Source organism: Streptomyces olivochromogenes, assembly GCF_021538895.1.
GTDB lineage: Bacteria > Actinomycetota > Actinomycetes > Streptomycetales > Streptomycetaceae > Streptomyces > Streptomyces olivochromogenes_A.
Map to the genome: position 1 here is coordinate 1 of NZ_JADDRL010000026.1, position 55,671 is coordinate 55,671.

General features: G+C 72.0%; 55 protein-coding genes, 1 pseudogene and 1 riboswitch (1 of these 57 only partly in view). Of the genes and pseudogenes, 23 read left to right on the top strand and 33 right to left on the bottom strand.

Annotated features, from left to right (window positions below; genetic code table 11):
• Nucleotides 1-465: septum formation initiator family protein (locus IPZ69_RS15565; RefSeq protein WP_235454710.1), on the bottom strand; the 465-nt coding region annotated here is incomplete at its 3' end.
• 42 nt (nucleotides 466-507) lie between these two features.
• Nucleotides 508-1,464, bottom strand: coding sequence for a 16S rRNA (cytosine(1402)-N(4))-methyltransferase RsmH (rsmH, locus tag IPZ69_RS15570; protein ID WP_235454711.1), 957 nt, complete (start codon nucleotides 1,462-1,464; stop codon nucleotides 508-510).
• A gap of 420 nt (nucleotides 1,465-1,884) precedes the next feature.
• On the opposite strand from rsmH, the gene IPZ69_RS15575 reads away from it, so the two are divergent.
• From IPZ69_RS15575 to IPZ69_RS15590, 4 genes are all read left to right on the top strand, one after another.
• Nucleotides 1,885-2,433 carry a beta-class carbonic anhydrase gene (locus IPZ69_RS15575; protein ID WP_235454712.1) on the top strand — a complete coding sequence of 183 codons (549 nt, stop codon included), beginning with the start codon at nucleotides 1,885-1,887 and terminating at the stop codon, nucleotides 2,431-2,433.
• A 249-nt stretch (nucleotides 2,434-2,682) separates the two neighbouring features.
• Nucleotides 2,683-3,723, top strand: a complete 1,041-nt coding sequence (locus tag IPZ69_RS15580; protein ID WP_235454713.1) for an AAA family ATPase — start codon at nucleotides 2,683-2,685, stop codon at nucleotides 3,721-3,723.
• Nucleotides 3,723-5,087, top strand: a complete 1,365-nt coding sequence (locus IPZ69_RS15585) for a DUF58 domain-containing protein (RefSeq protein WP_235454714.1) — start codon at nucleotides 3,723-3,725, stop codon at nucleotides 5,085-5,087. Before IPZ69_RS15580 ends, IPZ69_RS15585 begins: the two co-directional genes overlap by 1 nt.
• Nucleotides 5,084-7,465: a transglutaminase TgpA family protein gene (locus IPZ69_RS15590; protein WP_235454715.1), complete on the top strand. Its 2,382-nt coding sequence runs from the start codon at nucleotides 5,084-5,086 to the stop codon at nucleotides 7,463-7,465. The genes IPZ69_RS15585 and IPZ69_RS15590 overlap by 4 nt, the downstream gene beginning before the upstream one ends.
• Before the next feature lie 107 nt (nucleotides 7,466-7,572).
• On the opposite strand, the gene IPZ69_RS15595 is transcribed toward IPZ69_RS15590, so the two are convergent.
• The 3 genes from IPZ69_RS15595 to IPZ69_RS15605 form a co-directional block, all read right to left on the bottom strand.
• Nucleotides 7,573-7,968, bottom strand: coding sequence for a DUF3040 domain-containing protein (locus IPZ69_RS15595; protein ID WP_235454716.1), 396 nt, complete (start codon nucleotides 7,966-7,968; stop codon nucleotides 7,573-7,575).
• Between the two features lie 276 nt (nucleotides 7,969-8,244).
• A complete protein-coding gene (locus tag IPZ69_RS15600) occupies nucleotides 8,245-9,072 on the bottom strand; it encodes a methyltransferase (protein WP_235454717.1) in 828 nt (275 codons plus the stop codon).
• Nucleotides 9,073-9,277: 205 nt separating this feature from the next.
• Nucleotides 9,278-9,877, bottom strand: coding sequence for an SAV_6107 family HEPN domain-containing protein (locus tag IPZ69_RS15605; RefSeq protein ID WP_235454718.1), 600 nt, complete (start codon nucleotides 9,875-9,877; stop codon nucleotides 9,278-9,280).
• A gap of 181 nt (nucleotides 9,878-10,058) precedes the next feature.
• Here IPZ69_RS15605 and IPZ69_RS15610 point away from each other — a divergent pair, with 181 nt between their 5' ends.
• From IPZ69_RS15610 to IPZ69_RS15625, 4 genes are all read left to right on the top strand, one after another.
• A complete protein-coding gene (locus IPZ69_RS15610) occupies nucleotides 10,059-10,862 on the top strand; it encodes an ATP-binding cassette domain-containing protein (RefSeq protein ID WP_235454719.1) in 804 nt (267 codons plus the stop codon).
• Nucleotides 10,834-12,918, top strand: a complete 2,085-nt coding sequence (locus IPZ69_RS15615) for a YhgE/Pip family protein (protein WP_235454720.1) — start codon at nucleotides 10,834-10,836, stop codon at nucleotides 12,916-12,918. The genes IPZ69_RS15610 and IPZ69_RS15615 overlap by 29 nt, the downstream gene beginning before the upstream one ends.
• 62 nt (nucleotides 12,919-12,980) lie before the next feature.
• The gene (locus IPZ69_RS15620) at nucleotides 12,981-13,610 is read left to right on the top strand and encodes a TetR/AcrR family transcriptional regulator (protein WP_235454721.1); all 630 of its coding nucleotides are present in this window, start codon (nucleotides 12,981-12,983) and stop codon (nucleotides 13,608-13,610) included.
• Between the two features lie 398 nt (nucleotides 13,611-14,008).
• Nucleotides 14,009-15,517 carry a phytoene desaturase family protein gene (locus IPZ69_RS15625; RefSeq protein ID WP_235454722.1) on the top strand — a complete coding sequence of 503 codons (1,509 nt, stop codon included), beginning with the start codon at nucleotides 14,009-14,011 and terminating at the stop codon, nucleotides 15,515-15,517.
• Nucleotides 15,518-15,527: 10 nt separating this feature from the next.
• On the opposite strand, the gene IPZ69_RS15630 is transcribed toward IPZ69_RS15625, so the two are convergent.
• The 6 genes from IPZ69_RS15630 to IPZ69_RS15655 form a co-directional block, all read right to left on the bottom strand.
• Complete coding sequence (locus tag IPZ69_RS15630) at nucleotides 15,528-16,469, bottom strand: SCO2102 family sporulation regulator (RefSeq protein ID WP_235454723.1); 942 nt, start codon at nucleotides 16,467-16,469, stop codon at nucleotides 15,528-15,530.
• A gap of 56 nt (nucleotides 16,470-16,525) precedes the next feature.
• Nucleotides 16,526-17,449 carry a methylenetetrahydrofolate reductase [NAD(P)H] gene (metF, locus tag IPZ69_RS15635; RefSeq protein ID WP_235454724.1) on the bottom strand — a complete coding sequence of 308 codons (924 nt, stop codon included), beginning with the start codon at nucleotides 17,447-17,449 and terminating at the stop codon, nucleotides 16,526-16,528.
• A 130-nt stretch (nucleotides 17,450-17,579) separates the two neighbouring features.
• Entirely contained in the window at nucleotides 17,580-18,230 is a 651-nt protein-coding gene (gene thiE, locus IPZ69_RS15640; protein WP_235454725.1) for a thiamine phosphate synthase, read from the bottom strand.
• 128 nt (nucleotides 18,231-18,358) lie between these two features.
• A complete protein-coding gene (locus IPZ69_RS15645) occupies nucleotides 18,359-18,724 on the bottom strand; it encodes an Rv2175c family DNA-binding protein (protein WP_235454726.1) in 366 nt (121 codons plus the stop codon).
• Nucleotides 18,725-18,784: 60 nt separating this feature from the next.
• Entirely contained in the window at nucleotides 18,785-20,020 is a 1,236-nt protein-coding gene (locus IPZ69_RS15650) for an NAD(P)/FAD-dependent oxidoreductase (protein WP_235454727.1), read from the bottom strand.
• 32 nt (nucleotides 20,021-20,052) lie between these two features.
• A complete protein-coding gene (locus IPZ69_RS15655; RefSeq protein ID WP_235454728.1) occupies nucleotides 20,053-20,433 on the bottom strand; it encodes a hypothetical protein in 381 nt (126 codons plus the stop codon).
• A gap of 52 nt (nucleotides 20,434-20,485) precedes the next feature.
• A riboswitch (TPP riboswitch) is annotated at nucleotides 20,486-20,597 on the top strand.
• Here IPZ69_RS15655 and thiO point away from each other — a divergent pair.
• From thiO to IPZ69_RS15685, 6 genes are all read left to right on the top strand, one after another.
• Nucleotides 20,595-21,755 (top strand): glycine oxidase ThiO, encoded by a 1,161-nt coding sequence (thiO, locus tag IPZ69_RS15660; RefSeq protein ID WP_235454729.1) that lies wholly within the window; start codon nucleotides 20,595-20,597, stop codon nucleotides 21,753-21,755. Its footprint overlaps the riboswitch before it by 3 nt.
• A complete protein-coding gene (thiS, locus tag IPZ69_RS15665; protein WP_235454730.1) occupies nucleotides 21,752-21,964 on the top strand; it encodes a sulfur carrier protein ThiS in 213 nt (70 codons plus the stop codon). Before thiO ends, thiS begins: the two co-directional genes overlap by 4 nt.
• 3 nt (nucleotides 21,965-21,967) lie before the next feature.
• Nucleotides 21,968-22,762 (top strand): thiazole synthase, encoded by a 795-nt coding sequence (locus IPZ69_RS15670; RefSeq protein WP_235454731.1) that lies wholly within the window; start codon nucleotides 21,968-21,970, stop codon nucleotides 22,760-22,762.
• Between the two features lie 111 nt (nucleotides 22,763-22,873).
• Nucleotides 22,874-24,811, top strand: coding sequence for a Stk1 family PASTA domain-containing Ser/Thr kinase (pknB, locus tag IPZ69_RS15675; protein WP_235454732.1), 1,938 nt, complete (start codon nucleotides 22,874-22,876; stop codon nucleotides 24,809-24,811).
• A gap of 34 nt (nucleotides 24,812-24,845) precedes the next feature.
• Nucleotides 24,846-25,736: a deoxyribonuclease IV gene (locus tag IPZ69_RS15680; RefSeq protein ID WP_235454733.1), complete on the top strand. Its 891-nt coding sequence runs from the start codon at nucleotides 24,846-24,848 to the stop codon at nucleotides 25,734-25,736.
• Nucleotides 25,737-25,813: 77 nt separating this feature from the next.
• A complete protein-coding gene (locus IPZ69_RS15685; protein WP_374293276.1) occupies nucleotides 25,814-26,389 on the top strand; it encodes a DUF4396 domain-containing protein in 576 nt (191 codons plus the stop codon).
• Nucleotides 26,390-26,426: 37 nt separating this feature from the next.
• Here IPZ69_RS15685 and IPZ69_RS15690 read toward each other — a convergent pair whose 3' ends face one another.
• The gene (locus tag IPZ69_RS15690; RefSeq protein WP_235454734.1) at nucleotides 26,427-27,068 is read right to left on the bottom strand and encodes a sulfite oxidase-like oxidoreductase; all 642 of its coding nucleotides are present in this window, start codon (nucleotides 27,066-27,068) and stop codon (nucleotides 26,427-26,429) included.
• Nucleotides 27,069-27,243: 175 nt separating this feature from the next.
• On the opposite strand from IPZ69_RS15690, the gene bfr reads away from it, so the two are divergent.
• Complete coding sequence (bfr, locus tag IPZ69_RS15695) at nucleotides 27,244-27,723, top strand: bacterioferritin (RefSeq protein WP_235454735.1); 480 nt, start codon at nucleotides 27,244-27,246, stop codon at nucleotides 27,721-27,723.
• 14 nt (nucleotides 27,724-27,737) lie between these two features.
• Here the strand turns inward: bfr and IPZ69_RS15700 are convergent, their stop codons facing one another.
• Nucleotides 27,738-27,977 carry a (2Fe-2S)-binding protein gene (locus IPZ69_RS15700; RefSeq protein ID WP_235454736.1) on the bottom strand — a complete coding sequence of 80 codons (240 nt, stop codon included), beginning with the start codon at nucleotides 27,975-27,977 and terminating at the stop codon, nucleotides 27,738-27,740.
• Between the two features lie 161 nt (nucleotides 27,978-28,138).
• The gene (locus IPZ69_RS15705) at nucleotides 28,139-29,491 is read right to left on the bottom strand and encodes a class II 3-deoxy-7-phosphoheptulonate synthase (protein WP_235454737.1); all 1,353 of its coding nucleotides are present in this window, start codon (nucleotides 29,489-29,491) and stop codon (nucleotides 28,139-28,141) included.
• 96 nt (nucleotides 29,492-29,587) lie between these two features.
• Between IPZ69_RS15705 and IPZ69_RS47780 the strand changes: the two genes are divergently transcribed.
• Both IPZ69_RS47780 and IPZ69_RS15710 read left to right on the top strand, forming a co-directional pair.
• Nucleotides 29,588-29,644: a trp operon leader peptide gene (locus tag IPZ69_RS47780; RefSeq protein WP_078912442.1), complete on the top strand. Its 57-nt coding sequence runs from the start codon at nucleotides 29,588-29,590 to the stop codon at nucleotides 29,642-29,644.
• Nucleotides 29,645-29,747: 103 nt separating this feature from the next.
• Nucleotides 29,748-31,691 (top strand): anthranilate synthase family protein, encoded by a 1,944-nt coding sequence (locus IPZ69_RS15710; protein ID WP_235454738.1) that lies wholly within the window; start codon nucleotides 29,748-29,750, stop codon nucleotides 31,689-31,691.
• Between the two features lie 29 nt (nucleotides 31,692-31,720).
• Here IPZ69_RS15710 and IPZ69_RS15715 read toward each other — a convergent pair whose 3' ends face one another.
• From IPZ69_RS15715 to IPZ69_RS15730, 4 genes are all read right to left on the bottom strand, one after another.
• Nucleotides 31,721-32,749 (bottom strand): 6-phosphofructokinase, encoded by a 1,029-nt coding sequence (locus IPZ69_RS15715; protein WP_235454739.1) that lies wholly within the window; start codon nucleotides 32,747-32,749, stop codon nucleotides 31,721-31,723.
• Between the two features lie 127 nt (nucleotides 32,750-32,876).
• Nucleotides 32,877-33,554 (bottom strand): response regulator, encoded by a 678-nt coding sequence (locus IPZ69_RS15720; RefSeq protein ID WP_235454740.1) that lies wholly within the window; start codon nucleotides 33,552-33,554, stop codon nucleotides 32,877-32,879.
• Entirely contained in the window at nucleotides 33,551-34,777 is a 1,227-nt protein-coding gene (macS, locus tag IPZ69_RS15725; protein ID WP_235454741.1) for a MacS family sensor histidine kinase, read from the bottom strand. Before macS ends, IPZ69_RS15720 begins: the two co-directional genes overlap by 4 nt.
• Nucleotides 34,778-34,832: 55 nt before the next feature.
• Nucleotides 34,833-35,564, bottom strand: coding sequence for a lysophospholipid acyltransferase family protein (locus IPZ69_RS15730; protein ID WP_235454792.1), 732 nt, complete (start codon nucleotides 35,562-35,564; stop codon nucleotides 34,833-34,835).
• A gap of 149 nt (nucleotides 35,565-35,713) precedes the next feature.
• Between IPZ69_RS15730 and IPZ69_RS15735 the strand changes: the two genes are divergently transcribed.
• Together IPZ69_RS15735 and IPZ69_RS15740 are read left to right on the top strand one after the other, a co-directional pair.
• The gene (locus IPZ69_RS15735) at nucleotides 35,714-36,493 is read left to right on the top strand and encodes an alpha/beta hydrolase (protein ID WP_235454742.1); all 780 of its coding nucleotides are present in this window, start codon (nucleotides 35,714-35,716) and stop codon (nucleotides 36,491-36,493) included.
• A complete protein-coding gene (locus IPZ69_RS15740; protein ID WP_235454743.1) occupies nucleotides 36,486-37,085 on the top strand; it encodes a hypothetical protein in 600 nt (199 codons plus the stop codon). The genes IPZ69_RS15735 and IPZ69_RS15740 overlap by 8 nt, the downstream gene beginning before the upstream one ends.
• Nucleotides 37,086-37,130: 45 nt before the next feature.
• On the opposite strand, the gene IPZ69_RS15745 is transcribed toward IPZ69_RS15740, so the two are convergent.
• From IPZ69_RS15745 to IPZ69_RS15770, 6 genes are all read right to left on the bottom strand, one after another.
• Entirely contained in the window at nucleotides 37,131-37,886 is a 756-nt protein-coding gene (locus IPZ69_RS15745; RefSeq protein ID WP_235454744.1) for an endonuclease/exonuclease/phosphatase family protein, read from the bottom strand.
• A gap of 171 nt (nucleotides 37,887-38,057) precedes the next feature.
• Nucleotides 38,058-39,011 (bottom strand): ROK family glucokinase, encoded by a 954-nt coding sequence (locus IPZ69_RS15750; protein ID WP_235454745.1) that lies wholly within the window; start codon nucleotides 39,009-39,011, stop codon nucleotides 38,058-38,060.
• 55 nt (nucleotides 39,012-39,066) lie between these two features.
• Complete coding sequence (locus tag IPZ69_RS15755) at nucleotides 39,067-39,558, bottom strand: DUF5304 domain-containing protein (RefSeq protein WP_235454746.1); 492 nt, start codon at nucleotides 39,556-39,558, stop codon at nucleotides 39,067-39,069.
• A 110-nt stretch (nucleotides 39,559-39,668) separates the two neighbouring features.
• Entirely contained in the window at nucleotides 39,669-40,838 is a 1,170-nt protein-coding gene (locus IPZ69_RS15760; RefSeq protein ID WP_235454747.1) for an ArsA family ATPase, read from the bottom strand.
• A gap of 54 nt (nucleotides 40,839-40,892) precedes the next feature.
• Nucleotides 40,893-41,336: an SRPBCC family protein gene (locus tag IPZ69_RS15765; protein WP_235454748.1), complete on the bottom strand. Its 444-nt coding sequence runs from the start codon at nucleotides 41,334-41,336 to the stop codon at nucleotides 40,893-40,895.
• Nucleotides 41,337-41,462: 126 nt separating this feature from the next.
• A complete protein-coding gene (locus tag IPZ69_RS15770; protein WP_235454749.1) occupies nucleotides 41,463-42,260 on the bottom strand; it encodes a metallophosphoesterase family protein in 798 nt (265 codons plus the stop codon).
• 316 nt (nucleotides 42,261-42,576) lie between these two features.
• Here IPZ69_RS15770 and IPZ69_RS15775 point away from each other — a divergent pair, with 316 nt between their 5' ends.
• Nucleotides 42,577-44,373, top strand: coding sequence for an AMP-dependent synthetase/ligase (locus tag IPZ69_RS15775; RefSeq protein ID WP_235454750.1), 1,797 nt, complete (start codon nucleotides 42,577-42,579; stop codon nucleotides 44,371-44,373).
• Nucleotides 44,374-44,392: 19 nt separating this feature from the next.
• On the opposite strand, the gene IPZ69_RS15780 is transcribed toward IPZ69_RS15775, so the two are convergent.
• Complete coding sequence (locus IPZ69_RS15780) at nucleotides 44,393-46,030, bottom strand: GMC oxidoreductase (RefSeq protein ID WP_374293277.1); 1,638 nt, start codon at nucleotides 46,028-46,030, stop codon at nucleotides 44,393-44,395.
• Nucleotides 46,031-46,085: 55 nt separating this feature from the next.
• Nucleotides 46,086-47,228, bottom strand: a complete 1,143-nt coding sequence (locus IPZ69_RS15785) for a glycosyltransferase family 4 protein (RefSeq protein ID WP_235454751.1) — start codon at nucleotides 47,226-47,228, stop codon at nucleotides 46,086-46,088.
• 90 nt (nucleotides 47,229-47,318) lie between these two features.
• On the opposite strand from IPZ69_RS15785, the gene IPZ69_RS15790 reads away from it, so the two are divergent.
• Nucleotides 47,319-48,593: a glycosyltransferase 87 family protein gene (locus IPZ69_RS15790; protein ID WP_374293278.1), complete on the top strand. Its 1,275-nt coding sequence runs from the start codon at nucleotides 47,319-47,321 to the stop codon at nucleotides 48,591-48,593.
• Nucleotides 48,594-48,774: 181 nt separating this feature from the next.
• On the opposite strand, the gene IPZ69_RS15800 is transcribed toward IPZ69_RS15790, so the two are convergent.
• From IPZ69_RS15800 to IPZ69_RS15820, 5 genes are all read right to left on the bottom strand, one after another.
• Nucleotides 48,775-49,965, bottom strand: coding sequence for a hypothetical protein (locus IPZ69_RS15800; protein ID WP_235454753.1), 1,191 nt, complete (start codon nucleotides 49,963-49,965; stop codon nucleotides 48,775-48,777).
• A 27-nt stretch (nucleotides 49,966-49,992) separates the two neighbouring features.
• Nucleotides 49,993-51,003, bottom strand: coding sequence for a C40 family peptidase (locus IPZ69_RS15805; RefSeq protein ID WP_235454754.1), 1,011 nt, complete (start codon nucleotides 51,001-51,003; stop codon nucleotides 49,993-49,995).
• Between the two features lie 195 nt (nucleotides 51,004-51,198).
• Nucleotides 51,199-52,233: a C40 family peptidase gene (locus IPZ69_RS15810; protein WP_235454755.1), complete on the bottom strand. Its 1,035-nt coding sequence runs from the start codon at nucleotides 52,231-52,233 to the stop codon at nucleotides 51,199-51,201.
• A 211-nt stretch (nucleotides 52,234-52,444) separates the two neighbouring features.
• Nucleotides 52,445-53,788 (bottom strand): NYN domain-containing protein, encoded by a 1,344-nt coding sequence (locus IPZ69_RS15815; protein WP_235454756.1) that lies wholly within the window; start codon nucleotides 53,786-53,788, stop codon nucleotides 52,445-52,447.
• Nucleotides 53,789-53,824: 36 nt separating this feature from the next.
• The gene (locus tag IPZ69_RS15820; RefSeq protein WP_235454757.1) at nucleotides 53,825-54,064 is read right to left on the bottom strand and encodes a hypothetical protein; all 240 of its coding nucleotides are present in this window, start codon (nucleotides 54,062-54,064) and stop codon (nucleotides 53,825-53,827) included.
• Nucleotides 54,065-54,218: 154 nt separating this feature from the next.
• Between IPZ69_RS15820 and IPZ69_RS15825 the strand changes: the two genes are divergently transcribed.
• Both IPZ69_RS15825 and IPZ69_RS15830 read left to right on the top strand, forming a co-directional pair.
• Complete coding sequence (locus IPZ69_RS15825; protein WP_235454758.1) at nucleotides 54,219-54,965, top strand: rhomboid family intramembrane serine protease; 747 nt, start codon at nucleotides 54,219-54,221, stop codon at nucleotides 54,963-54,965.
• Entirely contained in the window at nucleotides 54,962-55,243 is a 282-nt protein-coding gene (locus IPZ69_RS15830) for an Lrp/AsnC family transcriptional regulator (protein ID WP_235454759.1), read from the top strand. The genes IPZ69_RS15825 and IPZ69_RS15830 overlap by 4 nt, the downstream gene beginning before the upstream one ends.
• A gap of 77 nt (nucleotides 55,244-55,320) precedes the next feature.
• Here IPZ69_RS15830 and IPZ69_RS48085 read toward each other — a convergent pair.
• Nucleotides 55,321-55,479: pseudogene (locus tag IPZ69_RS48085) on the bottom strand (aminotransferase class V-fold PLP-dependent enzyme); the annotation flags it as partial.
• 12 nt (nucleotides 55,480-55,491) lie between these two features.
• On the bottom strand, nucleotides 55,492-55,671 hold the end of the coding sequence (locus IPZ69_RS15835; RefSeq protein ID WP_235454760.1) for an aminotransferase class V-fold PLP-dependent enzyme. The gene runs 1,182 nt beyond the window's last position; the window shows 180 of its 1,362 coding nt (coding positions 1,183-1,362); the start codon falls outside the window, past its right edge — the gene reads right to left on this strand; its stop codon occupies nucleotides 55,492-55,494.

The following is a 55,671-nucleotide window of genomic DNA, read 5'->3' on the forward strand; positions in this document are numbered from 1 at the left end:
CTTCGCGGTGGTGGTCGCGGTGGTGGTCGGGGTCGCGGCCACGGAGCGCGGCGGGGCGGTGATCGCCTCGGGGGCGAGGGGGGTGGTCGCGGTGGGCCGCAGGGCGGCGGGGCTGGGGACGCCCTTGACGGTGCCGCCGGGGTCGACGAAGGCCGGGTCGCCGCCGGGGACCATGCCGAGCTCGCGGGCGCGGCGCTGGAGGGCGTCGGGGGAGGAGTAGGCGTCGATGTCGCGTTGCAGGGCCTGCTGTTCGTCGGTGAGGTTCTTCGTCTGCTTGCGCAGGTCGTCGAGTTGGAACGCCCCTTCGCTGAGTGCCGAGTTCAGCACGAGCAGCCCGATCAGACCGCCGCCGAGGAGCAGGACGACGAGGAGGACGAACGGCGTCTTGGCCGCCTGGGCGGACCTGGCCGGCAGGAGCCGCGCGAGGCGGGCGGCCCTCCCCTTCAGTTCGGGTTTCCTACTCACATGCCCTCCGGTGAGTCCCCGGACCGCGCTCACTCACGCACCTCATACGACGTCTTCCCTGATTCGCTGGGCCCCGCGCAGCCGCGCCGGAGCCGCCCGGCGGTTCTCGGCGACCTCTTCCTCGGTGGGAAGTTCGGCACCGCGCGTGAGCAGCTTGAGCCGGGGCTGGTAGCGCTCGGGCACGACCGGCAGTCCGGGCGGCGCGGTGGACGCGGCACCGGCCGCGAACACCTGCTTGACCAGGCGGTCCTCCAGCGAGTGGTAGGACAGCACGGCGATCCGCCCGCCCACGTCGAGCGTCTTGACCGCGGCCGGGATCGCCCGCTCCAGAACGGACAGCTCTCCGTTGACCTCGATCCGCAGCGCCTGGAAGGTGCGCTTGGCCGGGTTGCCGCCGGTGCGCTTGGCGGCCTGCGGCAGCGCGTCCCGGATCAGCTCCACGAGCCGCGCGCTGTTGCTGAACGGCTCCTTCTCGCGCTCGCGCACGATCGCGCCGACGATCCGCTTGGCCTGCTTCTCCTCCCCGTACGCGCGCAGGATCCGCACCAGCTCACCGGGCGGGTAGGTGTTGAGGACCTCGGCGGCGCTCATGCCGGTCGTCTGGTCCATGCGCATGTCGAGAGGTGCGTCCTGGGCGTAGGCGAAGCCGCGGTCGGCCTCGTCGAGCTGCATGGAGGAGACGCCGAGGTCGAACAGCACGCCCTGTACGCGCGGGATGCCGAGCCGGTCCAGTACGTCGGGGAGCTCGTCGTAGACGGCGTGCACCAGGGTGGCCCGCTCGCCGAAGGGCGCGAGCCGCTCGCCGGACAGCCGCAGGGCCTCCTTGTCGCGGTCGAGGGCGACGAGCCGGGCCTCGGGGAACCGGGTGAGCAGCGCCTCGCTGTGGCCGCCGAGGCCCAGGGTGCAGTCGACGACCACCGCTCCGGGCCGCTCCAGGGCGGGTGCCAGCAGATCCAGGCACCGCTGGAGCATCACCGGGACGTGTCGACTCTGGCTCAAGGGGGCCTCTCAGGTCCGGCGCGGCCGCACGCACCGCCGGGTCCCCACCCGCTCGGTGAAGGGGAGGCCTGCCGGCGCCGGAAGCGTCAGCCGACCGGGAGCGGGAGGAGGCCGAGCCGTACGTACGCGCCGCGCACGTGGGGAGACGGTCCGGGCGGGTGCCGGGGTCTCCGGTGGAATTCAGTCCAGCAGGGAGCCTCGCCTCCCGCTTCGCGTCACTTTAGTCCACCCTGTCTCGCGGTCAATCAACCGGCCTGCGCGTCGCGCACCGCACCTCGGCCGGAGCGCGATTTCGGCGCTGTTCACCCGTCCGGCCCATGTTTGCCCTCCGTGTGGGGTACCTCACAACAAGCCACGATGACGTTCTTTGTCCACTCTCACAGCAGGACCGGAACGCGGGTGAACAGTAACGTCGTCACCATGACGACTTCTGCAGCAGTTCCCGCCGGGCCCGAAGGCGCCATAACCCGCGACGACACCGTCACGGACGGCCTGGTAGAGGCCAACCAGCGGTACGCCGCCGCCTTCACCGACCCCGGGATGGACGCCCGTCCCGTTCTGCACGTCGCCGTCGTGGCCTGCATGGACGCCCGACTCGACCTGCACGCCGCGCTCGGCCTCGAACTCGGCGACTGCCACACCATCCGCAACGCGGGCGGCGTGGTCACCGACGACGTGATCCGCTCCCTGACGATCAGCCAGCGGGCGCTCGGCACCCGCAGCGTCGTCCTGATCCATCACACCGGCTGCGGTCTGGAGTCCCTCACCGAGGAGTTCCGGGTCGAGCTGGAGATGGAGGTGGGCCAGCGTCCGGCCTGGGCCGTGGAGTCCTTCCGGGACGTTGACCAGGACGTACGGCAGTCCATGCAGCGGGTGCGCACCTCGCCGTTCCTGCTGCACACCGACGACGTGCGCGGCTTCGTGTTCGACGTCAGGACGGGTCTGCTGCGCGAGATCGACCCGGCCTGACCGGCTCCGGACCGGCCCCCGCCCCGACGACATCCCGCCGTCCGACGTCGAAAGGCCGGTCGAAAGGGCCGTAAGTCCGACATAGTGCGGGCAGTTGTCCACAGTCGAGTGACACGAATCGGTAACGGCGGCAAGAATGCGGGAGTGACGTCACGCGGAACCATTCCCGCGTGGTGTCCGTGTTCCGGGGTGGGCCGGTCCGCATCGCAGAGCGACGGCCCGGAGTAAGAACGGGCCGAGGAGGGCCGGGTGACGACCTATGACGATCGAGCGAGCCTCACTGATCTGACCGCCACTGTGGAGCGTGTCCGCAGTTCGGTGGAAGGAGTGATCGAGGGCAAGCCCGAGGTCGTACGGCTTTCGCTGACCGTACTTCTCGCCGAGGGGCATCTTCTGATCGAGGATGTCCCCGGCGTGGGCAAGACGATGCTCGCCAAGGCGCTGGCACGGTCCATCGACTGTTCGGTGCGACGCATCCAGTTCACGCCCGACCTGCTGCCGTCGGACATCACCGGCGTGTCCATCTGGGACCAGCAGCGTCGGGACTTCGAGTTCAAGCCGGGCGCCATCTTCGCGCAGATCGTGATCGGCGACGAGATCAACCGCGCCTCGCCCAAGACCCAGTCGGCGCTGCTGGAGTCGATGGAGGAGCGCCAGGTCACCATCGACGGGCAGACCTACGAACTACCCAGCCCCTTCATGGTGGTGGCCACGCAGAACCCGGTCGAGATGGAGGGCACGTACCCGCTGCCCGAGGCCCAGCGCGACCGTTTCATGGCCCGGGTCTCGGTGGGCTACCCCAGCGTCGAGGCCGAGCTGCAGATGCTCGACGTCCACGGCGGGGTGAGCCCGCTGGAGGACCTGCAGCCGGTGGCGCACGCGCACGACGTCGTGAAGCTGATCGAGGCCGTGCGGACCGTCCACGTCGCCGAGCCGGTCCGCCGGTACGCGGTGGAACTGGTCGCGGCCACGCGCACGCACCCCGACCTGAGACTCGGTGCCTCCCCGCGCGCCACGCTGCACCTGCTGCGCGCGGCGAAGGCGTCGGCGGCCCTGAGCGGCCGGGAGTACGCGCTGCCGGACGACATCCAGGCCCTCGCCGTCGCCGTCCTGGCGCACCGGCTGCTGCCCACGGCCCAGGCCCAGCTCAACCGGCGTACGTCGGAGCAGGTGGTCCAGGAGATCCTCCAGCGCATTCCGGTGCCCGCCGCGCCGCAGCAGCAGAGCGGCTTCGGCGGCCTGGGCCGCGGCGCTCCGGCTTATCCCTCGCAGCCGCCGCGGAGGCTGTGATGACGGCCGGGGGGACCGGACAGACGGAGGCCGACCGTGAGGAGAGAGGCGGCGTCAGTACCGCCCTGGCCGGGCTGACCACGCGCGGGCGCTCCTTCCTGGCCGCCGGGGTCGCCGCCGCGATCTGCGCGTACGTGCTGGGCCAGAGCGACCTGCTGCGGGTCGGGATGCTGCTGGCCGCGCTGCCCCTGATCTGCGCGGGCGTGCTCTACCGCACCCGCTACCGGGTGGCCGGCAGCCGTCGGCTCTCGCCCTCGCGGGTACCGGCCTGCAGCGAGGCCCGGGTCCATCTGCGGATGGACAACGTCTCGCGGCTGCCCACGGGACTGCTGATGCTCCAGGACCGGGTGCCGTACGTCCTCGGTCCGCGGCCCCGGTTCGTCCTGGACCGGGTGGAGCCGGGCGGCCGCCGCGAGGTGTCCTACCGGGTCCGCTCGGACCTGCGCGGCCGCTATCCGCTGGGCCCGCTCCAGCTGCGGCTGACCGATCCGTTCGGGATGTGCGAACTGACCCGGTCCTTCTCGACGTTCGACACCCTGACCGTGATCCCGCGCGTGGATGCCCTGGCGCCGGTCCGCTTCAGCGGCGAGGCGAAGGGGTACGGCGACGGGCGGCAGCGCTCGCTGGCCCTGGCGGGCGAGGACGACGTGATCCCGCGCGGCTACCGCTACGGCGACGACCTGCGCCGCGTCCACTGGCGTTCCACGGCCCGCTACGGCGAGTTGATGGTGCGCCGGGAGGAGCAGCCGCAGCGCTCCCGCTGCACGGTCCTGCTCGACACCCGGGGCATCGCCTTCGGGGGCGCGGGCCCGGACTCGGCGTTCGAATGGGCCGTCTCGGGCACCGCGTCGGTCCTGGTGCACATGCTGGAACGCGGCTTCTCGGTGCGCCTGTTGACCGACACCGGCAACGCGGTGCCCGGCGAGGGCGGCGACGGTTTCGCGGGCGCCAGCCAGGAGACGGCGGACGCGGCCGGACTGATGATGGACACCCTCGCGGTGATCGACCACTCGGACGGCACGGGCCTGTCCCGGGCCTACGACGTGCTGCGCGGCGGCAACGAGGGACTGCTGGTCGCCTTCCTGGGCGACCTCGACGACGAACAGGCGGCGGTGGTCGCCAAGATGCGCCAGCGCAGCGGCGGCGCCGTCGCCTTCCTGCTGGACCCCGACGCGTGGATGCGGGAGCCGACGGACGTGCCCGGCCCCAACAGCCAGCACGGCGAGCGCCTGCGCATGCTGCGCGAGGCGGGCTGGACGGCGGTGAGCGTCCCGCGCGGCGCCTCGCTGAACGAACTGTGGCGCCAGGCGGACCGGGAGCGCTCGGGCCTGGTCGCGGCGAGCGGCGGGGAGGCTCTGTCATGAGCGGGCGGGCGCGGCTGTCGCTGTGCGCGGCGGCGGCCACACTGATGGCGGCATGTTCGCTGCTGCCGCTGGTGGACCAGCCCACGTGGCTGTTGCAGGCGACATTCCTGGTCGCGGTGCAGACGGGGGTGGGGGCCGCGACCCGGCGGGTGCCGCTGGCCCGGCCGTTGACCGTGGCGGCGCAGGCCCTCGTCACGCTGATGCTGCTGACCCTGGTCTTCGCCCGGGAGCACGCCCTCATCGGCCTGATCCCCGGCCCGGACGCCTTCCGTCACTTCGCCGACCTGTTCCAGCAGGGCTCGAACGACGTGCAGGAGTACGCGATCCCGGCCCCGGTGTCCGACGGCATCCGGCTGATGCTGATCGGCGGCGTGCTGCTGATCGGGCTGCTCGTGGACACCCTCGCGGTGACCTTCCGCAGCGCGGCCCCGGCCGGTCTGCCACTGCTCGCGCTGTACTCCGTCGCCGCCGGCCTGTCCGACGGCGCCGCGGACTGGCTGTGGTTCCTGATCGCGGCGGCCGGCTATCTGATGCTGCTCCTCGCCGAGGGCCGGGAGCGGCTCGCGCAGTGGGGCCGGGTCTTCGGCGGGGCCCAGCGCACGCCGGGCCGGCCGGAGGGCAGCGCCGTGGCGCCGGTCCGTACCGGCCGGCGCATCGGCGCGGTCGCGCTCGGTGTCGCCCTGGCGGTGCCGCTCGCGCTGCCGGCGATGCAGGGCGGCCTGCTCGACGGCACCGGAGCGGGCGTGGGTGCGGGCAACGGGAACGGCGGCACGATCTCCGCGGTCAACCCCCTGGTGTCCCTGCGCGACAGCCTGAACGTGAACGAGAACCGCCAGGTCATGTCGCTGAAGAGCGATACGAACGACATCTCGGACCTGTATCTGCGGATCGTCTCGCTGGACGACTTCGACGGCACCACCTGGAAGCCGTCCCAGCGGCACATCGTCGCCGTGCCGAAGCAGTTGCCCACGCCGGTCGGTCTCGGCCCCGACATCAAACGGAGGACGGTCACGACGACCGTCTCGGCGGCGGACTGGTACGCCCAGGACTGGCTGCCGATGCCGTACCCGCCGAGCAGCGTGAAGATCGGCGGCAAGTGGCGCTACGAGCCGGTGGGCATGACGCTCGTCGGCGACCACGGCCAGAACACCCGCGGCGCCACGTACCAGGTGACCAGCCTGTCCGTGCAGCCGACCGCGGAGCAGCTGGCCGCGGCGCCGGAGGCGACGGCGATGAAGCGCGACTACACCAAGGTGCCGTCCTCGCTGCCGTCGGTCGTGGCGAAGACCGCCAAGGAGGTCACCAAGGGCGCGACGAGCCACTACGAGGAGGCGGTCAAGCTCCAGGACTACTTCGCCGTGACGGGCGGCTTCCAGTACGACACCAAGGTGGAGGTCGGCCGGGGCCGTGGCGCCATAGCGAACTTCCTGAAGAAGAAGCAGGGCTTCTGCGTCCACTTCTCCTTCGCGATGGCCGCGATGGCCCGCGCCCTGGGCATCCCGGCCCGGGTCGCGGTGGGCTTCGCCCCGGGCACCCCGCAGGGGGACGGGACGGTGTCGGTCGGTCTGACGGACGCGCACGCCTGGCCCGAGCTGTACTTCGAGGGCGTGGGCTGGACCCGCTTCGAGCCGACCCCGACCCGGGGCACGGCGCCGCCGTACACCCAGTCGGACACGCCCGGCCACTCCCAGCCGGACGACGTGCGCCCCTCGCGGTCGGCGGCCGCACTGCCCCCGGCACAGGTCTCGCCGAGCGAGAGCTGCACGTCGCAGCAGCGCAAACTGGAGGCGTGCTCCAGCCCGTCCGCGGCCGAGGCACAGCTCACGCACCACGACGGCCGGGACTGGTGGCAGTACGCGCTGTGGGGCCTCGGCGGCCTGGTCGTCGTGGCGATCCCGCTGTCCCCGCTGATGTGGCGGCTGCGGCTGCGTGCCGTGCGCCTGGGCGCCCATGCCCGCACCGAGCAGGGCGCGGCGGCCCACACGCTGGCGGTCTGGCAGGAACTGAGCGACACCGCGTGGGACTTCGGCATCCCGCCGGACGAGTCGCAGACCCCGCGCAAGGCGGCCGCCCGGATCGTCCGGCTCGGGCGCCTCGACGCGGCGGCCGGTGCCGCGGTGCAGCGGGTGGCGGGCGCCGTGGAGCAGGTCCTCTACGCTCCCCGGCCGCAGCCGATGGCGGGTCTGGCGCAGGACGCGCGCCAGGTGATCAGCGCGTTGAGCACCACGGTCAACCGCCGTACGCAGGCACGGGCGCTGTTCGCCCCACGGTCCGCCGTACGGGTGCTGTGGGCGGTGTCGGACTGGTGGACGGCGCTGCGGGCCCGGGCCGTGGCGGCCCGGCCGAGCCTGGGCAAGCCGTCGGGACAGCGGGGCTGAGGCAGGGGGTCGGCGCAGGCACAGAACTGAGGGGTGACCACCCGGGTGGTCACCCCTCAGTACGTGTCACTGCGTCTGCGCAGAACTGCGGATGCGCGAGCGAGGCTCTAGTGGCCGCCCTGTTCGTCTCGACGGCGCTGCCAGCGTTGTTCGATGCGGTCCATCATGGAGCGCTTCGGCCGCCCCTGCCGGCGCCCCTGCTGCGGGGCACCCGCGGGCTGCTCGCCCGGCTTGGGGGCCTTGCGCCAGCCCGTTACGGCGAGCACCGCACAACCCAGCATGACGAGGAAGCCCACCACGCTGACCCAAATCTGCTGTGCGACCATTCCGGCCATGAGGAGCGCGATACCTACGAGGAAACCCACGACCGCCTGGTAGACCCGCCGTCGGGTGTACGTGCGCAGCCCGTTTCCCTCAAGCGCTGTCGCGAACTTGGGATCTTCGGCGTACAGCGCTCGCTCCATCTGCTCGAGCATGCGCTGCTCGTGCTCCGAGAGCGGCACGGAGTCCTCCTCATCGTGCAGTCGCCGGGGCGACCCGGGGGGTCCCTTCAGGATAGGCAGGGAATCGCCCCCGTGAAACCCGCCCCTCTACGCCAATTGGCCAACCGGAATCCCGCCATGGCCGGCCCGGCTCGCTGAGGCTTCCATTCCCCGGCGGCCGGCCCGTCATGCCGGGCGGTCTCCCTCGATCATACGGCGCAAACCCCTCGATCGGGGGGCCTGTGGCGTACTCCATGTGCCGCCACGGCCCTGATCAGGCGCACCTCGGGAGGCGCCTCAGGCCTCCGCGGTCCCCCGGCTCTCGCCCAGCACATGCAACTGGGTGGCGACGGAATGGAAGGCCGGATTCTCCGCCGCGGCTGCCTCCAGCTTCAGCAGGGCGTCGAGCGCTCCTGGCTCGGTGTCCACGAGGACGCCGGGAACGAGGTCGGCGAAGACCCGTACGCCGTGCACGGCGCCCACCGCGAGGCCCGCGTCCTCGACGAGCGCGGTGAGCTGCTCGGTGGTGAAGCGGTGCGGCACGGGGTCGCCCGCGCCCCAGCGGCCGGCCGGGTCGTCGAGGGCCTGCTTGGCCTCTTTGAAGTGGCCGGCGAGGGCGCGGGCCAGCACGGCGCCGCCGAGGCCGGCCGCGAGCAGGCTGAGGACGCCCTCGGGGCGCAGCGCGGCCACGGCGTTGCGGACGCCCTCGGCCGGGTCGTCCACGTACTCCAGGACGCCGTGGCACAGCACCACGTCGTAGCCGCCGCGCTCGACCACGTCGAAGAGGCCGTGGGCGTCGCCCTGCACGCCCTGGACCCGCTCGACGACGCCGGCCTCGGCGGCCCGGCGCTCCAGCGCGAACAGCGCGTTGGGGCTGGGGTCGACGACCGTGACGCGATGACCGAGGCGGGCCAGGGGCACCGCGAAGTTGCCGCTGCCGCCTCCGGTGTCGAGGATGTCCAGCGACTCCCGACCCGTGGCCTTGACGCGGCGGTCGAGGGCGTCCTGGAGGACCTCCCAGACCACGGCGGTACGGAGAGAGGCGCGGGGCCGAGAGGGGTCGGAGCGCAGCGACGCCGGTTGAGGGTGGTGGTGGGAGACGGGCGGGCGCATCGGGTCCGACACGGCAGTTGACTCCTCGGCGCGGCACCGCCTGTTGCCCGGCGGCGCGAAGGGGGTGCCTCCCCCGCCCGGGATACGGGAGGTGGGAAGGCCTCAGGCGCCCTCCACCCTATTGCCTCCGGTGCCCTGACCGGTCATCGCGCCGGTGTGCTGCCACGTCCGTCTCGTACGGCGGACGCGCCGACGCGTTCACGTGGTCCGTGGGTGATCAGCCCGCGTCCGGCAGCTCCCTTCCGGCGGCTCGGCCCACCGGACCCACAGCGCCCACGGCGCCGTCCGCGGGCTGCGTGCCGTCCGTGTCCTGGCGGGGCTGGGGCAGGACCGGCTGGAGCACCAGCATGCGCTCGACGATACGGACGAACATCCCCACGTCCCGTATCAGGTCGTCGGCGTCGCGGCGGGTGGCGGCGCCCTGGATGCCCGCCTCGGCGCGGGCGCGGCGGGTGGCTCCGGCGGCGAACAGCGCGCTCCACTCGGTGAGCTCGGGAGCGATCTCGGGGAGCACTTCCCAGGCGCTGCGGATGCGTGCGCGGCGTCGTGGTGAGGTCTCCGGGCGGCCGAGGGCGGCCAGGACGGCGGCGGCGGTGCGCAGGGCGGCCAGGTGGGCCGTCGCATAGCGCTCGTTGGGGGTTTCGAGGACGGCGGCCTCGTCCAGTCCGGCACGGGCCTGGGCGAGCAGGTCGAGGGCGGCGGGCGGGGCCGTGGCCCGGCGGAGCACGGGGTGCACGTCGCTCGCCGGGCCGTTCAGTGAGGGGGCAGGGCCGGTGGCGCGGCGCCGGCGGGCGGCGGCTGCGGGCGAGTTGGCCATGACGAACCTCCTGTCGTCTGGGTGACGGCATGCCCTGATACGGGATGCCGTATGTGCCCATCGTGAGGTATGGCACTGACAATCCGTTCTGACCTGGGCTTTTGCTTCGATCGCAGGTTCGGGTTAGTTTTTGCACTGACCAGTCAGTTCAAAACCAGTCGGTTCAAACAAAGGGGGGACCGTGGACGGCGTCGCTGTCACAGCCGAGGGCCTGGGACTCAAAGGGCCTCGCGGCTGGGCGTTCCGCGGGATCACCGTCGATGCCGCGCCCGGCGCGCTGATCGCGGTGGAGGGCCCGTCCGGGTCCGGCCGCACCTGCCTGCTGCTCGCGCTCACCGGCCGTATGAAGGCCACCGAGGGGTCGGCGACCGTGGCCGGGGCACGGCTGCCCAAGCAGCTGGCCGCGGTGCGCCGCGTCAGCGCGCTGGCCCATGTCGCCGGGGTCACCGACCTGGACCCGGCCCTGACCGTCGGCGAGCACCTGCGCGAACGGGCGCTGCTGCAGCGGCGGTTCGGGGACTCGCTGCGCGGGCTGCTGCGGCCGCGCCGGGAGCGGTCCCTGGAGGCCGGCCTGCGGATCGAGGCCGCGCTGGCCGCCGCCGGGCTCGACCGGGAGGACCTGCCCAAGGGTTCCCGGACGGCCGTGCGGGACCTGGAGCGGATGGAGGCGCTGCGGCTCTCCGTCGCCCTGGCCCTCATCGGGCGCCCGCAGTTGCTCGGCGTGGACGACGTCGATCTGAAGCTCTCGGGCACGGAGCGGGTCGAGGTCTGGAAGCTGCTGAAGTCCCTGGCCGACGCCGGGACGACGGTCGTCGCGGTGTGCAGCGAGGCCCCCGAGGGCGCCGTCGTCGTGCGCACCGGAGCGTCCGCGGACGACGCGCCGGCCGCGAAGGACGCCACGGCCGCGGACGAGAAGAACACGACGGACGAGGGCAACGAGGGGAAGGAGGCCGGCGATGCGCTCGTCGCGACTGGCCGCGCTTGAGCTGAGGCGGTTCGGCCGGGGGAAGCTGCCGCGTGCCGCGCTGGTCGCGCTCACGGTGCTCCCCCTGCTCTACGGCGCCCTGTACCTGTGGTCCTTCTGGGACCCGTACAGCCGGCTCGACCGCATCCCCGTGGCGCTCGTGAACGACGACCGGGGGGCGACCGCGGCCGGCAAGAAGGTCTCGGCGGGCGACGACATCGTCGCGGGACTGCGCGACAGCGACACCTTCGAGTGGCACGAGGTGAGCGCCCGTGAGGCGCGCCGGGGCGTCGAGGACGGCACCTACTACCTCTCGCTCACCATGCCCACCGACTTCAGCCGGCGCGTCGCCTCCAGCTCGGGCAGCTCTCCCGAGACGGGCGCCCTCCAGGTGCGGACGAACGACGCCAACAACTACATCGTCGGGCAGATCTCCCGGACGGTGTTCAGCGAGGTGCGCACGGCCGCGTCCACCAAGACGTCCCGGTCCTTCCTGGACCGGATCTTCATCTCCTTCTCCGACATCCACGGCGAGACCGTGAAGGCCGCGAAGGGCGCCGACAAGCTGAACGGCGGCATCGGGAAGGCCGAGCGGGGCTCCAAGGACCTCGCCGACGGCCTGACGGACGCCAAGAGCGGCAGCGGCAAGCTCTCCAAGGGCCTGAAGAAGCTCAACAAGGGCGCGGGCGACCTGGAGGACGGCACGAAGCGGGTCGCCGAGGGCACGCAGACCCTGGCCGACAACGTCAACGGGGTCTACGCGAAGGCCGGCCCGTTCGTGAAGGACAACGAGAAGACCATCGGCGACACGGCCCAGCTCGTCGCCGACTCGGCCAAGGCGGTCCGCCACAACCTCGACGTCCTGGTGAGGACCGCCCCGACCGCCGCCAAGGCCGCCCACGCGGCCTCCACCACGCTGAACGAGGTCTACACGGCGCGCTGCGAGACCGCGACGCTGCCCGACGTCATCTGCCCGGACCTGAAGAAGGCCAAGGAGGCCGCCGCCGACGTCGCGACGATCGCGGACGACCTCAACACCCTGATCGCCGACCAGGACGGGGACCTGAAGACGCTCCGCGCGAACCTGAGCACGCTCCAGAAGCAGGCCCAGGGGCTCGCCGACCGCTCGCCGCACCTGTACGAGGACATCGACGACGCCGTCAAGCGGATCAACCGGCTGAACGACGGCGCCGGCAAGGTGGCATCGGGCGCGAGGCAGCTGCACACCGGGCTCGGCACGGCCAGGACCGGCGCGACCGACCTGGACGAGGGCGTCGGCAAGCTCAAGACCGGCGCCGAGGACCTCAACGGCGGCATGTACAAGCTGGTCGACGGCTCCGGAAAGCTGGCCGGCGGGCTGCACGACGGGGCGCGGCAGATCCCCGACTACGACCGGCAGGACCGCGACCGGCGCACCGGGGTGATGGCCGACCCGGTCCAGCTCGCCGCCAAGGACCTGCACAAGGCACCCAACTACGGCACCGGGTTCGCCCCTTACTTCATCCCGCTGTCCCTGTGGGTGGGCGCGATGGTGGCGTACATGCTGATCCCGCCGCTCAACCGGCGTGCCCTCGCGGCCGGTTCGGCCGCCTGGCGGATCGCGCTGGCGGGCTGGCTGCCGGTGGTGGCGGTCGGCGTGGTGCAGACCCTGGCCCTGATGTCCGTCCTGCACTGGGCGATCGGCCTGCAGCTGGCGCGGGCGGCCGGGACGGTCGGCTTCCTGTGCCTGGTGACGGCGTGCTTCGCGGCGCTCGTGCAGTGGCTGAACGCGCGCTTCGGAGCGGCGGGCCGGATCCTCGTCCTCGCCCTGCTGATGCTCCAGCTCACCTCGGCCGGCGGCACCTATCCCGTGCAGACCAGCCCGGGCTTCTTCAACGCGATCCACCCCTTCCTGCCGATGAGCTACGTCGTCGCGGCCCTGCGGAGGCTGATCACGGGCGGCGGCCTCGGCCCGGTGTGGCAGGCCTGCGCCGTGCTGTTCGCCTTCACGGCCGGTGCCCTGGCGCTCACCGCGCTGTCCGCCCGCCGCCGCCAGGTGTGGACCCTGGACCGGCTGCACCCGGAGCTGAGCCTGTGACCTCGCCCGAGGCCCCCGGTTCCGGGTCCGCCGGGCAGGCCGTTCCTGTGAGAATCGGGGGCATGGAAAGCAGCAGCGCCACGTCCGGCGGCAGCACCCGCCGCGAGGCCACCCGGCAGAAGCTCTACGAGGCCGCCGTCACGCTCATCGCCGAGCAGGGCTTCTCCGCCACCACCGTGGACGAGATCGCCGAGCGGGCCGGGGTCGCGAAGGGCACGGTCTACTACAACTTCGCGAGCAAGTCGGTCCTCTTCGAGGAGCTGCTGCGGCACGGCGTGGGGCTCCTCACCGCCTCGCTGCGGGAGGCGGCCGAGCTGACCGAGCGCACGGGCGGCAACAAGGTCGACGCGCTGGACGCGATGGTCCGCGCCGGGCTCGTCTTCATCGACCGCTACCCGGCCTTCACCCAGCTGTACGTGGCGGAGCTGTGGCGCACCAACCGGGCCTGGCAGTCCACACTGATGGTGGTCCGGCAGGAGGCCGTCGCCGTCGTGGAGGGCGTGCTGCGCGACGGCGTGGCGAACGGCGAGTTCAGCGAGGAGATCGACGTCCAGCTGACGGCGGCCGCGCTGGTCGGCATGGTCCTGGTGGCCGCGCTGGACTGGAAGTCGTTCCAGCCTGAGCGTTCCCTGGACGACGTCCACTCGGCGCTGTCCCGCCTGCTCCAGGGCCGGGTGAGCGGCAGGCGCTGAGCCACCGAGGCGGTGCCCGACCGGGCACCCTTCACGGCCCCCACGCGCGCGTACACGCGAAAGCGCCGGTCCGCCGTGCCCGCGTCCCCCGCGGGCCACCGTCGGACCGGCGCCTGTCGTGCTCCCCCGTTCCCGTGTTTCCCCGAATCTCGCTTCCGCCGACGGATCGGCGGAAGGAGCGGAACAAGGGCGCGGGCTCCGTTCCGCCGCCCCGTGTCGGCGGTGCCGGCGCTGCGCCCCTCTCCGTGCCTCCACTGTCTCGTTCGCGCGGGCCGCTCCCCATCCGTGCGCGTACTCATCTCCGCGCCTAGGTACGGATACTCAGTCCTGCGCACTCAGGCTCACGGCGCCGGGCCTCGCGGACGGGACTGTCGGTGGCGGCGGATAAAGTCGCGGTCATGGCACGGATTGCGGTGATCGGCGCCGGGACGGGCGCGATGGCGGCCGCCGCCCGGCTGGCCGTCGCGGGCCACCGGGTGGTGGTGTACGAGCGTACGGAGACGTACGGCGGCGCGGTGCGCCGGTTCGAGCGGGACGGGTTCGGCTTCGACACCGGCCCCGGTCTGCTGACCCTGCCCGCCGTCTACCGCGATCTGTTCGTCAAGACGGGCAAGGAACCGCTGGAGGACCGCGTCGAGCTGGTCCAGGTCGACCCGTCGTCCCGGCACGTCTTCGCGGACGGCACCGCCGTGTCCCTGCCGAACGCCTCGCGCGCGGGCGTCGTCTCGGCGCTGGACGAGGCCCTCGGGGCGGGCGCGGGACAGCGCTGGGGCGACTTCCTGGTACGGGCCCGCGAGGCCTGGGACCGCACCCGGCGGCCCCTGCTGGAGGAGCCCCTGTGGGCCGACTGGCGGGTCCTGACCGAGCGCGAGCCCTATCCGGCCGTGCCGCACAAGCGCCTGCTGCGCACCCGCCGGGCGGCCACGCTCGCCGAGATCGGCGCCTGGGAGCTGCGCGACCGCCGACTGGCCGCGCTGCTGGACAGCTACGCGCTCGCGTACGGCGTCGATCCCGGGACGGCCCCGGCGAGCGCCGCCGTACTGCCGTACATGGAGCACGCCTTCGGCACCTGGTACGTGCGCGGCGGCATCCGGGAGCTGGCCCGCGCGGTCCACGAGCGGTGCGAGAAGCGGCGGGTCGAGTTCGCCTTCGGCGCCGAGGTCACCGGGATCGTGGACAAGGACGGCCGGGCCGCCGGGGTGGAGCTGGCCGACGGGACGGTGGCCGAGGCGGACTTCGTGGTCGGCCCCGGCCCCGGGCGGCTGGGCACGCTGATGGCGGGCCGGCGGCTGTACGGCGCGGACGCCGTGCGGCCGCGGGCGGAGGGCGACCGCCCGGGCCGTGTGGTGGTGTGTCTCGCGCTGCGCGGCGGGCGGGAGCCGGACGCGGCCCACCTCACCGTGGTGCACTCGCCCGACACCGAGGGCGAGCTCGGCGCGTACGCGACCGGGGTGGGCCCCGAGCGGCCCACGGTCCGGGTCCACCGCCCGGACGACCCGGCCCTGCGCCCCGACGCGGCGCACGAGTCCGTGGTGCTGACGGCGACGGTGCCGTCCGCGGCGGGGTACGACTGGGCGGCGCCAGGTGCCGCCGACGCCTTCGCGGACCGGATGGTCGGCGCCGCCGAGCGCGCGGTCCCGGGGCTGCGCGAGCGGACGCTGTGGCGCGAGGTCCGTACGCCCGTGGACACCGAGCGGGAGACGGGGGCCGTGGGCGGCGCCGTCCCGCCGCCCGCGCTGGCCGCCGCGGAGACAGCCCTGTATCCGGCCAACGGCACGGCGATCGAGGGCCTGTTCAGTGTGGGCGGCTGGTCGCACCCGGGCGGCGGTCTGCCGCACGCCGGCATGTCGGGCGCGCTGGTGGCCGGACTGATCGTGGAGGGGCCGAAGTTCCCCGGCTCACAGTGAGCCGGGGCGTTCAGAAACGGTACTGCTCGTCGTACCCGTTGCCCGGCTGCTGCTGGTTGCCCTGGTACGGGTAGGGCTGCTCGGCGGGGAGTTCGCCGCCGTAGGTCTCGTCGGTGCGCTGCTGCGGGACCCAGACGCCGCCGGCCGGGGTCGTCTCGCCGTAGCCGCCGGTGGCGTACTGGTCCTGGCCGTAGGACTGCTGCCCGTAGGACTGCTGGCCGCCGTAGGAGGTGTCGTACCCGGCGTCGTAGGTCTGGGTGCCGATGTACGGGTCGGAGTAGTTGGCGTACTGCTGCTGGCCGGTGGTGTCGTAGCCGTACTGCTGCTGGCCGTAGCCGGAGTAGTCGTACGCGTAGGTCTGGTCGGTGCCCTGGGCGGTGGCCGCGTAGGCCTGGCCCTGCGACTGGGCCTGGCCGGCGGAGGCGTAGGCGGAGTCGCCGTATATGCCGTAGGAGCCGGTGTCGTCCGGGAGGGGCTGCGGCTCGTAGACGGCGGTCGCCTCGGCCGCGGTGGGCTGGCCGGCACCGGAGGGCGTGAACACGTCGTCGCGGTCGTAGTCGTCGTCGCCGTACGCGACGTCGTCGCGGCCGTAGCCGTCCCGGTCGTCGTAGCCGCCCTCGGTCTCCAGGTCGGAGACCTCGAGCGTGGGGTCCTGGTGGTCCGGCTCGCCGCGGCGGCGCTTGCTGCCGCCCGCGTCGGGACGGTTGACCGCCCAGCCGGAGGCGAACCCGCGGCGGAACGACAGCGTGACGTAGGTCTGGCCGATCGCGAAGGCGGCGGCGCCCAGTCCGATCACGACGACCGACGGAATCAGGACACCGAGCACGACGCCGACGAAGCCCGCGAAGGCGAGCAGCCGCCAGCGCAGACGCGCCTTGTACTGCAACAGGACCTCGCCGAGCAGCCACAGCGCAACGATTCCGAACGCGATGTAGAGGACCGTCAAGCCCATGTACGCCCCTCTCCCAGTGACCGCTACGCAGTGTGTCGTATTTTGGTGCGGCTGGTCTAGGCCCGCGGGGGGTGGTGCAGGCCCAGGTTCTCGTAGATCTCCAGCGGTGCCGTGGAGTTGTTGAGCGTGATGAAGTGCAGTCCGGGCACTCCCTCGGCCAGCAACCGCGCGCAGAACTCCGTGGCGAATTCGATACCGATGGAGCGTACCGCCGCCGGATCGTCTTTCGCTGTGAGGATCCGCTCTTTCAGGGCCGCCGGGAATACGGCGTTGCTGAGCTTGGGCAGCCGCTCCAGCATCTTCACGCTGGTGACCGGCAGGATCTCGGGGATGACCGGGGTCTCGCAGCCGGCGGCCGCGACCCGGTCGCGCAGCCGCAGGTACGACTCCGGCTGGAAGAACATCTGCGTGATGGCGTAGTCGGCGCCCGCGCGGCACTTGTCGACGAAGTGCGCGACGTCGGTGTCCCAGTCCGAGGAGCGCGGGTGCATCTCCGGGAAGGCGGCGACGCCCACGCAGAAGTCACCCGACTCCTTGATGAGCCGGACGAGTTCGGCCGCGTAGGTCAGCCCGCTGGGGTGTGCCACCCAGTCGCCCATCGGGTCGCCGGGCGGGTCGCCGCGCACGGCGAGCATGTTGCGGATCCCGGCGTCCGCGTACTGGCCGATGATGTTGCGCAGTTCGGCGAGGGAGTGGTCGACCGCGGTGAGATGGGCGACCGGGGTCAGCGTCGTGTCGACGACGATCTGCTGGGTCTCCTTGACCGTGGTGGCCCGGGTGGAGCCGCCGGCGCCGTACGTGACGGAGACGAAGTCGGGAGCCACGGCCTCGACCCGCCGCAGGGCGTTCCACAGGTTCCGCTCGCCCTGGGGGGTCTTCGGCGCGTAGAACTCGAACGAGTACGTCGTCTTGCCGGTGCCCAGGATGTCACGCACGGTACGTGCGCGATCCGTCCTGGTCGATGCGGTTCCGAGGGCCATACCGGCAGGTTAGCCAGGGGTGGCCGGTCCCCCAACCGAGCGGCGGCAAATTGCCCGAATTGCCGACTTCCTGTCCACCCCTTGGACAGGAATCGGACAGGAGGAGGACATGCGGGCTGCTGTGCGGGGGTTACTCCGCGTGCCGGAGCCGCTTGGCGAACTGGGCCGCCGCCGCTCCCGGGTCGTCCGCCTCGGTGATCGCGCGGACCACCACCACCCGGCGGGCGCCCGCCTCCAGCACCTCGTCGAGGTTGCCGAGGTCGATGCCGCCGATGGCGAACCAGGGGCGGTCGGTGCCCAGCGAGGCCGTGTGGCGGAGCAGGTCCAGGCCGGGGGCGTGGCGGCCGGGCTTGGTGGGGGTGGGCCAGCACGGCCCGGTGCAGAAGTAGTCCACGCCCTCCTGGACGGCGGCGGCCTCCGCCTCGGACGCGGCGTGCGTGGACCGGCCGATCAGCACGTCGTCGCCGAGGATCGCGCGGGCCGCGGGCACCGGGATGTCGCCCTGGCCCAGGTGCAGCACGTCGGCACCGGCGGCGTGGGCGACGTCCGCGCGGTCGTTGACCGCGAGCAGTCTGCCGTACCGGGCGCAGGCGTCGGCGAAGACCTCCAGGTGCGCCAGCTCCTCGGCCGCCTCCATGCCCTTGTCGCGCAGCTGCACGATGTCGACACCGCCGGCCAGGACCGCGTCCAGGAACTCCGGCAGGTCGCCCTGGCGCCTGCGGGCGTCGGTGCACAGGTAGACGCGGGCGTCGGCGAGCCGGGCGCGGGCGGTGTCGGGCATGCGTGTCTCCCCCGTTGTCGGTGCTGTAGCGGTGGCTCAGGGGCCGCGGCGAGCCGTGGCCCGGGCCGCGCTCGGGCGTGACCCGGGTCCGCGGCGGGCCGCGGCCCGTGAGCCGGACGGTGTTCGGTTCAGACGGCGAGCGCCTGGGCCCGGCGCTTCACCTCCGTGCCGCGATTCTCGCTCAGGGCCTGCGCGGGGGTGCCGGGCAGGGTCGGGTCGGGGGTGAAGAGCCACTCGATCATCTCTTCCACCGTGAAACCGTCGTCCCTCAGGAGCGTCAGGGTCCCGGACAGGCCCTTGACGACCTTGTCCCCGTCGATGAAGGCGGCGGGGACGTGCAGTGCTCGGTTCTCGCCCCGGCGTACGGCGACGAGCTGGCCCTCCTTGACCAGCTGCCGCACACGTGTCACCTCGACGCCGAGTTGTTCGGCGATGTCGGGGAGGGTGAGCCAGGCGGGGACGAGAACATCAATCTTTGCGTCAATCTCGGTCACGGCAACAGCCTGCCATCCCGGACTGACAGTCGGAAGCCGGACCCGTCCAACCTGGGGTTTTCATGACGCAACCGTGGCGGACTTCAGCGGCCGGGCCGGATCGGTGAGCAGGTTCGGGTCCATCGGCGCGCCGGCCTCGATGAGCCGTCGGCCCTGGGCCAGGTCGCGGGGCCGGCCCACCGCCAGCAGGGCGACCAGCCGGTTCTCGCGCAGCCAGCACACGGACCAGGCGGGCCCCGCGGGGTCGCCGCGCCACAGCAGGGTGTCGGCCGCGGGGTGGTGACCTGCGTACTGCACGAAGCGGCCGAACTGCTCCGACCAGAAGTACGGGACCGGGTCGTAGACCGCCGGGGCCTCGCCGATGATGTTGGCGGCGACCGTGCGCGGGCCCTGGAGCGCGTTGTCCCAGTGGTGGACCAGCAGCCGCTCGCCGTACCGCCGGGACGGGAAGGAGGCGCAGTCGCCGACCGCATACACGTCCGGGGCCGAGGTGCGCAGGTGGTCGTCGGCGACGATCTCGTGGCGGTCACCCAGCTCGATGCCGGAGTCCGCGAGCCATGCGGTGGCGGGGCGCGCGCCGATGCCGACGACCACGGCGCCGGCGGGCAGCCGCGTGCCGTCGTCGAGCAGCACCGCGCCCGGCTCGACGCGCGCCACGCGCGCGTGGGTGCGCAACTCGGCGCCGCTGTCGGCGTACCAGGCCGTCATCGGCGCGGCCACCTCGGCGGGGAGTGCTCCCGCGAGCGGGCGGTCGGCGGCCTCGACGACGGTCACCGCGCAGCCGGCCTCGCGGGCCGCCGTGGCGAACTCGGCGCCGATCCAGCCCGCGCCGACGACCACGATGTCGTGCTGCCGGGCGAGCACCGGCCGCAGCCGTTCGGCGTCGTCCAGGGTGCGCAGCAGGTGCACCCCGGGGACGCCCTCCGCACCGGGCAGCCGCATCGGTTCAGCACCGGTCGCGAGGACCAGGACGTCGTACGGCTCGGGACCGGCCTCGGTGTCCAGTTCGTGGTCGCCGGGGCGGATGCCGAGCGCCTCGCGGCCCAGCAGGAGGTCGATGCCGAGCGCGTCGAAGTCCACCTCGAAGGCGGAGCCCTCGGCCTTGCCGAGCAGCACGGCCTTGGACAGGGGCGGCCGGTCGTACGGCTGGTGCGGCTCCGCGCCGATCAGGGTGACGGTGCCGGTGAAGCCCTGTTCCCGCAGGGCCACCGCGGTCTGCACCCCGGCCATGCCCGCGCCGACGACGACCACGCGCCGCCCCTGCGACCTGCTGTGTTGCTGCGTCTGCTCGCTCACCTGATCACCATAGACAACTGACGAACCGTCAGTCAGCGCTCAGGCCGAGTGACGTGCTCCACAACGGCTTCCTGCGCGGCGACTTCTTCCACGACGCTCGTGCCGCTGCCGGGCCCCGACTCCCACTCCCAGCTCTCGTCGAGCCGCACCCGGCCGTCGGGCAGTTCGACGACCGTCGAGACGCAGTGCCCGGACGAGGTGGTCCCGTCGTGCTTGAGCTGGACGTACCGGAAGTCGAGCCGGTCGCCCTGCCGGGTACCCACGAGGTGCCCGCGCACGACGTCGCCGCCCGCGTAGTCGGCCCAGATCTCGCCGTTCTTCTCGTGGTACGCGAACCGGGTGCGGGTACCCACCTGACCTGGGGCTTGATCCGCGACGGGGGCGAGGATCAGACCGTCGAGCGAGCGGGCCATGAACGGAGGCTCCCTTACTGAGGAAAACGGCACGGGCTAGGGTGGCCAACGTACAAGCACTCGCGGGAGCCCGGACGCACCGGGCTGAGAGGGAGGCTGGCGGCCTCCGACCGTACGAACCTGATCCGGGTCATGCCGGCGAAGGGAGGGGCTGGACGCCCATGTCGTCACGTACGTCAGACGTCCTCGTCATCGGGGGCGGAATCATCGGCCTGGTCACGGCCTGGCGGGCGGCGCAACGCGGGTTCGCCACCGCCGTGGTGGACCCGGAGCCCGGCGGCGGGGCCGCCCAGGTGGCGGCCGGGATGCTGGCCGCGGTCACCGAACTGCACTACGGCGAGCAGACGCTGCTCGGGCTGAACCTGGAGTCGGCCCGCCGCTACCCGGACTTCGCGGCCGAACTCACCGACCTGACCGGCCACGACCTCGGCTACCGCCGCTGCGGCACCCTGGCCGTCGCGCTGGACGCCGACGACCGTGCCCATCTGCGCGAACTGCACGCCCTGCAGCTGCGGTCGGGGCTGGACGCCGAGTGGCTGTCCGGGCGGGACTGCCGCCGCCTCGAACCGATGCTCGCGCCGGGTGTGCGCGGCGGGCTGCGGGTGGACGGCGACCACCAGATCGACCCGCGACGGCTGGCGGCCGCCCTGGTGGACGCCTGCCAGCGGGCGGGCGTGGTGTTCCACCGCGCGTGGGTGGACCGGCTCGACGTGGTACGCGGCCGGGCGGCCGGCGTCACCACGACGGACGGCACCGCGCTGGGCGCGGACCAGGTGGTGCTCGCGGCCGGCAGCCTGAGCGGTCGGCTCGCGGGTGTGCCGGACGAGGTGCTGCCGCCGGTGCGGCCGGTGAAGGGCCAGGTGGTGCGGCTGACCGTGCCGCGGCGGTACGCGCCGTTCCTGAGCCGCACCGTGCGGGCCATGGTGCGCGGCAGCCATGTCTACCTGGTGGCCCGGGAGAACGGCGAGCTGGTCGTGGGGGCGACCAGCGAGGAGCTGGGCTGGGACACGACGGTGACCGCGGGCGGTGTGTACGAGCTGCTGCGCGACGCCCACGAACTGGTCCCGGGGATCACCGAACTGCCGCTGACCGAGACGCGGGCCGGGCTGCGGCCCGGTACCCCGGACAACGCGCCGCTGCTCGGCCCCACCCCTCTGGACGGGCTGCTGCTGGCCACCGGGCACTTCCGCAACGGCGTGCTGCTCACGCCGGTCACCGGTGACGCCATGGCGCACGTCCTGGCCACCGGTGAACTCCCGGAGGTGGCCCGCCCCTTCACGCCCCAGCGCTTCGGCGCCGTCCTCACGGAGCAGCCCGCATGATCCTCTCCGTCAGCATCTCCGTCAACGGCGAGCGCCGGGAGATCGCGCCCGGCACCGCTCTCGACACCCTGGTGCGGTCCCTCACCCCGGCGCCGTCCGGGGTGGCCGCCGCGCTCAACGAAACCGTCGTCCCGCGCGCGCAGTGGTCCGCCACGGCCCTGGCCGAGGGGGACCGCGTGGAAGTCCTCACCGCCGTGCAAGGAGGCTGACCCATGGCCGACGATCCCTTTGTCCTCGCAGGCATGACCTTCTCGTCCCGGCTGATCATGGGTACGGGCGGGGCGCCCAGCCTCGACGTCCTGGAGCGGGCGCTGGCCGCCTCCGGCACGGAGCTGACCACGGTGGCCATGCGGCGGGTCAATCCCGAGGTGCACGGGTCCGTGCTGTCCGTGCTGGAACGGCTCGGCATCCGGGTGCTGCCGAACACGGCGGGGTGTTTCACCGCGGGCGAGGCCGTGCTGACGGCGCGGCTGGCCCGGGAGGCGCTCGGGACCGATCTGATCAAGCTGGAGGTCATCGCCGACGAGCGGACCCTGCTGCCGGACCCGATCGAGTTGCTGGAGGCCGCCGAGACCCTGGTGGACGACGGTTTCACGGTGCTGCCGTACACCAATGACGACCCGGTCCTGGCCCGGAAGCTGGAGGACGTGGGCTGTGCCGCGGTCATGCCGCTCGGCTCGCCCATCGGGTCCGGGCTCGGCATCCGCAACCCGCACAACTTCCAGCTGATCGTCGAGCACGCGCGCGTGCCGGTGATCCTGGACGCGGGGGCGGGCACGGCCTCGGACGCGGCGCTGGCGATGGAGCTGGGCTGCGCCGGCGTGATGCTCGCCTCGGCCGTGACCCGGGCGCAGGAGCCGGTGCTGATGGCGGAGGGGATGCGGCACGCGGTGGAGGCGGGGCGGCTGGCCCGGCGGGCGGGCCGCATCCCGCCCCGCCACTTCGCCGAGGCCTCCTCCCCCGCCGAGGGCCGCGCCCACCTGGATCCCGAGCGCCCGGCCTTCTAGGGCCGCCTTCCGGTCGCTTCCCGTCGCGCAACAGTCACAGGTCTGCTGCATTCCGTCCCCCGTGCGGCGCAACGGGCGGGTGTGTCGGTCTCGGCTCGTACACTCACCTGCGTGGATACGACCCTTCAGGACCCGCTCGTCGGGCAGGTGCTCGACAGCCGTTACCGCGTCGACGCGAGGATCGCGGTCGGTGGCATGGCCACGGTCTACCGGGCCCTGGACACCCGCCTGGACCGGGTCCTCGCGCTGAAGGTGATGCACCCGACGCTGGCCGCCGACGGCTCCTTCGTCGAGCGGTTCATCCGGGAGGCGAAGTCCGTCGCCCGACTGGCGCACCCCAATGTCGTGCAGGTCTTCGACCAGGGGACCGACGGGTCGTACGTGTATCTCGCCATGGAGTACATCGCCGGGTGCACCCTGCGCGACGTGCTGCGCGACCGCGGGGCCCTGCAGCCGCGGGCCGCGCTGGACATCCTGGAGCCGGTGCTCGCCGCGCTCGGCGCCGCGCACCGCGCCGGGTTCGTGCACCGGGACATGAAGCCCGAGAACGTCCTCATAGGGGACGACGGCCGGGTCAAGGTGGCCGACTTCGGGCTCGTGCGGTCCGTGGACACGGTGACCAGCACCACCGGTGCCGTGCTCGGGACCGTGTCGTATCTCGCGCCGGAGCAGATCGAGCACGGCACCGCCGACCCCCGCGTCGACGTGTACGCCTGCGGTGTCGTCCTGTACGAGATGCTGACCGGCGGGAAGCCGCACGCCGGGGACTCCCCGGCCCAGGTGCTCTACAAGCACATCCACGAGGACGTGCCGCCGCCCTCGGCCACCGTGCCGGGGCTGCCGTACGCGCTGGACGAGCTGGTCGCCGCGGCCACCGCGCGCACCCCGGACATCCGGCCGCAGGACGCCGTGGCGCTGCTCGCCCTGGTGCGGGAGGCCCGCGCGGGGCTCAGCGACGCCCAGCTGGACGCCGTGCCGCCGCAGGCGATCTCCGCCGAGCACGACAGCGCCGAGGACCGGACGAGTGTGATCCCGCGCTCGCTGACCGTGCCCCGTCTGCTGCCGGTCAACCCGATCGACGACCACGCGGGCGTGGGCGGCGCGGGGGTCGACCGGACCAGCCGGCTGGAGGCGCCGCCCGCTCCGCCGCGGCGGCTGACGCGGCCCCGGCGCGGGCTCGTGACGGTCATCGCGGCCGTGCTGGTGGTCTTCGGCGTCGGCGCCGGTGTCTGGTACATCAACTCCGGCCAGTTCACCCGGGTTCCGCCGCTGCTGGCCAAGACCGAGGCGCAGGCGAAGGCGCGGCTGGAGCAGGACGGGCTCGACGTCAAGCGGGTCGAGCACGAGTACAACGACACGGTCAAGCGTGGCACGGTCATCAGCACCGACCCGAAGGCCGGTGCCCGGATCCGCAGCAACGACTCCGTGACGCTCACCATCTCCCTCGGCCCCGAGATCGTGCGGGTCCCGGACCTGACGGGCCGGCGGCTCGACAAGGCGCAGGACCTGCTGAAGAAGAACGCGCTGGAGCCGGGCATGGTGACCCGGGAGTTCAGCGACAGCGTCGACAAGGGCACGGTGATCCGTACCGAGCCCGGCGCCGGCACCAAGCGGCACGCGGGCTCGGCGATCGCGCTCGTCGTCAGCAAGGGCAGCCCGGTCGACGTCCCGGACGTCACCGACGAGGACCTGGACAGCGCGCGGTCGGACCTTCAGGACGCCGGTCTCCAGGTGAAGATCGCCCCGCAGCGGGTCAACTCCGAGTACGACAAGGGGAAGGTCGCCCTGCAGACGCCCAAGGGCGACAGCGAGGCGGCCGAGGGCGACACGGTGACCCTGACGCTTTCCAAGGGCCCGGAGATGATCGAGGTTCCGGACGTGGTCGGCGACAGCGTCGACGACGCGAAGCGGACGCTTCAGGACGCCGGTTTCGAGGTCGATGTGGACCGCGGGCTGCTCGGGCTGTTCGGCGACACCGTGAAGAAGCAGTCGGTGGGCGGCGGCGACACGGCGCCCAAGGGGTCGACGATCACGATCACCATCCGGTGACCTCGGGCGGCGGCCCGCATGACACCCTGAACAGGTGAGCAGTCAGCAGTCCGGTGCCGCCCCCGGCCCCTCCCGCAATCCCGTCGGCGGCCATGTGCCGGTGGCCGGCGGGCTCCACTCCGTGGGCCTGTCCTACGCCCGTGACCTCAAGGCCGAGACCGTGCAGGTCTTCGTCGCCAACCCGCGCGGCTGGGCCACCCCGGTCGGCAACCCTCGGCAGGACGAGGAGTTCCGGGCGGCGTGCGCGGCCGAGGGGATCCCGGCGTACGTGCACGCCCCCTACCTGATCAACTTCGGCTCGCACACCGCGGCGACCGTGGAGAAGTCGGTGGAGTCGCTCAGGCACTCGCTGCGGCGGGGCCGCGAGATCGGCGCCCTCGGTGTGGTCGTGCACACCGGGAGCGCCACGGGCGGGCGTGAGCGGTCGGTGGCGCTGAAGCAGGTGCGCGAGTACCTGCTGCCGCTGCTGGACGAGCTCACCCACGACGACGATCCGTTCCTGCTGCTGGAGTCGACCGCGGGCCAGGGGGCCTCGCTGTGCTCCCGCACCTGGGACTTCGGGCCGTACTTCGAGGCGCTGGACGCGCATCCCCGGCTGGGCGTGTGCCTGGACACCTGTCACATCTTCGCCGCCGGGCACGACCTGACCGGCCCGTCGGGCATGCACCGGACGCTGGACCTGCTCGTGGAGACGGTCGGCGAGGGGCGGCTGAAGCTGATCCACGCCAACGACTCCAAGGACGTGGTCGGCGCGCACAAGGACCGGCACGAGAACATCGGTGCCGGTCACATCGGTGAGGATCCCTTCCGGGCGCTGATGACCCACCCCGCGACCGAGGGCGTACCGCTGATCATCGAGACGCCCGGGGGCAAGGAGGGGCACGCGGCGGACGTGGAGCGGCTGAAGAAACTGCGCGATTCCTGATGCGTTGAGGAATACCCCAGGGGGGTATACGGTTCCTGTCCGGTGCAGGAACCGTCGTCAGGTATTGGGGGACTCTCATGCAACACGAAGCACATGAGACGCATACGGAACACGGTCTCCACCACGCTCACGAGGAGCACGCGCACACCGGTACCTATCAGGAGCACGCGCACCACAGCGCCCACGAGGGCCACGCACACCACGGCGCGGCCGGCTCCGCCTCCTGGTCCATGGCCGCGCAGGCCACGCTGCACTGCCTCACCGGCTGCGCCATCGGCGAGGTGCTCGGCATGGTGATCGGCACGGCGCTCGGCTGGGGCAACCTGCCGACGACCGTCCTGGCGATCGTGCTCGCGTTCTTCTTCGGCTACTCGCTGACGCTGCGCGGCGTCCTGAAGGCGGGCGTCGACTTCCGCACCGCCTTCAGGGTCGCGCTGGCCGCGGACACCCTGTCCATCGCCGTGATGGAGCTGATCGACAACGGCGTGATCCTGTTCTGGCCGAACGCGATGGACGCCCAGCTGTCCGACCTGCTGTTCTGGGCCTCGCTGGCGATCTCGCTCGCGGTGGCCTTCGTGGTCACGACGCCGGTCAACAAGTGGACGATCGGCCGGGGCAAGGGCCATGCGGTGGTGCACCAGTACCACCACTGACCGCACCGACCGCCGCGGGCGGCCGACCGGGGGGGCGTCAGAGCTCGGGGCCGTCCCCGGGCTCCTCCTGGTAGGAGTAGCGCTGTTCCTTCCAGGGGTCGCCGATGTTGTGATAGCCGCGCTCCTCCCAGAAGCCGCGGCGGTCGGCGGTCATGTACTCGACGCCGCGGACCCACTTGGGGCCCTTCCAGGCGTACAGATGAGGCACCACCAGGCGGACCGGGAAGCCGTGCTCGGCGGTGAGGAGCTCACCGTCCTTGTGGGTGGCGAAGAGCGTGCGGTCGGCGGCGAAGTCCGCCAGGCGCAGGTTCGAACTGAAGCCGTACTCGGCCCAGACCATCACATGGGTGACGTTCGGGGCGGGCGGAGCGCTCTCCAGGATGGTCCGCGCCGGGATGCCGCCCCATTCGGCGCCGAGCATGCTGAACTTCGTCACGCAGTGCAGATCGGCCACGACGGTGGTGTACGGCAGGGCCGTGAACTCCTCGTGGTTCCAGCAGTGCTTCTCGCCGTCGGCAGTGGCGCCGAAGACCCTGAACTCCCAGCGCTCGGGCCGGAACTTGGGTACCGGGCCGTAGTGAGTGACCGGCCAGCCCCGCTGCAGTCGCTGTCCCGGCGGAAGCACGGACGCTACGGCCTCTCCGGATTCTCCAGACGCGCGCTCCACCGGATGACCCATGACTCCATCCTGACAGACCCGGAGCAGTGCATCTGACCAGGCAGCCCTTGAATCGGACAAGTCGCAACAACAAAGGACTTACTTACTAAGTACGCACTTACTGGACGATCTTCGGAGCCGGTGCAATCATTCCGCCGCAACCTCCCCATTCCTCCCAGGCGGAAGGAGCCTCGCGATGCAGGGCGACCCCGAGGTCATCGAATTCCTCAACGAGCAGCTCACCGGTGAGCTCACCGCGATCAACCAGTACTTCCTGCACGCGAAGATGCAGGACAACTTCGGCTGGTACAAGCTCGCGAAGTACACGCGGCACGAGTCGTTCGACGAGATGAAGCACGCCGAGGTGCTGACCGACCGGATCCTGTTCCTGGAGGGGCTGCCCAACTACCAGCGACTGTTCCATGTGCGGGTGGGACAGACCGTGAAGGAGATGTTCGAGGCGGACCGGGAGATCGAGCTGGAGGCGATCGACCGGCTCAAGCGCGGTATCAAGGTGATGCGCGAGAAGGGCGACATCACGTCCGCGAACATCTTCGAGTCGATCCTGGCGGACGAGGAGCACCACATCGACTACCTCGACACCCAGCTGGAGCTGCTGGAGAAGCTCGGTGAGGCGCTCTACCTGGCCCAGCTGATCGAACAGCCGGAGAGCTAGCCGCGGCCGGAGAGCTAGGCGGCCTCTTCGAGGTCCGCCGACGGGAGGTCGGAGAGGACCGGCCTGCCCTGGTCGACCAGCTCGCGGCGGGGGCAGGTGCCGCGGCCGAGGATCGACTGGATGCGCCGGACGCACGAACCGCAGTCCGTGCCGGCCTTGGAGGCGGAGGCGATCTGACGGGGGGTGCAGGCCCCGTCCTCCGCGTGCTTCTTGACCTGCGCCTCTGTCACGCCGAAACAGCTGCAGACGTACACGCGGATTCACCTCCCGACGGGATCGATCAGTCTTGCCCATCCCGATTGATCGGTGAGGCTAACCTAACCTTACCCATCCCACGGGATCGGCAAAAGAGGAGTGGGGCGCGGATCGTATGTGATCCCCGCCCCACTTCAGCTTCCGACGACAGGCGAACCCGTCACTGGTCCCGGTACATCTCCGCGACCAGGAACGCCAGGTCGAGGGACTGGCTGCGGTTCAGACGCGGGTCGCAGGCCGTCTCGTAGCGCTGGTGCAGGTCGTCGACGAAGATCTCGTCGCCGCCGCCCACGCACTCGGTGACGTCGTCACCGGTGAGCTCGACGTGGATGCCGCCCGGGTGGGTGCCCAGCCCCTTGTGGACCTCGAAGAAGCCCTTGACCTCGTCGAGCACGTCGTCGAAGCGGCGGGTCTTGTGCCCGGAGGCCGCCTCGAAGGTGTTGCCGTGCATCGGGTCGGTCACCCAGGCCACCGTCGCGCCGGACGCCGTGACCTTCTCGACCAGCTCGGGGAGCTTGTCGCGGATCTTGTCGGCGCCCATGCGGACGATGAAGGTCAGCCGGCCCGGCTCGCGCTCGGGGTCGAGGCGGTCGATGTAGCGCAGCGCCTCCTCGGCCGTCGTGGACGGGCCGAGCTTGATGCCGAGCGGGTTGCGGATCTTCGAGGCGAACTCAATGTGCGCGTGGTCCAGCTGCCGGGTGCGCTCGCCGACCCACACCATGTGCGCCGAGACGTCGTACAGCCGGCCCGTGCGGGAGTCGGTCCTGGTCAGGGCGGACTCGTAGTCGAGCAGCAGCGCCTCGTGCGAGGAGAAGAACTCGACGGTCTTGAACTCCTCCGGGTCCGCGCCGCAGGCGTGCATGAAGTTCAGCGCGTTGTCGATCTCGCGCGCGAGCTGCTCGTAGCGCTGGCCGGACGGGGAGGACCGGACGAAGTCCTGGTTCCAGGCGTGCACCTGGCGCAGGTCGGCGTAGCCACCGGTGGTGAAGGCGCGGACCAGGTTCAGCGTCGAGGCGGACGCGTGGTACATCCGCTTCAGTCGCTCGGGGTCCGGGATCCGGCTCGCCTCGGTGAAGTCGAAGCCGTTGACGGAGTCGCCGCGGTACGTCGGCAGGGTCACGCCGTCGCGGGTCTCGGTCGGCTTGGAGCGCGGCTTGGAGTACTGGCCGGCGATGCGGCCGACCTTCACCACGGGCACGGACGCGGCGTACGTGAGCACGGCGCCCATCTGGAGCAGGGTCTTGAGCTTGTTGCGGATGTGGTCGGCGGACACCGCGTCGAAGGCCTCGGCGCAGTCACCCCCCTGGAGGAGGAACGCCTCTCCCTTGGCGACGGCCGCCATCCGGGCGCGCAGCTGGTCGCACTCGCCCGCGAAGACGAGCGGCGGATACGACTCCAGCTCCGCAACGACTGCGCGCAGAGCCTCGGCGTCGGGGTACTCGGGCTGCTGCGCCGCGGGCAGGTTTCGCCAGGTGTTGCCAGCGCTCGCGCTGGTCTTAGCGTTCACGGTCACGTCATCAACATTACGGGGTGCCGTGCCCGCTTCCTGCCGATGCCCAGCAAATGAGACACCGAGTACGCACTGCGGACATGCGGTAGGGTGCCTGGCATGTTCGCGCTTTCGACCCAGAACTGGTGGTGGACCGCTCATCCGGCGGCCCACTGACTGCGCGTACGCAAGACTTCGCGAAGGCCGCCCGAGGGGCGGCCTTCGGCGTTCTCCGGGGTCGTTCCTCTCCGTCTGGAAGACCGAGAAGGATCACCGACCCATGAATCTGCTGGACCTGCTGCACGACCCACGCCCTTTCGCCCTGCTCCGCCGCCGCACCCCGGGCCGTGACGAGAACACCGTGGAGGTGTTCCTGGGCCCGGTCACCACCCACGAGCGGCTGGCCGACCTGCCCGACGAGGGCCTCGCCCTCGTCCCCTTCCGGCAGATCCGCGAACGCGGCTTCGACGTCCGTGACGACGGGACACCGCTGGCGGTGCTGATCCCCCAGGAGACCCACACCCTGCCCCTGGCCGACGCCCTGGCGCAGCTGCCCGCGCACGACGTGCGGGTCGAGGGCGGTGGCTTCGACGTGGGCGACGAGGAGTACGGCGAGATCGTCGGCCGCGTGCTGCGCGACGAGATCGGGCGGGGCGAGGGCGCGAACTTCGTGATCCGGCGGACGTACGAGGGTGGGATCCCCGGGTTCGGCCGGGCGGACGCCCTCGCGCTGTTCCGGCGGCTGCTGGAGGGCGAGCGGGGCGTGTACTGGACCTTCGTCGTCCACACCGGAAATGGAAAGGGGCCCGAAGGGCCTTCCTTGGAAGGGCGGGGGCGGGAGACGGGTGGGCGGACGCTGGTCGGGGCGAGCCCCGAGGTGCACGTGCGGATGTCCGGCGGCACGGTCGTGATGAACCCGATCAGCGGCACGTACCGCTACCCGGACGGCGGCCCGACCCCCGAGCACCTGCTGGACTTCCTCGCCGACGGCAAGGAGATCGAGGAGCTGTCGATGGTGGTCGACGAGGAGCTCAAGATGATGTGCACGGTCGGCGACATGGGCGGGGTGGTGATCGGCCCGCGGCTGAAGGAGATGGCGCACCTCGCGCACACCGAGTACGAGCTGCGCGGCAAGTCCTCCCTGGACGTGCGGGAGGTCCTGAAGGAGACCATGTTCGCCGCCACGGTGACCGGCTCGCCGGTGCAGAACGCCTGCCGGGTCATCGAGCGGCACGAAGTCGGGGGCCGCGGCTACTACGCGGGCGCGCTGGCCCTCATCGGCCGGGACTCCGGCGGCGCCCAGACCCTGGACTCCCCCATCCTGATCCGTACCGCCGACATCGACGCGGCCGGGCGGCTGCGCGTGCCGGTCGGCGCCACCCTGGTCCGGGGGTCGGATCCGGCGGGCGAGGTGGCGGAGACGCACGCCAAGGCGGCGGGCGTGCTCGCGGCGCTCGGCGTACGGCCCTCCCGGCCCCGTGGGGAGCACACCCGCCCCCGGCTGGCCGACGACCCGCGGGTGCGGGCGGCGCTGGACGGGCGCCGGGCCTCGCTCGCCCCGTTCTGGCTGCGGATGCAGGAGCGGTCCGAGACCCTGGACGGCCACGCGCTCGTCGTCGACGGGGAGGACACCTTCACGGCGATGCTCGCGCACGTGCTGCGGTCGAGCGGACTGGGGGTGACCGTCCGGCGCTACGACGAGCCGGGGCTGCGCGCGGCGGTGCTCGGGCACGAGGGCCCGGTCGTCCTGGGCCCCGGCCCCGGTGACCCGTCCGACCTGGCCGACCCCAAGATGCGGTTCCTGCGGGAGCTGACCGCCGAGGTGATCAGGGAGCACCGGCACGGCGTCCTCGGCGTCTGCCTCGGGCACGAGCTGATCGCGGCCGAGCTGGGGCTGGAGATCGTCCGCAAGGAGGTGCCGTACCAGGGGGCGCAGACGTCGGTCGATCTGTTCGGGCGGGCCGAGACCGTCGGCTTCTACAACAGCTTCGTGGCGCGCTGCGACGAGGAGGTCCTCCGGGAGCTGGCGGCGCACCGCGTGGAGGTGAGCCGTGCCGCGAACGGGGAGGTGCATGCGCTGCGGGGTCCCGGGTTCGCCGGGGTGCAGTTCCACCCGGAGTCGGTGCTGACCCTGAACGGGGCGGTGATCGTGCGGGAGTTGATCGGCCGGCTGCGCGGGGCGGGCACAGCGCCGGACGGACCGGGTTTCGCCGACCGGCGCTGAGCGGCGGGCCCTGGCTCGGCCGGCCCGGGTCAGCCGAAGAACACGCCGACTTCCTCGTACAGCTTCGGGTCCACGGTCTTCAGCTTGGCCGTGGCCTCGGCGATCGGGACGCGGACGATGTCGGTGCCGCGCAGGGCGACCATCTTGCCGAAGTCGCCGTCGCGGACGGCGTCGATGGCGTGCAGGCCGAAGCGGGTGGCGAGCCAGCGGTCGAAGGCGCTCGGGGTGCCGCCGCGCTGGATGTGCCCGAGGACGGTGGTCCGGGCCTCCTTGCCGGTGCGCTTCTCGATCTCCTTGGCCAGCCACTCGCCGACGCCGGACAGGCGCACATGTCCGAAGGAGTCCAGCGACCCGTCCTTGAGCACGACGTCGCCGTCCTTCGGCATGGCGCCCTCGGCGACGACCACGATCGGGGCGTAGGACGCCTTGAAGCGGGAGGTGATCCAGGCGCAGACCTGGTCGAGATCGAAGCGCTGCTCGGGGATGAGGATGACGTTCGCGCCGCCCGCGAGCCCGGAGTGCAAGGCGATCCAGCCGGCGTGCCGGCCCATCACCTCGCAGACCAGGACCCGCATGTGGGACTCGGCGGTGGTGTGCAGCCGGTCGATGGCCTCGGTGGCGATGCCGACGGCGGTGTCGAAGCCGAAGGTGTAGTCGGTGGCGGACAGGTCGTTGTCGATGGTCTTCGGTACGCCGACGCACGGCATGCCGTACTCGTCGGACAGCCGCGCGGCCACGCCCAGGGTGTCCTCGCCGCCGATCGCGACGAGCGCCCCGATCTCGTGCTTGGCGAGGTTCTCCTTGATGCGGCGGATGCCGTCCTCCTGCTTCAGCGGGTTCGTCCGCGAGGAGCCGAGGATGGTGCCGCCGCGGGGCAGGATGCCGCGCACGGCCGGGATGTCGAGACGGACGGTGTCGCCTTCGAGGGGTCCTCGCCAGCCGTCCCGGAAGCCGACGAAGTCATAGCCGTACTCCTGTACGCCCTTGCGTACGACGCCCCGGATGACGGCGTTGAGCCCGGGGCAGTCGCCGCCTCCGGTCAGTACTCCGACCCGCATGGAAAAGTCCCTTCGCCGCGGTTGCCTGATGAAGGTCACGCTAATGGTGATACCGGTCACACAGGGATGGGCGGGAAGGGCAATTCCGGTGAAATGCGGGGCGGTTGGTTGACGCTCGCGACGGGCTCTACTCGTCGTCGAGGCCGCGCTCGATGGCGTACCGCACGAGTTCCACCCGGTTGTGCAACTGGAGCTTGCCGAGGGTGTTCTGGACGTGGTTCTGGACCGTGCGGTGCGAGATGACCAGGCGTTCGGCGATCTGCTTGTAGCTCAACCCCTTGGCGACCAGCCGCAGTACCTCGGTCTCGCGGTCGGTCAGCCGGGGCGCGTCCGGCTCGCCCGCGTCCGGGGCGGGCGCGGGCTCGGAGGCCAGCCGGCGGTACTCGCCGAGGACCAGACCGGCGAGGCCGGGCGTGAACACCGGGTCGCCGACGGCCGTTCGGCGCACCGCGTCCAGGAGTTCCTCCGTCGAGGCGGACTTGAGCAGATACCCGGTCGCGCCGGACTTCACCGCCTCCAGCACGTCGGCGTGCTCGCCGCTCGCCGACAGCACCAGGACGCGCAGCGCCGGGTTGGCGCCGACCAGTTCCTTGCACACCTGCACGCCGGGCTTGGCAGGCAGGTTGAGGTCCAGGACCAGGACCTCCGGCGCGGCCGCCTTGGCGCGCCGCACCGCCTGCTCGCCGTCCCCGGCGGTGGCGACCACCTCGAAGCCGGACTCGGTCAGGTCCCGGGCGACCGCGTCCCGCCACATGGGGTGGTCGTCGACCACCATGACCCTGATCGGGTCCCGTCGCTCACTCATCGCTGCTCCGCCTTCCCCCGCGTCTTCGTCGCGTCCTTCGGTACCTTCAGTTCGACCTCCGTGCCCTGCCCCGGCACCGAGATCAGTTCGGCACCACCGCCCAGGTCGCGCAGCCGCCCCCGGATCGACTGGGCCACCCCGAGCCGTCCCTCGCCCTCGGCCTGGGCGAGCCGGCCCTCCGGGATGCCGGGGCCGTCGTCCCGGACGGTCACCACGATCTCGTCCGGCTCGTCCTCGACCAGGATCCAGGCCCGGGCGTCCTCCCCCGCGTGCCGGCGGACGTTGTCCAGCGCGGCGCCGACGGCGGCGGCCAGTTCCCACGCGGCGACGGACGGCAGCGGCACCGGGGCGCCCGGCTCGGCGAGGCTGACCCGGGCACCGGCGTACGGGACGAGCAGGGTGCGCAGGTCGACCGGGCCGGTGGGATCGTCGGGCTCCTCCACGGTCCGTACGACCGCCCCCTCGGACGCGTCTTGCGACACGCGCGGCACGGGCAGCAGACCGCCGGAGACGAGCGCGCGCAGCGCCACCTCCTGCTCCCCCGCCATGCGGCCCAGCTCGGCCGCCTCGCCGCCGATGACCGCGCCGCGCCGCTGCACCATCGCCAGCACCTGCAGCACGCTGTCGTGGATGTCGCGGGCGAGCCGCTCCCGCTCCCGGGTCGCGGCCTCGATCTCCAGGGCACGGGCGAGGGTGCGCTCGGAGGCGCGGGCGACCTCCACGACGTACCCGATGGCGATGGAGGCCACCCAGACCAGGATCACGTTGTGGACGGTGTCGCGGGCCGGGTGGCCGCGCTCGATCAGATTGGCTGCGGCGACGGGCGTGGAGGCGAGCGCGGCCCAGCGCCAGCCGCCCTTGAGGGCGAAGGCGAGCACCGAGCCTGCCGTCCATATCGACGGCAGCGTGGGGCCGCCGCGGGCGATGTGGTGGTCGGTGACGGCCCACGGGGTGAGGACGATGCCGGTGAGCGCGATCGCCAGGTCGACGGCGAGGAAGCGCTTGGTGCAGGCCACCGCGTTCTGCACCCGGGGCAGCGTGGCGAGCGTCCAGACGCACAGGACGGCGTAGTAGACGATGCAGACGACGGGGCGGTCGTACTCGTGGTAGGCGGAGGCGAACAGGCCGACCGCGTACAGCATCGTCAGGACCCGGTAGGCGGTGAGCGCACGCCACAGCGGCAGCTCGACCGACATCCTCATGACTCTCTCGCGCTTCGGCATTCCCCCCGCCCCCCATTTTCGGCTCGTCCCGGACCTCCCTGTCCGGGGCCCCTGCCTAGGACTCGGCCTTCTTCTCCGCCTTCTCGGCCTCCTTGGAGGCCTTGGCCGCGTCCGCGATCTGCCGCTTGGCGGCGGTCGCGTAGATGTCGACGTACTCCTGCCCGGACAGCTTCATGATCTCGTACATGACCTCGTCGGTCACCGCGCGGAGCACGAAGCGGTCGTGCTCCATGCCCTGGTAGCGGGCGAAGTCCATCGGCTTGCCGATGCGGATGCCGGGCCGCATCAGCTTCGGGACGACCTTGCCGGGCGGCTGGATCTTCTCCGTGTCGATCATCGCGACCGGGATGACCGGAGCGCCGGTGGCGAGGGCCACGCGCGCGAGGCCGCCGGGCTTGCCCCGGTACAGGCGGCCGTCGGGCGAGCGGGTGCCCTCCGGATAGATGCCGAACAGCTCACCGCGTTCCAGGACCTCTATGCCGCTCTTGATCGCCGCCTCGCCCGCGCCGCGGGCGCCGGAACGGTCCACCGGGAGCTGGCCGACGCCCTTGAAGAAGGCCGCCGTCAGCCGGCCCTTCACGCCGGGCGTCGTGAAGTACTCCGCCTTCGCGATGAAGGTGACCTTGCGGTCGAGGACCGCCGGCAGGAAGAACGAGTCCGAGAAGGAGAGGTGATTGCTCGCCAGGATGGCGGCGCCCTCGGCGGGAATGTTCTCCAGGCCTTCCACCCAGGGTCTGAAGGCGACCTTCAGCGGTCCCCCGATGGCGACCTTCATCGTGCCGTACAACAACCGAGTGCCTCCTGTTTCCGTCGGTCAGACCTTAACCCGGAGTGCGGGCAATGGGACCGACGGCCCTGGTCGGTGTCAGTGCGGTCGCGTACGGTGAAGCACATCTGGTGTCGTTCACGCCCCACTCATGGACAGGAGACCGAAAAGTGCCGGTTCTCCCCGGAGCCGAGCCGTACCGCCACGAGGGCGGGGAGGTGGGTGTTCTCCTCTGTCACGGCTTCACCGGCTCGCCGCAGTCGCTGCGCCCCTGGGCGAAGCATCATGCCGCGCACGGGCTGACGGTGTCGCTTCCGCTGCTGCCCGGGCACGGCACGCGCTGGGAGGACATGCAGCTCACGGGCTGGCAGGACTGGTACGCGGAGGTGGACCGCGAGCTGCGCCTGCTGCGCGAGCGCTGCGCGCGGGTGTTCGTGGCGGGCCTGTCGGCGGGCGGGGCGCTGGCCCTGCGGCTGGCGGCGAAGCACGGCGCGACCGTCGACGGCGTGGTGCTCGTCAACCCGGCGAACAAGGTGCACGGCTTCGCCGCGTACGCCCTGCCGGTGGCCCGGCACCTGGTGCGCACGACGAAGGGCATCGCCAGCGACATCGCGAAGGGGGGCGCCGCACTGGTGGGCTACGACCGGGTGCCGCTGCACGCCGTCCACTCCCTGCGGTCCTTCTTCCGCATGCTGGACGGTGAGCTGCCGCAGGTGACCCAGCCGCTGCTGCTCCTGCACAGCGCGCAGGACCATGTGGTGCCGCCCGCCGACTCGGTCCGCATCCTGAGCCGGGTGTCTTCCACAGACGTAACGGAGGTCGTGCTGGAACAGAGTTACCACGTGGCGACGTTGGACCATGACGCGGACCGGATCTTCGAGGAGAGCCTCGCCTTCATCGGCCGGCTCGCACCCAGTGTCGGCAAGGAAGGGACGGCCGCAGTTGGCTGAGCACGACTCCGACCGCGAGGATCGCGAGCCGGACGAGAAGGGTGTGCCCTTCGACGAGGAGGCCGCCTGGGCGGCGATCGTCGCCGGGTACGGCACGGAGCCGCCGGACCCGCCGGGCGCCCGGCCGTACAGGCCGGTCGAGGATCTCGCGCTGCCCGAAACGGACACGACCGAGGACGGCGCGGACGCCAAGGACGCCGCGGACGGCAGGAGCGGCAAGGACGCCAAGGACGGCAAGGGGGAGCCCGCCAAGCCGCTGGGGAGCTCCGTGTCCTTCGCGCCCGGCGTGGGCCCGCGGGACTACACGGCGCCGGAGCCGTCCGACGACGACTTCGACGAGGACGACGAGGGCCACTTCGTGCCGCCCGAGCCGCCGCCTCTGCCCGCCGCCGACACGACCGCCAAGTTCGCCTGGCTGGGCGTGGTGGGCGGTCCGATCCTGCTCCTGCTGGCCGTGCTGCTCGGCTGGGACATGACGTGGTGGCTGGCGACGCTCGGCATCGGCGGCTTCCTCGGCGGTTTCGTCACGCTGGTCACGCGCATGAAGACGGACGACGGGGACGACGATCCGGGGCGGGGCGCGGTCGTCTGAGCGGGGCGACCGGCCGGCGCCGCGGGCATGCGGCGTCCTACGGCCTCACGCCGCGGGAATTCTGAGGGCGGCCAGGACCGGGAGGTGGTCCGTGGCCGCCCTCAGGTCTGCCTCGGTGATGCCGGGATGATCGAGCGGGACCCCGCAGCCCAGGACCTCGATGCCCTTCGTCGCGAAGATCGCGTCGATGCGCTGGTGGGGGTCGGCGGGGGTGGAGGTGTACTCGCCGCCCCAGGGGGCGGTGGCCCGGCAGTCCTGGAGGCCTTCGGCAAGGCGCCGGAAGGTGGGGCCGCCGGGGCGCTCGTTGAGGTCGCCGCCGACGACGGCGTGCTCCGCGTGCATTCCGGCCAGCCGGTCGAGGAGCATGCCGGCCTGCTCGTGGCGCTCGTCCTTCTGCAGGCTGAGATGGCAGCTGAGGACGCCGAGGCGGGCGCCGGCGATGCGGACGACGGCGGTGGCGAAGCCGCGTCGGTGCAGGCCGGGGGTGAGCGGGAGGAGGACGTCCTCGGTCCGCTCCACGGTCGCCCGCAGGGAGCACAGGATCGCCGGTCCGGCCGCGGTGGCGCCGCCGGTGAGGAGGACCTGGCCCGAGGCCGCCGCGAGCCGGGCGAGCTTCTTGCGCCAGCGGAAGAAGCGGGGGGCCTCCTGGATCAGGACCAGGTCGGGGGCGCAGGCGGTGATCACACGGGCGAGGGCGGTGGTGTCGTCGCGCATCGAGCGGATGTTGTAGCTGAGGACGCGGACGACTGCGGAACCGTCCGGCTCCGTGCGGGAGTTGGGGAGCGGTGGGGGTGTCGGCATGGCGTCAATTTACGCCGGGGACGGGGTTCGGCCGCCCAATGGCTCGGGGCGCGAGGCTCGTGTGCGACTGCCGGATCTCCGTGGCTTGTCGCGCCCACGCGGCACAGCCGCATGTCTACACAGCCTCGCGCCCCTGAGGAAGGCACGGTCAATATGTATTGAAAAGTGGTGCTACATGATCGGGTCGGGCTCGCGGGCCAGGTCTGCCGCTCCGACCAGGCCGGCCTTGTTGCCCAGTTCGGCGGCGATCACGTCGGCGACCGGGCGCCAGTTGCCGCCGACCAGCCAGCGCTTGTACGACTTACGGATGGGGTCGAGGACCAGTTCGCCCTCTTCGGAGAGGCCGCCACCGACGATGAACGCGGAGGGGTCGAAGAGGGAGGCCAGGTCGGCGAGGCCGGCACCGGCCCAGCGGGCGAGCTCACGGTAGGAGTCCACGGCGACCGGGTCGCCCTGGCGGGCGGCCATGGAGATGTGCTTGCCCTCGATGCCCTCGGGGGTGCCGTCGCCGAGGCCGAGCAGGATCTCGGCGGACTCGGGGGTGGCGTTGGCGCGCTGCTTGGCGTATCTGACCAGGGCGCGGCCGGACGCGTACTGCTCCCAGCAGCCCTGCGAGCCGCAGCCGCACAGCAGGCCGTCCGGGACCATCCGGATGTGGCCGAACTCGGCGGCCACGCCGAAGTGGCCGCGGCGCAGCTTGTTGCCGATGATGATGCCGCCGCCGAGGCCGGTGCCGAGCGTGATGCAGATGACGTTGCGGTGGCCCTTGCCTGCGCCGAACTTGTACTCGCCCCACGCGGCCGCGTTGGCGTCGTTCTCCACGACGACCGGGAGGCCGACGCGGGCCTCGACCTTCTCCTTGAGCGGCTCCTGGCGCCAGTCGATGTTGGGGGCGAAATAGACGGTCGAGCGCTGCCGGTTCACGTATCCGGCCGCACCGATGCCCACGCCGACGATGTCGTGCCCGGCGCGCGCGCCCTCCACCGCGGAGGCGATGGCGTCCACGATGCCCTCCGGCGTGCCCGGGGTCGGCACCTTGAAGGTCGAGAGGATGTTGCCTTCCTCATCGACCACGCCGGCCGCGATCTTCGTGCCGCCGATGTCGACGCCGATGGTGAGTCCCATGAATCCCTCAGTTTCGGTCGAGCCCCGCTACGGCCAACCGTACCCGAGGGGGCTGTCAGTCCAAGTCGATGTGTTCGCCGGGGCTGGTGCCTTCGCCCCGGTCCTTGCCGTGGCTGAAGTCGTCCTTCAGGTCTGTAGGGCCGGAGGTCCAGCGGCGTTCCTGGTTCTGGACCGCGGAGCGGTAGGCCGCCAGCAGTTCGTTGCCGGCCGCCGCGAGATGGTCGAAGACGTCCGGGTTGCGCTCTATGACGGGCTCGACGGCGGCCTTGGCCTGCTGCACGACCTGCCGCACCACCTGCTGGGCGGCGGGCCCGGCGACCGCGCCGAGGAGCGGGTTCTGGAGGCCGGACAGCTTGTCGGCGACGGCGTCGACGAGTTTGCGCAGTTCCTCTGCGGCCGAGCCCGGGGGCGTCCCGTACTCGGCACGGCGGCGAGCCCGCTCGGCCTCCAGGTCCTCGGCACAGGCCTTGGCCCAGGCGTCCTCGTCGGTCACCCGCACGTCGTCGTCCGCCGCGGTGGCGTCAGGTGTGGGGTGCTCTTCACTCATGACGGACTCCTGACTACGGTTCGTCTCTACGACGTTACCCGAATGGGCGTACGTGGTTCACCGCCCGCGGAGCGGACTCCCTCGTCCCTCCGGCGCGGGGCGAGGTGGAATCACTTCTCCCGCGGCCACAGCTCGGGGTCGGGGGCGAAGCGGATGCGCAGTTCGCCGTCCCGCAGCGCGGCGCCCGCGACGGTGCAGCGGCGCAGGGCGGACGGCAGCGGGACGATCCGGCGGAACCGGCCGGCCGTGAGGACGAGCTCGTCCGTGCGCCGGACGAGGTCGAGTTCGTCGCGTATCGCGCCGGGCAGCGGGATGTGCCAGACGAGCACGCCGTCCTCGGCGATCCGGTCGGTGACCGGCCACTCGACCGGGGTGGCCGCCGGGTTGACGCCGGGCACGGCGAGGGCGGCGAGGTCGTCGCCGCCGTGCGGGTCGCGGCCGAGATGGGCGACCGCGTGGACGTCGTACGTCTCCTGCCAGTCGGCGAGGGCCTTGCGCTGCTGGGCGACGAGCGAGGCGAGCCAGCCGTCCGCGGTGCTCTCGGGCAGGACGCGGTTGGCGACCAGGTTCTCGGGGCGCAGGCCGCGCACGGCGAGGCCGAGGCCGGCGGTGCGGACGGCGTCGGCGCCGGCCGGGCCGGGTTCGGCGACGAGGTGCACGGCGGTGCGGCGGTCGGTGAGGACGGCCTCCACGGCGGCCAGTTCGAGGTCCCAGCGGGCCGCCGTTTCGTAGAGCCAGTCGGCGGGCATCGGGACGCCGGCGAGACGGCCGAGGACCGGGCGCAGGGCGCGGGCCGCCTGCCGTTCCGGCGGGAGCAGTCGGCGCAGATAGCGGCGCAGTTCCTCCGGGAGGGCGAGCAGGGCGAGGGCCTGCGCGGTGGGCGGGAGGTCGACGACCAGGAGGTCGTAGCGCTCGGAGAGGGCGGCGTCCCGCAGGGCGCGCAGGAAGGACAGTTCCTCGGCCCCGGGCAGTGGGGTGACCTCCTCGGCGTCCAGGCGCGCGGCGCCGAGCAGGTCGAGGACGCCGGCGGCGCGTTCCTGGAAGGCGGTGAGGTCGTCGCGGAACCGTTCGGTCGCGTCCGGGCGCCAGGCCGTCAGGTGCGGGGCGACCGGGCCGGGGACCGGTCCCGTCGCCGCGCCCAGCGCCGCCCCGAGGGTGTCCGTGCGGTCCGCGCTGAGGACGAGGGTCTCGCTGCCCTCGCGCGCGGCCCGCAGCGCGGTGGCAGCGGCAACGGTCGTACGTCCGGATCCGCCGGGGCCCGTGATCAGGATGGTGCGCATGAGGGTGAACGGTACCTTCGCGCGGAAGGCCCGGACGCCGCCCTGCTTCTCGCCCTACTTCTCGCCCGACTCCACGCGCTTCTTCAGGCCGGCCAGCGCGCGGTCGATGATGACCTTCTCGGCCTTGCGCTTGATCATGCCGAGCATGGGGATCTTGACGTCGACGGTGAGCTGGTAGGTCACCTCGGTGGCGCCGGGGCCCGCGGGCCTGAGGAGGTAGGAGCCGTCCAGGGAGCGCAGCATCTGGGACTTCACCAGGGTCCAGGAGACCTCGTTCTGCCCGGTCCAGGTGTAGCCGAGGGTCTGGTCGTCCTTGATCGCGCCGGCGTCCATGACGAGGCGGACCTGCTCGGCGCGGCCCTGGTCGTCGGTCTTGAGGACCTCGGCCTCCTTCACCTCGCCGGTCCAGTCCGGGTAGCGGGCGAAGTCGGCGATCACCGCCATGACGTCGGCCGGAGCCGCCTCGATCGTGATGCTCGAACTGGTGTGTTCCGCCATCGCCGTGGCTCCTCCAGATGCGGGCCGTTAGTCAGGTCGCCGTGCGCGGGCGTGCGCACGTGTGTGCAGCGTGAAGGCTACCGCGCGCCCGACCAGCCGCATTCACCCCGTCCGCGCATGGGCCGTTCACCATTCCAGCGCCCAGGGTGTGCCCGTCCCGGCGAAGTGCCCCACGTTCACGCACTCGGTCGCCCCGATCCGCATCCGCCGCACCAGCGGCTGGTGGACATGTCCGAAGAGCGAGTAGCGGGGCCGGGTGCGGCGGATGGCGTCCAGCAGGGCGCGGCTGCCGCGTTCGAAGCGGCGCGCGACCGTGTCGTAGACCAGCTCCGGCACCTCCGGCGGTATGTGCGTGCACAGCACGTCGACCTCGCCGATTGCCTCGATCTTCGCGGCGTACTCCTCGTCGCTGATCTCGTACGGCGTCCGCATCGGGCTCTTCAGCCCGCCGCCGACGAAGCCGAAGGTCCAGCCGCCTATCTCCACCCGCTCACCGTCCAGGACGGTGGTGCCCGGCGCGGCGTACTCCCGCCACAGTGGCGGCATGTCGACATTGCCGTAGGTGGCGTACGTCGGGGCCGGGAACGCGGCGAACATCTCGGCGTACTGCTTGCGCACCGCCCCCTCGATCGCGGCGGCCCGGTCGTTGCCGATGCCCGCCCACAGCCGGGCCCCGAACGCGCGCGCCTCCTCGTAGCGGCGGGCGGTGCGCAGTTCCACGATGCGGTCGGCGTTCGCCGTCCCGAACAGGTCCGGGAAGATGCCGCGCGAGTGGTCGGCGTAGTCCAGGAAGAGGACCAGGTCACCCAGGCAGATCAGGGCGTCGGCGCCGTCGCCGGCCCGGGCCAGGTCACGGGCGTTGCCGTGCACATCGCTGACCACATGGACGCGTGTCCTGCGGTTGCCGACGGGTGTAGGTGCCATGGTGATCAAGGGTAGGGGTGTGCGGGCCAGGTGAACAGTGGCGGCCGGACCTGCGGTTACTGGCCAGTCAGGAAGGGCGTGGACTACCGTACGCCAAGGAACACCAACCTGTGTGACGCAGCGAACATCTCGCCGGGACCCCCTGTCGAAGAAGCCATACCGGCGGGTAACGTCCGGGCAGTCCCATCGTGCTCTGGAATTCAACCAACGAGCCCGCGTGGCTCGTGGCGGACTCTCGAGCACGAGCCCGAGCCGTGGACCGCACCGTCGCATCGCACAACGTCGTGGCGCCGGCGCCCTATGAGGAGCAGCAGTCTTGCGCGAGTTCAGCCTTCCGGCTTTGTACGAGGTCCCTGCGGACGGCAATCTGACCGACATCGTCCGCAGAAACGCCGCGCAGCATCCCGACGTCGCCGTCATCGCCCGCAAGGTGGGCGGTGCCTGGCAGGACGTGTCGGCGACCGTCTTCCTCGCCGAGGTGCGAGCCGCCGCCAAGGGCCTCATCGCCTCCGGCGTGCGGCCCGGCGACCGGGTCGCGCTGATGTCCCGCACCCGCTACGAGTGGACGCTGCTGGACTTCGCGATCTGGAGCGCGGGCGCGGTCACCGTGCCGGTGTACGAGACCAGCTCCCCGGAGCAGGTGCAGTGGATCCTCGGCGACTCGGGCGCGACCGCCGCGCTCGTGGAGCTGGACACCCACGCCGCCGCCGTCGAGTCGGTGCGCGACCGGCTGCCCGCGCTCAAGAACGTCTGGCAGATCGAGGCCGGAGGGCTGGCGGAGCTCGGACGGCTCGGTCAGGACGTCGCGGACGCGACGGTCGAGGAGCGCAGCTCGCTGGCGAAGGCCGACGACCCGGCGACCATCGTGTACACGAGCGGCACCACCGGCCGCCCCAAGGGCTGTGTGCTCACCCACCGCGCCTTCTTCGCCGAGTGCGGCAACATCGTCGAGCGGCTGCGCCCGCTGTTCCGCACCGGCGAGTGCTCGGTCCTGCTGTTCCTGCCGCTGGCGCACGTCTTCGGCCGCCTGGTGCAGGTCGCGCCGATGATGGCGCCGATCAAGCTGGGCTGCGTCCCGGACATCAAGAACCTCACCGACGAGCTGGCCGCGTTCCGGCCGACGCTGATCCTGGGCGTCCCGCGCGTCTTCGAGAAGGTCTACAACTCGGCCCGCGCCAAGGCCCAGGCGGACGGCAAGGGCAAGATCTTCGACAAGGCCGCCGACACGGCGATCGCCTACAGCAAGGCGCTGGACACCCCGTCGGGTCCGTCCCTCGGCCTGCGGATCAAGCACAAGACGTTCGACAAGCTCGTCTACAGCAAGCTGCGCGCGGTGCTCGGCGGCCGGGGCGAGTACGCCATCTCGGGCGGCGCCCCGCTGGGCGAGCGCCTGGGCCACTTCTTCCGGGGCATCGGCTTCACGGTCCTGGAGGGCTACGGTCTGACCGAGTCCTGCGCGGCGACCGCGTTCAACCCCTGGGACCGGCAGAAGATCGGCACGGTCGGCCAGCCGCTGCCGGGCTCGGTGGTGCGGATCGCGGACGACGGCGAGGTGCTGCTGCACGGCGAGCACCTGTTCAAGGAGTACTGGAACAACCCGGGCGCGAGTGCTGAGGCGCTCGCCGACGGCTGGTTCCACACCGGTGACATCGGCACCCTCGACGAGGACGGCTACCTCAGGATCACCGGCCGCAAGAAGGAGATCATCGTCACCGCGGGCGGCAAGAACGTCGCCCCGGCCGTGATCGAGGACCGTATCCGGGCGCACGCGCTGGTCGCAGAGTGCATGGTGGTGGGCGACGGGCGGCCGTTCGTGGGCGCACTGGTCACCGTCGACGAGGAGTTCCTGGACCGCTGGGCCGCCGAGCACGGCAAGCCCACGGGCTCCACCGCGGCGTCGCTGCGTGACGACCCGGATCTGATCGCTGCGATCCAGACGGCGGTCGACGACGGCAACGCCGCGGTGTCGAAGGCGGAATCGGTGCGGAAGTTCCGCATTCTGTCCTCCCAGTTCACGGAGGAGTCGGGCCACCTCACGCCGTCCCTGAAGCTCAAGCGTGTCGTGGTGGCGAAGGACTACGCGGCCGAGATCGAGGCGCTCTACCAGAAGTAGGGCGGCCCCTGACGGCGCGTCATGGCGCGGTGTCCTCGACGAGGACCCGCGCCATCGTGCGCTCGGCGAGAGCGGTGATGGTGACGAACGGGTTCACCCCGATCGAGCCGGGCACCAGCGAGCCGTCGGTGACGTACAGCTTCGAACAGCCCTTCACTCTTCCGTAGTCGTCGGTCGCCCTGCCCAGCACGCAGCCGCCCAGAGGGTGGTACGTGAAGTCGTCGGCGAAGACCTTGCTCGTCGAGCCGAACAGGTCGTACCGGTAGATCGTGGCGTTGGCGTAGTTGATCCGGTCGAACAGCTTCTTGGCCATGCCGACCGAGACCGCGCTCTGCGCCGCCGTCCAGCCGAGCTTCACCGAGCCCGAGGCCGCGTCGTAGGTGAACGACGCCCGTTCCGGGTTCTTGGTGATCGCCAGGTAGAGGCTGACCCAGTGCTCGAAGCCCATGGGCAGCGGGGCGATCTCCGCGAAGACCGGATTGGCGGTGTTGGCCCAGTCGTCGATGCCGAGCACCGGCATGGTCGCCTGGTTGGCGCCGACCGTGTCCCAGACGTGGTTGGCGCGCCCCAGCATGGTGTTGCCGTTGGTGCCCCAGCCGGCGCCCACGGAGGCGTTCAGGTCGGGCAGGGTGCCGGTGTCCCGGGCGCGGACGAGGAGTTCGGTGGTGCCCAGGCTGCCGCCGCCGAGGAACAGGTACGTGCAGCCGTACTGCTTGGTCTCGACGACCTTGCCGGCGTTGTCGATCCGGTCGGCGGTCAGGACGTACGTCCCGTCGCTCGCCCGGCTGACGGTGCGCACCTTCTCCAGCGTGTGGATGGTGACGTTGCCGGTGCCGAGCGCGGCGGCGAGGTACGTCTTGTCGAGGCTGCGCTTGCCGTAGTTGTTGCCGTAGATGACCTCCCCGCCGAGCGCCGACCTGGTGGCGGTGCCGGCCGCCTCGCGCTGCATGTAGCCGAAGTCGTAGACGTTCGGCACGAAGGTGGTCTTCAGGCCCGCGTTGCCGGCGGCCTTGCGTGAGGTGCGGGCGAACTTGTACCACTCGGTCGACTCGAACCAGGACGGGTCGACGGTGTTCACGCCGAGCATGGAGCGGGCGCGCGGGAAGTACGTGCCGTACATCTCCGCGGCGTCCACGGTCGGGAACTGCTCGGTGAAGTACGACTGGAGCGGGGTGACCGCCATCCCGCCGTTGACCAGGGAGCCGCCGCCGACGCCCCGCCCGACGTACACGGACATGTCGGCGTAGTGCACGCGGTCGAGCACGCCGGGGTAGGCGCCGATGTCCTTGTTGACGAGGTCCAGCCACAGGAAGGTGGCCAGCGGTGCCTCGGTGCGCGTCCGGAACCACATGGAGCGCTGGTCCGGGGCGCTGGTGGAGCAGAAGATCTTGCCGTCGGAGCCGACGGTGTTCCAGAGCCGGCCCATCTCCAGGACGAGGGTGCGGATGCCGGCCTGGCCGAGGCGGAGGGCGGCGACCGCGCCGCCGTAGCCCGAACCCACCACGATGGCGGGGGCGTTGTCGGTGGCGGCCGGTTCGGCGGCCCGCGCGGACTGGAGGCCGATGCGGGTGAGACCGGCCGCGGCGGCGGTCTGCAGGGCGACCATGCCGAGGATTTGACGTCTAGTCAGCTGACGCTGCATCAGTTTTGCTGTCATGTGCGCAGCATGGGCGGATTTTCTCCTTCCGCCTAGAGCCGCGCGACAGCAATGTCTACAGCAGCGCCTTCAACTTCTCCGCCAGCAGGTCCCAGCGCCACCTCTCCTCGACCCACTGCCGTCCCCGCTCGCCCATCCGGCGGCGCAGCTCGGCGTCCCCGAGGAGGGTGACGATGCGGTCGGCGGCGTCCTTGGGCGAGCCGCCGCGGACGACCCATCCGGTCTCGCCGTCGAGCACCGCGTCGGGTGCCCCGCCGGAGTCGCCGGCGACGACGGGCAGCCCGGTGGCGGAGGCCTCCAGGTAGACGATCCCCAGCCCCTCGACGTCGAGGCCGCCGCGCCGGGTCCGGCAGGGCATGGCGAAGACGTCCCCGGCGCCGTAGTGGGCGGGCAGCTCCGACCAGGGAACGGCGCCGGTGAAGCGCACGGAGGCGGCGACCCCGGTCTCCCGCGCCAGCCGGCGCAGGTCCTTCTCGTAGGGCCCGCCGCCGACGATCAGCAGCACCGCGTCCGGCTCCTTGGCCAGGATGAGCGGCATGGCCCGGATCAGCGTGTCCTGGCCCTTGCGCGGCACGAGCCGGGAGACGCACACGACGACCGGCCGCTCGGTCAGCCCGAGCCGCTCGCGCACCTCGGCGCCGCCCGACTCCGGGTGGAAGGTCTTCTCGTCCACGCCGGGCGGCAGCTGCACCATGCGGGCGGCCGCCTGCGGGGTCAGCGCGGTGGCGATCCGCGAGCGCGTGTACTCGCCGAGATAGGTGATCGTGTCCGTGGACTCCCCGATCCGGCGCAGCAGCTGCCGCGCGGCGGGCAGCTGGGCCCACCCGGCCTCGTGCCCGTGGGTGGTGGCCACCAGCCGCTCGGCGCCGGCCCTGCGCAGGGCCGGCGCCATCAGCCCGAGCGGCGCGGCCGCCCCGAACCACACCGACGTGCAGCCGTGCTCGCGCAGCAGCCCGACCGCCCGCCGGGTCTTCTCGGGCGCGGGCAGCAGCATCGTCGTACGGTCCCGTACGACCGTGAAGGGCTGCTCGGCGTCGAACGCGGCCGTGGCCTCGACGCCCTCCCGGCTCCGCTTCCAGGTGGAGGCGTAGACGACCAGCCGGTCCGGGTCCAGCCGCAGCGCCATGTTGTGCAGGAACGCCTGGATGCCGCCCGGCCGGGGCGGGAAGTCGTTGGTCACGATCAGGGTCTTGTGCATCGCCGCCGACCCTACCCAACCCGGGTGACCGACCGCTCGGGGGAGCCGTCGGCCGCGCCTCACGGGCCTCGCACAGGTGCGCGGGGGATCATGTGGCCGCACCCAGGCGGACCGACGACAGGGGCTCAGGTGGCGAGAACGGGCGCGGCACGGTCCCTGGTCCTGCCGCTAGTGGTCTGGGGAGCCGCCCGGACGGTCCTGCTGCTCTACGTCCTGCGGGTGTTCGTCTTCCCGGGCGTGGACGTCACGACCGACGTCTGGGTGATCTACCAGGGCTGGTACGAGACACTGTGCCAGGGCACCTTCCCGCTGGACGACGTCACCTGGCAGTACCCGCCGGCCGCCGCGCTCGCGATCCTCTCCCCCGCCCTGCTGCCCTTCCTCGACTACGCCATCGCCTTCTTCGTGCTGGCCCTCCTCGCCGACCTGGCCGTGCTGTGCGCGCTGCTGTCCGCGGGCCGGCGCCCCGGCCGCAGCCCGCACGGCGCCTGGGTGTGGATCGTGGGCGTCCCGCTGCTCGGCCCGACGGTGTACGCCCGCTACGACGTGCTGGTGACCGCGGTGGCGGTGGCCGCGCTGCTCGCGGGGGCCCGGCACCCGCGGGTGATGGGGGCGCTGGCGGGGTTCGGGGCGATGGTGAAGGTGTGGCCGGCGCTGCTGCTCGTGGGGGCCGTGCGGCGGGGGGCGTGGTCCGCGGCGGCGGTGACCGCGGGCGCGCTGGCCGCGCTGTTCGCCACCGCCATGCCCGGGGCCTTCGCCTTCCTCGCCTTCCAACGCGACCGGGGCACCGAGGTGGAGTCGGTGGGCGCGCTGGTCTTCCACGTGGCCCGGCACTTCGGCTGGAGCGGCGAGATGCTGCTCAACTACGGCTCGGTGGAGTTCCTCGGCCCGTACGTGAGCGCGGTGAGCACGGCCGCCCTCGCCCTCACCGGCGCGACCCTCGGCTGGCTGCTGCTGTGGCGGCTGCGGGCGACCCGCTTCGGGCCGCACACGCTCGCGGACGCGGCCTTCACGGCGGTGCTGCTGTTCACGGTCACCAGCCGGGTGATCAGCCCGCAGTACCTGGTGTGGCTGATCGGTCTGGCCGGTGTCTGCCTGTGCCACCGGGAGAGCCGGATGCGCCCGCCCGCCCTCCTGCTGCTCGCCGCGGCCCTCGTCACAGTCCTGGAGTTCCCGGCGGGCTTCGCGCACGTCGTGTCCAGCGACGCGTACGGCGTCGGACTCCTCGCCCTGCGCAACGGCCTGCTGGCCGTCGCCGGCGTCCTGGCGGCCCGGCGGCTGTGGCGCTCCACCGGCTCCGGGGCTCCGGTGGTCCCCGTGCCACCTCAGGCCGCCCGTACGAAGGAGAGCCCGGTCTCCTCCTGACGCCGGGCCCGCCGCCGCAGCACCGCGACGGCCGCGCACTGCACCGCCGCCGCGAGCGCCGGCGCGAGGCGCCGCGGGCAGGCTCGACCAGTGCACGGAGGACGGCGCGAGTGCCGCCCCGCGCCGCGTGCTCTCACTGACCGCCGTCGGCCGCGAGGACCTCCTGAAACCCGCGGCCCGCTCAGTCCAGCTGGGCCCTCAGGTAGTCGCGCCACCGCTCGGTGAACTCCTCCGGCGTCGTCCCGAGCACCTTGCGCAGCGCCTCCTCGACCGCGCCCGCCCGTTTCCCGTGCTTGCCGACGGCGCGGTAGAACTCGCCGAGCCGGACCTCGCCCCAGTGGTCGGCGATCATCCGGCAGGCCAGCCAGCCGCTCTCGTAGGCCTGGGCGAGCCTGGTGGCCTCGCCGCTGAAGCCGAAGTCCCGGTCCGGCGGCAGCTGCCGGGGCAGCTTGCCCTCCTGGACGGCGCGCGCCAGCTCGGGCGCGGCCTGGACCGCCGTACGGCCCGTGCCGAGGTAGCCGATCCAGTCGGCGTAGCCCTCGGAGAGCCACAGCGGGGTGGCCGCGGTCGTGTCCGCGCGGGTGGCCACATGGGTCGCCTCGTGGGTGAGCACGACCTGCCGGCCGGTAGCGCCTAGGAGGGCGTACGCCTCCGGGTTGACGACGATCCGGTCCGCGGGCGCCCTGCCCGATCCGCCCGCCTCGCCCGTGGTGACCGCGGCGATCCCGCGGTAGGAGGAGGCGGGCGAGCCGAGCAGGCCCGCCATGTCCTCCAGGGAGTCCGGTACGAGCACGACGACCCGCCGCGCCCAGTCCGTGCCCCACGCCTGCGACACGGCCGGCACCGCGCGGTCGGCCAGCGCCGCGTACCCGCGCAGCGTGTGGCCGGTCTGTCCGACCCCGAGGATCAGGCTGTGCTCGCCCTTGACGGCCGCCACCTCGCCCTGGTCCCACAACAGCTCGTCGGCCTTCTTCGCGGGCCGGTCCGAGGCGACGTACCAGTGCCCGTCGGCGGTGCGGCTGAGGCCGAGCGTGCGGGCGGCGGTGACCGGGGCCCGGTCGTAGCCGCCGACGCGGTAGCTGAGCTCGGCGTCGGCGGTGGCGGCGGAGCCGTCGCGGTGCAGGCCGGTCAGCCGGTAGCTCCAGGACGCCAACGGGACGGAGCGGACGTTCTCGTACGGGGCGCGCGTGCCCGTGCGGCCGTACGCCGTCTCGTCGTGGCCGAGCAGGGCCACCGCCCGGCGGTCGAGCACCTGCTGCACCTCGGTGCGCGCCGTGTCGGCCGTGGGCCGCCCGCCGCAGCCGGCCAGGGGCACGAACAGCAGACAGAGCCCCGCCACCGCGGAACGCCACGCCCGTCTACGACCAGCCACTTCCCGATCGTACGGCCCGCCGCGGGGTCAGACCCGGGTGACCGACGAGACGGGCATCATCCCGACCGGGTCGTAGCGGACCGCGGCGCCGGGATAGGGGGCGTGGATCACCTGGCCGTTGCCCACGTACATCGCCACATGGCTGGCGTCGGAGCGGTAGACGACGAGGTCACCGGGCCGGGCCTGGGAGAGCGGGACCTGCCGGCCGGCGTACCGCTGCTCCTGCGAGGTGCGCGGCAGCTGGATCCCGGCATGCTCGTACGACCACTGCATCAGGCCCGAACAGTCGAAGCCGGAGGGGCCGTTGGCGCCCCAGACGTAGGGGCGGCCGAGCGCGGAGCGGGCGGCGGCGAGAGCCGACGCGGAGCGGGCGTCCGGGGCGACCACGCCCGAGACGTCGGGGAAGTGCAGGCGGCCGTCGCGCGAGGCCCGCTCGTAGGCGGCACGCTGCTCGTTCGGCAGGGAGTTGAGCAGCCTTCGGGCCTTGGCGAGCTTCTGCTCCACGGTCCGCTTGTGCGTGGCGACCGCCGTCCGGCTCTTCTCCAGCTCGGCGAGCTTCCCGGCGGCCTCGGAGCGCTCCTGGGCGAGTTGGCGCAGGGCCGACCGGAGCTCCTTGAGCTCGGCCGCCTGACGGGCGCCGATCCGGTCGAGGGTGGACGCCTTGTCGAGGTAGTCGGCCGGGTCGTCGGAGAAGAGCAGGGCCACGGTGGGATCGATGCCGCCGGAGCGGTACTGGGCGCCGGCCAGCGAACCGAGCGCCTCCCGCATGGTGTTGATGCGCTCCTGCTGCCGGGCGATGTGGTCCTGCGCCAGGCCCACCTCCCGGCGCAGCACGCCCGCGCGTTCCCCGGCCCTGTCGTAGGCCTGGGTCGCCCGCTCGGCCTCCGTGTAGAGGCGGTCCACCTCGGCACGGGTGTCGGTGTGCGGAGCGGCGCTCGCCGGTACGGCGCCGAAGGCGGCGGCCGCCGCGGACAACATGCACAGGGCTACGGCTCCCCGGTCGAACCCGGACGGTACAAGGCGGCGATGGAACCCCACGGGAAGCCGCGCTCCTTCCGCTGGCGGACGTCTGACTGCTCGAAAGCTCGCCAGACAGTAGCCGCGCGGACACACACCGTCCAAAGGCCACAGGGGCCGCACAACGCGACGCCCCGCCGATGACGCAGGTCACCGGCGGGGCGTGGAGTCAGTTTGGGTTGTCGCGAATCGCCCGTTCGGGCGGCAGCCGCAGGGTCAGACGCGGACGCCGAACTGGAACGGCATGTTGCCGATCGCCTCGTAGCGCACGACGGCACCGGTGTGCGGGGCGTGCAGCACCTGGCCGTTGCCGGCGTAGAGGCCGACGTGGTGGGCGTCGCCGTAGAAGATGACGAGGTCGCCGACCTGGAGGTCGCTCTGGCTGTAGATGCGCGTACCAGCGCCGGCCTGGGCCTCGGAGGTACGCGGGATGGAGACGCCGGCCTGGGCGTAGGCCCAGGAGGTCAGGCCCGAGCAGTCGAAGGAGGACGGGCCGGAGGCGCCGTAGACGTAGGGCGAGCCGAGCTTGCTCTTGGCGGCGGCGAAGGCGGCGGCGGCCCGGCCGGAGGCGGGGGTGTCGTTGCCGAGGTCCACGCGCTCGCTGGCGGAACGGCTGGCGCGAGCCTGGTCGGCGGCGAGCGCCGCCTTCTCCTTGGCCGTCAGGGTGTTGAGCAGCTTCTGCGCCTCGGCGAGCTTGCCCTGGACTTCCTTCTTCTTCTTGCCCAGCTCGGTGCGGGTGGAAGCGAGGTCCTTGAGCTTGTCGGTGGCTTCCGTCCGCTCCTGGGCCAGTTCGCGCTGCTTGTCCTGAATCTTCTTCAGGGCCTCGACCTGCTGGCCGCTCAACTGGTCGAGCGTGGAGGCCTTGTCGAGGTAGTTGTCCGGGTCGGACGAGAGGAAGAGCTGGAGGGACGGGTCTATGCCGCCGGACCGGTACTGGGCGGTGGCCATCGAACCCAGGCCGTCGCGCAGCTTGTTGAGGTCCTCCTGGCCGCGGGCCACGTTGTCCTGGATGGTGGAGATCTCCTTCTGGAGCTTCTCCTGCTTCTCCTTGGCCCCGTTGTACTTCTCGGTGGCCTGCTCCGCCTGCTCGTAGAGCTTGTCGACCTTTGCCTTGACCTCGTCCTTGCTGAGCTTCTCGCTCGGTGCCGCGTTGGCGGCGTTCGCGCTCAGGACGACGGCAGCGGCGGCTGCGGTGGTCAGCACGGTCACGCGCGTGCGGCTCGGCTGCTTGGGTCGACGGTGGGACGCCACGGAGACGGGCTCCTTCTTTTGAGTGATCACCCGTGTGGAGGTTCGAGCCCAGACCCTAGTGACCTTGCTGTGATCAGTTCAAATCCTCACACCAAAAAATCCTGTCCCGCAATCCATTCTTTGCACACAACTCACACGCGGTGATCCCCGATTGACGCTACGTCGAGCGACGATTCGACCAATTCGGTCATTGCGTATGCGCGTTGAATGTTCAGGACAGTCGCTTGAGAAGTACCGCAGACGCGACAGGTCGGGCACCGGCCTTCGCGACCCCGTCGGCGACCTCGCGGTCGGTCGAGGCGACGATCACCGGGCGGCCCGGCGGCTCCGCGCGGACGAGCTGGCGGATGAGCTCGTCGGCGGTGACGCCCGGCTTGGAGAACAGCACCCGGACGCCCCGTGGGGGCGCCAGCAGGACCGGCGCGGCCAGTTCGGCGCCGTCGAAGACGCACGTGACCTCGGCGCCGGTCTGCGCGGCGAGCTGCGAGAGCTGACCGAGCAGCCGCAGCCGCTGCTTCTCCAGCGGCATCTGCGGATAGCCGGTCTTGGTGACGTTGTAGCCGTCGACCACCAAGTGCGCCTGCGGCAGGGCGAGAAGCTGGTCGAGAATGGCCGGATCGCTGTCGGACAGCGCCCGTGCGGCGATGTCCTTCGGGGTCATTCGTCCCGGTTCGACCGCGTCCACGGTCTCGGCCGGGCGCACCGAGACGGGCGGCAGGGCCAACTCCCGGCGCAGCCCCTGGGCCGCGTCCAGGACGGTGTCGAGCAGCAGCCGTACGCGCATGTCCTCGACGCTGCGCCCCTCACGGGCCGCCCGGCGGGTGGCCTCCAAGGTGGCCTCCGCCTCCCCCAGACGGGCCTTGAGCCGCCGGTTCTCGCTCTCGGCGGCCGAGACCTGCGCGTGCCCCTCCGTGCGGACGGCCTCCATCTCGCCGTGCGCCTTGCGCAGTGCCGCCTCGCCGCGCTTCACGTCGCTCTGGGCCGCACGCAGCTTGCGATGAAGCGATTCCGCTTCCTTCTTCGCCGACTCCAGCTCGACGCGCAGCCGCTCCGTCTCGGCCCGGATCTGCTCGCGGGCCCGGTCCAGCTCCTCGCGCAGCCGCTCCAGTTCGGCCCGGCTCTCCTCGTCGGCGCGCTCGGCGTCCGCCCGCTGGGCCTCCTCGCCGGCCGCGGTCACCAGCTTCACCCAGCCCGTGGGGCGCAGTACATAGGCCGCGGCCGCCACGTCGAGCGGGTCCGCGGCCGGGGGCGGCGAGCCGGAGTCGAGAGCGCCGGCGAGTTCCGGCTGGGCCTCTCTCAGTTTCTCGCCGATGCGCTGCCGGAACAGTGGGTCGGTCTCCAGGGCCGCGGCCATGGCGTTGCCCGCGAACTTGGCCCGACGGTTCGGGGCGAACCGGGCGTACTGCCGCAACTGGGCGGGCAGTTCGCCGACGGTCAGCCCGCCGAAACCGTCCGAGACGATCTGCACGACCCGGCGTCGCACACCGTCGGGCAGCGGACGGTCAAGCACCTCGGCGGTGCCGTCGCCCGGCCCCCCGCCTGTGGTCTCCACCATCCGTCACACCCCATCACCTGTGCGGGCCGCTCCTGCTCAGGAGTCGGCGCCCGGCCTGTCCACGAGTTCCACCTGGTCCACCGCGTTGCACCAGCGGCAGCGGACCGACTCGATGGTCTCACTGACCACCTCGCGCTCCTCGACCTTCGGCTCACCGGCCAGGTCGAGATGGACGTACTCGACGACCTTCGACGAGCGCGTCACGTCGAAGCGCGTGAGGTTGCCGCAGAGGGTGCAGCGCCAACGCGTCGTGGTGGTCGGCAGGGGAACCGGCATCGTGGCTCTTCGCTTCCTTCTGTGTCCGTGACGCGCCGTCTGCCCGGCGCGTGTGGCTCGTAACCCTACGGCCTGGCGGGTACTCGTCGCCCGTCTGTCCACGGCGGCGAGGCGGTCTGTGCCAGTGCGTCCCGTTACGTCATGCTCTGTGTTCATGATCCGCAACTGGAGCACGGCGACCGGCAGGACCCTCAGGGCGATCCGGACCTCCCCGGCGCCGATGACGTACGCCCTCATCGCCCTGTGCTGCCTGGTCTTCGTGACCGGCCCGGCATCCGGGCTCAATCCGGCGTACGGCTCCGGCGACGCGCTGCTCGCGGCGCAGCGGGCGTACTTCCGGCACTGGGGTGTCGTGCCCGCGGACCTGTTCGACGGCCCCGCCCGGGAGGCCCTCACGCCCATCACGGCCCTGTTCGTGCACGGCAGCTGGGTGCATCTGCTCGGCAACATGCTCTTCCTCTACGTCTTCGGGGCGATGACCGAGGAACGGATGGGCCGCGTGCAGTTCACCCTGTTCTACGTCTGCTGCGGATATCTGGCCCTGCTCGGCTACGCGGCCGCCAACGCCACCGCCGAGCAGTCGCTGGTCGGCGCCTCCGGGGCGATCTCGGCGGTCCTCGGCGCCTTCCTCTACCTGTTCCCCGGAGCCCGTGTCACCAGTCTCCTCCCGTTCCTGTTCTTCCTCCCGCTGCGCTTCCCCGCCTGGGTCGTGCTGCCCTTCTGGGTGGCCCTGCAGTGGCTGGCGGCGGGCCGCGCTCCCCAGGGGCCCGGGGTGGCCTATCTCGCGCACCTGGTGGGCTTCTCGCTGGGCTTCGTCTTCGCGTGGGTGCGTTTCGGACGGGCGACTAGAGTGAAGGCCGCCCCAGCGACGCCGGCCTCCGAGGGAGAGAACCAGCCGTGATCACCGCGATCGTGCTCATCAAGACCAGCGTGGACCGGATCCCCGAGATCGCGGAGCGGATCGCCTCGCTGGACAGCGTCAGCGAGGTCTTCTCCGTCACCGGCACCTACGACCTGATCGCCATGGTCCGGGTCCAGCAGCACGAGGACCTGGCCGAGGTCATCCCCGGCCGCATCAGCAAGATCCCGGGCGTCGAGGCCACCGACACGCACGTCGCGTTCCGCACGTACTCCCAGCACGACCTGGAGGCGGCGTTCTCCATCGGACTGGACAACTAGGACGGCCCCTGGCCGGGGGCCTGCGCGGCACCACGCCCCGGCGCCGCTGCGAGCGCCCCCGGGGCGTGGTGCCGCGGTCAGACCGCCGGGACGCAGCGGCCGTCCTGGGTGCGGTACTGCCACTTGGCGCCGTCAAGGACCAGTCCCTTCACGACACCGACAGAGCACTCGACGTGCCTTCCGCACCCGCCTCCCGGCGCCCCGGCCGAGGGCGCCGCTGCGAGCGCCCCCGGGGCGTAGTACCGGGTTCAGACCGCCGGGACGCAGCGGCCGTCCTGGGTGCGGTACTGCCACTTGGCGCCGTCGCAAACCAGTTCCCGTACGGCGCCGACGAAGCGCTCGACGTGCTCGTCCGGGGTGCCCGCGCCGAAGCTGACGCGGATGGCGTTGAGGGACTTCTCGCCGGGGGCGGCCTCGGGGGCGCCGCA

Bases quoted from the DNA above. Each gene is read 5' to 3' on its own strand.
- IPZ69_RS15575 (WP_235454712.1), top strand. From the start codon at position 1,885: ATGACGACTTCTGCAGCAGTTCCCGCCGGGCCCGAAGGCGCCATAACC.
- thiS (WP_235454730.1), top strand. From the start codon at position 21,752: ATGATCCTCTCCGTCAGCATCTCCGTCAACGGCGAGCGCCGGGAGATC.
- IPZ69_RS15690 (WP_235454734.1), bottom strand. From the start codon at position 27,068: ATGGGTCATCCGGTGGAGCGCGCGTCTGGAGAATCCGGAGAGGCCGTA.
- metF (WP_235454724.1), bottom strand. From the start codon at position 17,449: ATGGCCCTCGGAACCGCATCGACCAGGACGGATCGCGCACGTACCGTG.
- IPZ69_RS15625 (WP_235454722.1), top strand. From the start codon at position 14,009: ATGGCACGGATTGCGGTGATCGGCGCCGGGACGGGCGCGATGGCGGCC.
- IPZ69_RS15655 (WP_235454728.1), bottom strand. From the start codon at position 20,433: ATGGCCCGCTCGCTCGACGGTCTGATCCTCGCCCCCGTCGCGGATCAA.
- IPZ69_RS15765 (WP_235454748.1), bottom strand. From the start codon at position 41,336: ATGGCGGAACACACCAGTTCGAGCATCACGATCGAGGCGGCTCCGGCC.
- IPZ69_RS15615 (WP_235454720.1), top strand. From the start codon at position 10,834: ATGCGCTCGTCGCGACTGGCCGCGCTTGAGCTGAGGCGGTTCGGCCGG.
- IPZ69_RS15790 (WP_374293278.1), top strand. From the start codon at position 47,319: ATGTGGCCGCACCCAGGCGGACCGACGACAGGGGCTCAGGTGGCGAGA.
- IPZ69_RS15825 (WP_235454758.1), top strand. From the start codon at position 54,219: ATGATCCGCAACTGGAGCACGGCGACCGGCAGGACCCTCAGGGCGATC.
- IPZ69_RS15755 (WP_235454746.1), bottom strand. From the start codon at position 39,558: ATGAGTGAAGAGCACCCCACACCTGACGCCACCGCGGCGGACGACGAC.
- IPZ69_RS15710 (WP_235454738.1), top strand. From the start codon at position 29,748: ATGAATCTGCTGGACCTGCTGCACGACCCACGCCCTTTCGCCCTGCTC.
- IPZ69_RS15585 (WP_235454714.1), top strand. From the start codon at position 3,723: ATGACGGCCGGGGGGACCGGACAGACGGAGGCCGACCGTGAGGAGAGA.
- IPZ69_RS15780 (WP_374293277.1), bottom strand. From the start codon at position 46,030: ATGACAGCAAAACTGATGCAGCGTCAGCTGACTAGACGTCAAATCCTC.
- IPZ69_RS15685 (WP_374293276.1), top strand. From the start codon at position 25,814: ATGCAACACGAAGCACATGAGACGCATACGGAACACGGTCTCCACCAC.
- IPZ69_RS15760 (WP_235454747.1), bottom strand. From the start codon at position 40,838: ATGCGCACCATCCTGATCACGGGCCCCGGCGGATCCGGACGTACGACC.
- IPZ69_RS15670 (WP_235454731.1), top strand. From the start codon at position 21,968: ATGGCCGACGATCCCTTTGTCCTCGCAGGCATGACCTTCTCGTCCCGG.
- thiO (WP_235454729.1), top strand. From the start codon at position 20,595: ATGTCGTCACGTACGTCAGACGTCCTCGTCATCGGGGGCGGAATCATC.
- IPZ69_RS15620 (WP_235454721.1), top strand. From the start codon at position 12,981: ATGGAAAGCAGCAGCGCCACGTCCGGCGGCAGCACCCGCCGCGAGGCC.
- thiE (WP_235454725.1), bottom strand. From the start codon at position 18,230: ATGCCCGACACCGCCCGCGCCCGGCTCGCCGACGCCCGCGTCTACCTG.
- IPZ69_RS15785 (WP_235454751.1), bottom strand. From the start codon at position 47,228: ATGCACAAGACCCTGATCGTGACCAACGACTTCCCGCCCCGGCCGGGC.
- IPZ69_RS15745 (WP_235454744.1), bottom strand. From the start codon at position 37,886: ATGCCGACACCCCCACCGCTCCCCAACTCCCGCACGGAGCCGGACGGT.
- IPZ69_RS15715 (WP_235454739.1), bottom strand. From the start codon at position 32,749: ATGCGGGTCGGAGTACTGACCGGAGGCGGCGACTGCCCCGGGCTCAAC.
- IPZ69_RS15815 (WP_235454756.1), bottom strand. From the start codon at position 53,788: ATGGTGGAGACCACAGGCGGGGGGCCGGGCGACGGCACCGCCGAGGTG.
- bfr (WP_235454735.1), top strand. From the start codon at position 27,244: ATGCAGGGCGACCCCGAGGTCATCGAATTCCTCAACGAGCAGCTCACC.
- IPZ69_RS15820 (WP_235454757.1), bottom strand. From the start codon at position 54,064: ATGCCGGTTCCCCTGCCGACCACCACGACGCGTTGGCGCTGCACCCTC.
- IPZ69_RS15750 (WP_235454745.1), bottom strand. From the start codon at position 39,011: ATGGGACTCACCATCGGCGTCGACATCGGCGGCACGAAGATCGCGGCC.
- IPZ69_RS15590 (WP_235454715.1), top strand. From the start codon at position 5,084: ATGAGCGGGCGGGCGCGGCTGTCGCTGTGCGCGGCGGCGGCCACACTG.
- IPZ69_RS15630 (WP_235454723.1), bottom strand. From the start codon at position 16,469: ATGGGCTTGACGGTCCTCTACATCGCGTTCGGAATCGTTGCGCTGTGG.
- IPZ69_RS15720 (WP_235454740.1), bottom strand. From the start codon at position 33,554: ATGAGTGAGCGACGGGACCCGATCAGGGTCATGGTGGTCGACGACCAC.
- macS (WP_235454741.1), bottom strand. From the start codon at position 34,777: ATGCCGAAGCGCGAGAGAGTCATGAGGATGTCGGTCGAGCTGCCGCTG.
- IPZ69_RS15770 (WP_235454749.1), bottom strand. From the start codon at position 42,260: ATGGCACCTACACCCGTCGGCAACCGCAGGACACGCGTCCATGTGGTC.
- IPZ69_RS15605 (WP_235454718.1), bottom strand. From the start codon at position 9,877: ATGGCCAACTCGCCCGCAGCCGCCGCCCGCCGGCGCCGCGCCACCGGC.